A 57,671-nucleotide genomic window follows, 5' to 3' on the forward strand; every position below is an offset into this window, starting at 1 on the left:
AATATCTGTCGCGATTAAAATACGTGCGTCCCCTTTGCGGAAAGCATCTAAAGCCTTTTTACGTTCTTCCTTTTTCATGTCAGAATGAAGTGTAACGATTGGAGCAGAGCGATACTGTAGCTTCGTTTCTTTCATTAATAATTGATCAATATTATTGACGAAAGCTAGTGCTCTCAGACCTTCTGTATGCGATAAACGGCGAAGGAACTCTGTTTTATCACGTTCTTCCACCTTCACAAACGAGTGGATTACTTTGCCAACCTTTAGCATATCCTCGGGCTTAATTTTAAAACGAACTGGCTCAAACATCATGCGACTTGCCACTAATTCAATTTCCTCTGTAATAGTAGCTGACACAACTACAACTTGTCGTCCGAAGGCAGAACCTTCAATAAAGGATTTAATGACAACACGATATTCACGACTTAGTAATTGATCACATTCATCTAAAACAACTGTTTCAATTTCCTTAAGCTTTAATTTACCTGCACGTGCTAATTCATTTAAACGACCAGGTGTTCCAACAACAATCGTTGGCTTTTTCTTTAATTTTTCAATTTGACGAGCGGAATTGGCCCCACCAATAAGCTGCTGAACCGTAATATCCGTACCTGCCGTCCACTCACGGATAACTTCTACAATTTGCATGGCTAGCTCTTGTGATGGAGCCACGATAAGACCTTGTGTTTGCTTTTTCGCCCCGTTTACTTTGTTCAGCAATGGTAAAACATACGCTAACGTTTTACCAGAACCAGTAGGTGATTCCGCTACGATATCCTTTCCTTCAAGCATCGCTGGTATCATTTCCTCTTGAATTTTCATAGTTGCTTCAAAGTTCCATTTTGCTTGTAATTCTTCTTTTAATAAATTGATTACTGACATGTTATTTCCCACCTTCTATCTGCTTGACACTAGTTTAACACACTCGGTAGCTTCCTACTTTATATGTACGCAAACCTTTGTCCAATCGTTTCACCAAATGAAACTTTCATCCATAAAAAATCTGCCTAACTTCACACATGGAAATGTAAGCCCGTCCACAATTTTTTGAAGACTTACAGCCTACCCATGTAAAGCAAGCAGATTCTTTCTATACATTCCTAATCGATTAGCTCATAACCACATGCTAAAATCGCACGCTCTGCTAAAACGATTAATGAATCGATATATATATTACTTAATTTTAAATCTCGATTGACAATAGATAGCTCCGTACAACCCAATACGAGACGATCACAGTTTAGAGCTAGCATGGCATCTTCAATAGGTTGCCAATCATCCTGTGTGACATTCTTACCAGCTTTAACATAATCGTAAATAATGGACATCACATGGGCTCTCATCTCATTATCTGGTACAACCGGTGTTATGCCATATTCTTCTAACGCATCTTGGTACATATGTGAAGTCAATGTACCTGTTGTCGCTAAAATACCAACACGCTCTGCTCCCAGTTCAGATGCACGCTTTGCCGTTTCACGAATCATATGCAAAACAGGAATCGGGGAGCCTTCCTGAATCTCATCATAAAAAGTATGAGCCGTATTACACGGAATGGCAATCATATCAGCTCCTACAGAAGCCAACTTTTTTGCATCCTCAATTATAACAGGCACTGGGTTTTCTTTCGTATTATCTAAAATAAAAGCCGTACGGTCAGGAATATTTGTATCATTATCAATAATGGTATGTAAATGCTCCTGATCTTTTTGCGCCTTTGTACGTCTTACAATCATTTCACCAATAAACATCGTTGCTAGTGGACCAACTCCACCTATTATACCTAAAGTTTGTTTTTTCATGAGTTAGACAGACCTTTGTTATTAAAATATTTCTTATATTTGCGATAAAAATTTAAATTATCAACGGTTACATTCAACCAACGTTTGGCATTCATATCCTTATAATTAAAAATAGAATCTGTCGCCATTCCTTGTCGAATTAGACTTTTTGCTTCAATAATAAGTTGTTCATCTTGTACATATTTGAAAAGGACACCATTTGGTACGATTGTCCAAAGATGTTTATTTTGCACGTATGTTAGTGGCTGTTTACTTTCTCGAACATAATCGTCTGCAACATATTGCATAAGGTTATAGCCACTAGCGGTCACATAATAATTGGAAAGCTCATTATGTAATTCGATACTTAACAATTTATAGTGTCCATCACGCTCATCATATTTCATATCAAATGTAGCAAATCCATAGAATTGAATAGCTTCTAGAAATGACTTCACATTTTCCATTAAAGCCGGATTATAGGCTGTCATAATAGCCACATAACGACCAATACCCTCTGGTGAATGCTCTTCTAAAATCGGATTTCCCACAGCAAGAAGCTTCGCCTTCCCATCTTGTCCTACATAAGCATTCACAACACACATATTCGCATCTTCTCCAGGAATATACTGCTGAATCATAAGATCATCTCGATAGGCTGATTCCTTATAAATAGCATGTAATATGCTATCCTTTTCTTCCTTATCATGTGCAATATATACTTTTTTCTTTCCAGGAAAAATACATGTGGCATACTTTGTCATATTCATGGGTTTAATGACAATTGGATAGTCAAATGTCATTTCGTACTCTTCATAATCATTAACTGTGCATACATGCATAGCTGGGTATTGAAAACCAAATTGTGCACACAGCTCATACATACTTTCACGAGTTAGCAGCTGATGTGCAAGAGTAGTATCCACATAAGGAACTAAAAAATCCTCTGTTAATTCATCTTTATGTTCTACGATTTTTTTGACATAAAATTCATCACAGGCTAATAGCAGTAATTTTTTTTCTGGGAATTCCTGCGCTATTGCCTTTAGTGCCGTCACAAATCGTTCTTCTATATGAAGTCTCGGCACTTCACGGAAGGTCAGTAAATCACTTTGTTGAATTTTTTCCATATTCGTATGGTTTAATGCAAGTGGCTTCACACCATAGGCTTCGTAAAATGCTCTGGCCATGCCATAAGCATTCATTTCATCGCCTAGTAAAACCGGTAAAAAAGCGTGCTCAATGGCCATTCTACTCAACTCACTTTTTACTTTTTTATTAGTGTAACATACTTCCTAATAGCTAGTTTATTTATGTACAGCTACGGCCTGTTCACCTAATTCATGATAGCTTTTAAAGAACTGGTCCACATTATAAGTGACATAGCCTTTTAGCGGGTCCATTACTACTACCTTATCGCCTAAATGCCCAGTTAACACAACAGCGTGTAAATTCATAAAAGCGTCCTGCGAAGTAGTCGCTCCTTTATAAATCCAACCTCTATCAGCATTTTTTTTAGGCTTCGATAAATCCAGCGTCACCCATGTCACAACAGGAATTCCCTCACGAACAAGCTGTAAAATATCTTCCTGTGAGGCATTTCTCATATCTGTCACACGTAAATCAGCTTGTTTATCTGCAATCGCTGCCTCCGCTGCCTTGACAATCGGAGCAGCAAATACATACATGCCATGAGCTTTATCACGAGGATTACCTGCAAAAGCTTCATTTGGATTTGGTCCAAAACGTTGATTGCCTAAAATACGTATTTCTTGCTTTGGTAAATAGTTATCAGCCATTTCAAGCTTTGACACATTCATTCCATAGTAATTTAATACGGCTGTGAGTGAAGTTATTTCACAGCCATGTGGAAGCTCAGGATTTTGCATCACCACAGGAACATCTAGCTCTTGTTCGTCTCTTGTAAAATGGGTCTGCAATCTAAAATATGGTCTTGTCGTATCGTACGTAAAATTTTCGATGGTTGTATAGCCATCATTTGCCGCACTATTTTCAAGGGTCGTTGCCGCAACAGCATATTCTCGTCCCTCTTTGAGTTTCGAAAATATAGCTTCTCCCTCTTCAGAACCAATAGCTTCTTCTACAACATTGCCAGTCTGTACATCTGTGACCGTGATATAAAGATTAGCAATTGGTGCACCACTATTAAATTCTACTGTTAATACTGTTAATTGATTTTTATTTTCCGCATCTTGCTGTGAAAATGGCTGACAGCTAGAAAGTAACATTATGATTAACATGCCGATAAGTAAAAGGCGTTTATACCCCGTCCACAAGACAAATTCCGCTCCTATTCTAAATCGAAGGGTCACCCCTTCTCCATTCTTTTAATTTAATTTGTCGTAGACTTTATTATACGATACTTTGAAAGAGGTTCCTATTTTATCTTGTTTCAGATAATTTTTTTTGCATGAAAACGAAGCTTCGAGAAAAGTTAACAGTTCATACTTTTTCTCAAATCTTACTTACTTGAGGTCGTAATGTATGCTTTAGAACTTTACCGGAAGCATTGCGTGGCAGTTCAGTTAAACATTCTATTTCATACGGTACTTTATATTTGGCAAGCTGTGATTGACAATAGGATAAAATGTTTTCCTCATCAAGTGACTTACCTTCCTTAAATACGACAAAGGCTTTGGGTACCTCTCCATATACTTCATGCGGTAATCCAACTACTGCTGCCTCTAAAATTTCAGGCAATTGATACAATACTTCTTCGACTTCAATAGGGTAAATATTTTCACCGCCTCGGATGATCATATCTTTTTTCCGATCAACAATATATAAATAGCCTTCCTCATCAAAACGTCCTAAATCTCCTGAATAAAGCCAACCATCTATAATCGTTCTAGCTGTTTCTTCAGGATTACGTAAATAGCCCTTCATCACCTGTGGTCCCCTTACGCATATCTCACCTACCTCACCAGCGGGAACTGGCTTACCTTCACTATCAACTACTCGAACCTCTGTCTGCCCTAATGGCTTCCCAACAGAACCTATTTTCGTTAAGGCATCTGTATCTAATAAAGATGTGGCTGCAGGTGTATTTTCTGTTTGACCATATAAATTTTGTACGTTCACATTTGAAAACGCCTCTTTCACTTGTTTAACAAGCTCATAGGGCATTGGGGCAGCCCCGTAACATAATAAACGCAAATGGCTAAAGCTATGTTCCTTAAATCCTGGCGTATTTAATATGATCGTATACATAGATGGAACACCAAAGAAGATGGTTGCCTCTGTTATGGCAATCTGCGCTAATGTTTTGGTTGGTGAAAAGGCTTCTTCTATCACGACTGTCCCTCCTTGATAAAACATGGGCATAGCAAAAACATGAAGTCCTGCACAGTGAAATAATGGTGTACAAATAAACATCTTGTCCTTGTTAGACATTTTCATGGAAGATGACCAAATATCGGCTGTAGCCACAATATTTTCATGAGTTAGCATCACGCCTTTTGGTTTACCAGTTGTACCTGAAGTGTACATAACAACCGCAGTATCATGGGCCTCCAACTGTACTACAGCTCTTACTAAGTTAGTATTTTTAAAGATATGGTTCATAGCTTGAAATCCAATAACATGTTGGAATGAATAGGATATATCCTCTAGCGCTTCAGCTAATCTTTCATCATAAATGAGTCCCTTCGCTTGTGAATGATTAAAAATAAATTCAACCTCTGGAGCTGCTAATTTAGTATTAATAGGCATAGCTACGTAGCCGGCTAATTGCACACCTAAATAAGCAATTAAGAATACATCTGAATTGAGTGTATATAGCGCAATGACATCGTCTTTTTTATAATTTTGCTCCTGTAAATAAGCTGCAAATCTTTCGACACAATTGTAAAACTCACGATAACTTAGCTTTTTCCCATCATATACGGTCGCAATTTCCCTAGGCTGTTGCACAGCATACTTTTCAAGAATATCCGTCATGTACATCGTCATTATAAGCCCTCCAAAAATTTGTTTTTTACTGCTAGATAGAGTCATCATCAATGGCAAATTACTTGAATGCTGAAATTTCAGAAAATTATGATTTTATTTTATCAAGCATTGAATTCCTTGGCAATTTTCCATACATTCAAAATATGAAGGCAAACTAACGAAATATTCTTAGACGTTTTACTTTTCTAGCAATTTCTATTAGGTGTATGATATTTATACGATTATTTATAGGAAAGGCCGGGTTTGCATGCTATATGCACTTTTAGGAGATTTACATTCTAATATAGAAGATACGAAAGCTGTTCTCACTCATATTCAGCAGACAGCAAAGGAAGCAAAAATCATTGGATTAGGTGATTTATATGAATGCACGATTAGTAAGAAGAAAGCCCAAACGATGTCTGGGTTATCTTTACAAAGAGCAGCGATCGTTGAAAGTAAATTTGAGGAACTGTTAACCTTCCCCTCTATACGGGGCAATCAAGAAGAGCGTATTACACAGGTGACGGGCATTGAGCGCTTTAGGGCGTTACCGGAAACAATGGAGATTGATGGCGCCACACTTATGCATGGGCATCAATTTAAATGGAGTGTAAGCTGGCAGCCAACATTCCCACCCTTTCAAAAGCCATTGTTCTTCTTTGGTCATAGTCATGAATCAGGTCTTTATCACCAGCAGAAAAAATTACCGATTCGTATTCGCTACGGACAGCCCATTGTCTTACAAAATAAACAATACGGTGTAAATGTTGGCTCCGTTGTAGATCACCGTGAATGGTGTCTGTATGATAGTGATAAGCGCACCGTAACCTTTATGTGTGTACCTTCTGTTGATGAAGGAACAGTGTCTTAAACATAAAAAGAGCAAGCTAATCTGCTCTTAGCTTGCTTCCCGTTTTTAATGAATATATTGTTTTTTTCCGTCCAATAGAATTTCCTTTAACGCTTTCAGTTTGTCAATGACTACAAAGGATTCTTCCGAAATTTCCTTCAAGTATTTTTCTGCCTCATTTTTACGTCCTGCATTATATTCACGCACTGCTTTTTTAGCAATTTCATGGACATGAATAAACGACTGTTCTAATTCTACATACGCACGTTCATCACCTAAGAGCTTTTTGCCAGTGCCATAATACCATTCACCAAGACGTGATTCTTTTGGCGAGCCTACATCTTGCTCTGTCATCGTTTCAAAGCCTAGCAGTAAATTATAAATTTTCCAGCGCCATAATAAATGGTCGGTAATGGCTAATTCAATGATATCCTCTTGGCTAATAATAAAGTTTTTAGAAATCGTTGAAGAACGATATCCATCGATCATTTTACTTAATTTATATATAGCAGAGCCCATATCAAAAACAATGACTTTACTTTTTTGCATACTTTCTGTAATTGTATGGTTGCGTTCAGAAATAGTTGTAGCGGATTGAGCTTGTACCTTTGTTGTTGTAGCTATTTCCTCAAAGCGAGCCCCTTGCTGCTGTAAATTTTTATTTAACTCTGCAAGTGTTTGAGTGATATGTAGTGTATCTGTAACACCTTGATGTAAGTCTTGTGAAAATTGTGTCGTTAAAGAGCTAATGTTGTTAGTAATATGCAGTAGCTCCTGTATATCTGTATGTATGGATTTGACAGATGTACTTGTATCATCGGCAAGCTTCCGAACCTCTTCTGCGACGACAGCAAAGCCCTTTCCTGCTTCCCCCGCGCGGGCTGCTTCAATCGATGCATTTAAAGCTAATAAGTTCGTTTGATCTGCAATTCTTTGAATCAATTCCATCAGCTTCGCTACACTATTTACACGTTCAACGAGACGTTTAATATCCTCCTGCATGGATTTATGTCCTTCATCTGTTGTTTGTAAGATCGTTGATACTTGGTGTAACGAGTCTAAATCCTGGTTTAATTTTTTTAAAGCAAGCTTTGTTTGCTCTGAAATATCGCCTACAGATGTAGCAATATCTTCAATGCTTTCATCTAGTTCATGCATCGATTGATCTGCTGCAATGATTTCCTGCTGTTGTATTTCTTGAAATTCGATGAGTTCCTTCACCGTATCCAATTGTGTGTTATACGTAATGATTTCACCTAATCCATTCACTACGGAACCAGCTTGTATTTCTATATAGGTTTCTAGAATAATTTGCTGATCGATTGTTACTAGGCTATCATACGACAATAGGACATCCAGCATCTTCTCTTGATCACGTGATAATTCTTTTACTATTAATGGAATAATCAACTGATTAATTAATGTATAGGCAGAAATCATCCAGTTCGGTAATACGCCTATTCGTGCATGTATATATGCTATTTTACGTCGCTTAAATACATAATCTAAATCTAATTCATCGTCAAACAGACTTATAAAGTGTGAATCGAATAACCCTTTTAAACGTTCCACTGTTGAATGTGTATGGATTACTTGATTAAATTCTGGTATTTCCAGCAAACGATCATAAAAATTATCGAGTATATGCTGTCGATTGTCTTCATAAATTTTGCGTAAGAACCCAACAGATTCTCTCCTAATTCTTGATAGCGCTAAAAAGTCCAATTTTTCTTTAAAGCGCTCATTCGCCTCAATGTCAGAATTTTTGGCGGCTGAGAAATAATCATAATTTTGATTAATCTTCTTCCTTTTGAACACAATAACCACTCCCGTTTGTCTAAAGTACATGCATGTAAAAACTACTAGTTGAAAACGAATAATCGAATTTCCTTCATTACCTTCATCTAATAAAACATATATATTTTACCAACAACAGAAAGACAAAAATAGATTCTCAAAAAATTCTTTACACTATCTTATTTACTTGTCCACTTTATTGACATTTTTCTTTGATAAACACTATTTTCACGCAGAAAAAGCGCTAAAACCATGATTGATCTTAGCGCCTTCTTCCTACAAAAACAGTTAGTTACTACTAGCACTCGCAATCGCAATTTTGTAAACTATCCAGTAACTTTTCCATAGCCTCTAGTTGCTCACAAAGCGTTTGAATCATGCATTTTAGAATTGGGATTAATTCTTGGCAAATACAAAATCTCAGCACATTTTGCGCTAATCGTATTCCTCCCTGATGATGGACAATCATTTCCCTTAAGTAGTTGATGTTAATGCTATTGGAAACTGGTGGTGCACACATTGCATTAAACATAGCTTCCGTAATTTCTTTATAAGCACACATATACTCGTATAATTCATACTCTGAATTTTGTACAACACAGCATCTATTTTGTAGTGATTCAAGACTTTCAAGCATTTCTGTATGTGTTCGGATGATTTCTAATGCAAGATTTTGTACAGGAATATTTGTCGTGAAGCGTAAAACATTTTCTGACATTTGAATTGCTGCTATTTGATATGGGATGATTTGCTTTATAAAATTTTCTGAAATACTACAAGTAATGGTTACATAGGTCATGCCCTGCATCATCTTTTTGAGGATGCGTTGATATTCCTCTAAATATATCTGTGTGACATTACTAAGTTCAATAGGTCTAGCCATTAGACACACTCCTTTCAGAGTAATGTATGCCCGCTAGGTTGTTGTGCGATGGACAATTGTACCAATTGCGTAATTTTTACAGGAACGTCATGATAGGTATAAGTTATACGGACTCTTCTTTATATGTATCTAAGCACGCTTGACAAATACATGTATTCGTCATGGTCATATTTAACAATTGCTCTGGAAAGTTCTGTGTCATACACCAACATTCTTTTTCCCCTTTGACGACTCCACAATGATTTTCTTTGCCACATCTTGGGCATCTCTTTTCCGACATAGTCTGGACCTCTCTTTCTTTTCTCATCATTGTAAAGGAAAAAAGGAAGAGCACTCAAGACCCTACTCCTCCCCAGTCACTATTGATGCTTGTGAATTTCTTGTTTTACTTCATCTATATTGGTGTCACTATATATAGCCGTCCCATGTCCACCTTGTTTAGCCAATAATGCTTTTACCTCATTGTAGGATAAACCTGCCTCGGCATTTTTCTGCTTCACTTCATGAATATCTGTGCCCGAAACTGTGAATGGAGCTTCTCCACTTTCTCTATTCATTGTTTGCTACCTCCTATAATTCATCCGGCTGTAATTCAATCAATTCATCGCCTTCTCTTCCCACTCTCTTATTGAGTTCCTTAATAGGGATGGCATCAACAGTTTGCATATCCTCATGCAAATCGAAAAGACTAATTGTATCTGAATCAACCATGTCAGGTTTGTCTTTACTACTTAAATTCATAAATATTTTCTTTTCATGTGGTATTTGTTCTTTGTCCATCATGCCACACTCCTTTCTTCTTTAATGTGTGTAATGATGAACAGATTATGTGTCTTTCCTTTTAGCACTTTTATCGATGCGATGGTATTCAGAAATTTGAATGACACGCACATGCCTAGTATGCAATTCATGATAAATGCCCCTGCTATCTGTAAAGGAGATATATTGATCTCGTTCACCCTTTACCAATTTCTCTGCTTCTTGCTGCGACTCGATAAAGATAAACCTTCTGACATAATGTATTTCATCAAAAAAATACGTAATTTTAAATTCTCTCATGATATATGCTCCTTAACAATACGGTGTTACTGCTTATTCTATCCAAAGTCCTGAACAATCCATAACATCATTCATAAGTAGCATATAGTGTAATCATAACCTGTATAAAGGAGAGATGGACGTTGATTCATACCGTTAAACCCGGCGAAACGTTAACTCAAATTTCCCGCGATTATCGTACATCATTGTCTTCCATTATTGAGGCAAATCCAGGCATTCAACCAGACACTCTTTACGTCGGTCAACAAATTATAATACCTGGCTTTCCTGATCCTGAGACAATCCCATACCGTATAGAAATTTCTACAGAAAATCGTTGGCTACGTCTCTACAGAAATAATACTCTTCAGAAGCAATATCCAATAGCAGTTGGACGTATGCTACACGAAACACCTGTTGGTAGTTTTATTATTATTAACAAAGATCCAAATCCTGGCGGCCCCTTTGGAACTATGTGGATGAGCTTATCAAAGGAACACTACGGGATTCATGGCACGAATGACCCTAGCTCCATTGGGCATGCTGTTTCTCATGGTTGTATCCGAATGCAAAATCAAGATGTTGAAGAATTAGCTAGTATTGTTCCTATTGGGACTGAAGTAGTGATTCATCCATAATAATAAGGCTATCCATTGTGATAGCCTCCTCGCCTTCTTCTATTCTTCTCCTCTTGACTGTGCAAGCTTCATTAAATAGTATTGCTCTTCACGCCACATATGATCCGCCATAGGTGCAGTAAATGTACCTAAAACCTCTGCACTCAATTCCATCTCTTCTAACTCTTTTAAAAATGTTTTGAATAATGTCATTTCCAACTCAACATCCTTATTAAACCGGCTTAAAGCAGGAAAGGAATGCATATTCGTTCGTAAATAACCTGTTAATTCTACTGCCTTTAAATAAAATTGTTCAAAGTGTTTGGCAAACTCATTACTCTTTTGCTTCAATCTTTTTTCGACACCATCTAAATCATCCTGAATAATACCTGCATGTCCTGAAGCATCTAATAGCCAAATTAAATGATGATGAAGCTCATGAAATATTGGTGGTACTTCGCCTTTTTTTAAATAATTGAGCACATTTTGATATTCTTCAAGTTCATTAACCATATGATTGACAAATGTTGGTGTTAAATGAATCCCAATATCTCCTGACAATTGATGTCTCAGTAGATGAAGTTTAAATTGTTTAAACTGCTCGACATTGTCATCAACAGTTATGGAGAAAGAGACTGCATTGGTACCATCGATGGATGACACATAGGTAAGCAACCGAGAGAATTGTTGGATAAAACTATTTGCCCTTTGAATGTCATCCTGTTCAGATGGATATAATGCGTCATGAATAAATTGCGCATGATTTTGCATGATTTCTAGCCAAAACCTATGCTCAAAAATTGCATGTTGCACAAAATTAGACAGGGTTAAACCTCCTTTGTTTTTCTTCACTATGAAAGAAGCTTGACGCGATCGTGCCAAGTTTTTGTCCCCTCTATTCTATTCCTTGTGAAATACAAATAGTATTCAATATTCTACAGTTGTTCATGATCGTTTTCGTATAGGATGAAACACTAAAAGCTATACTACCAATGGCTAAAGTAATTATTAGATGAAGTTACAACTTTAGGAGGGAGTATTTTGTCCACAAAGAAACAGTTATTATCCATTTTTGCCTTAGGTGGCATTAATGAAATTGGCAAGAATATGTATGTAGTTCAATATGCAGATGATATGATTCTTATTGATTGCGGAGCAAAATTTCCAGATGAAACCTTGCTCGGTATTGATTTGATCATCCCTGATATCACCTATTTGCTTGAAAATAAAGAAAAAGTTAAAGCTTTAATTGTGACGCATGGACATGAAGATCACATTGGGGGCATTCCATATCTCTTAAAAAAATTAAACGTTCCTGTTTATGCTACCCGCTTCACTTTAGGGCTGATCGAATTAAAATTAAAAGAACATAAGCTGCTCAGAGAAACTGACTTAATTGAAATTCACGCTGACTCAGCACTCCATTTGGGAGAAATTGATGTAAGTTTCTTTAGAACTAACCATAGCATACCCGATTGCTTAGGAATCGTCCTTGCCACTCCTGAAGGAAATGTAGTGCATACTGGAGATTTCAAATTCGACTTAACACCTGTGAATAACCAATTCGCAGACATTCATAAAATGGCGGAAATCGGATCAAAAGGAGTGCTCGTTCTAATATCAGAAAGTACAAATGCCGAACGGCCAGGTTTAACGCCCTCTGAGCAACTTGTTGGTCATCATATTGAGGAGGCCTTTTTCCATGCTGAGCGCAAAATTATCATCTCAACCTTTGCCTCAAATGTTAATCGTATTCAACAAATTGTGCATGCAACCATTGCCGCTAATCGAAAGCTAGCTTTATTAGGTCGTAGCATGGTAAATGTTGTAGATGTCGCTATTGAACGAGGGTATTTATTTGTTCCGGATGATCTGTTAATAGATGCACGTGAAGTTAAATATCTTCCCCCAGAGGAGGTAGTCGTTCTATGTACAGGCAGTCAAGGTGAGCCGTTAGCAGCACTTGCTCGTTTAGCAAATGGTAACCATCGGGAAGTAAAGGTTTTACCTGATGATATGGTTATTCTCGCAGCGTCTCCTATTCCAGGCAATGAAAAAGGAGTTTCTCGCATTGTTGATCATTTATTTCAGCTTGGCGCAAAAGTCATATATGGTTCCTCCACTCATACGGGAATGCATGTTTCAGGACATGGCTATCAAGAAGATTTAAAACTTATGCTGACGTTTATGAAACCGCAATTTTTTATTCCTATTCATGGCGAATTCCGTATGTTGCATCAGCACCGTTTATTAGCTGAATCTGTTGGTGTTCAAAAAGGCCATACGTTTATTATGAAAAACGGAGATGTCGTGGATATTGAAAATGAGACAGCGAGACAAACACGCAAAGTTCCATCTGGGGATACGTATGTGGATGGAATCGGCATAGGAGAAGTAGAAGGTATTGTCCTGCGTGATCGCAAGCAGCTTTCTGAGGATGGAATGTTGGTTATAGTCTTAACCCTTAGCAAAGCAGACGGTGCTATTATTTCAGAGCCTGATACTATTTCCCGTGGCTTTGTGTTTGCAAAGGATTTCGAGGAGCTATTAAATAAAGTAAATGTGCTGACCAAAGAAATAATCATCGAGTTACAGCAAGAAAGTAGACAAATACATGTCTTAAGACGAGAAATAAAAAAAGCTGTAGGTCAGTATTTATTTACACAAACAAAACGGAAACCTATGATTTTACCCATCATTATTGAAATATAATTAGTCGGTGCAAGGATTAACAAATCCACTATGCACCGACTGCTTTATATTAATGGCTATATAACTTCTGACACGCATGATATTCTGGAAAATCATGCAAATAATCACCATTAAAAATATGATTTAGCATAGCTATATAAAGATAATGCAACTGCTCAAATCCTTGATATAAGCTGTTAGAATGATGCTTCGCTTGTCTAGAAGTATCATCAAAATGCTTTGGTAGATTCTTAACTGCAGTAACTAAATATTCCTTATTCGCTAATAATTGTTGAGCAGCATTTAATACTTGAACTACTTGATGCTGAATGACTATAGAAGGTAACTCAATCATTAAACGATAATCATCACATTTTTTATTATTGTGTTGATGCCATTTAATAAAATGAAATAAATAGTCACTGCTTAGTATCGATTCATTCGGTATGATTGCAATGATTTCATGGCTAATACATACATCTGTTTTACATTGATATATACTCGTGTCCTTTAAATTCGTTTTATTTAGAAGGATACTTTGAGTCGGTACCAATGAAAAAGAATATTGTTCTTTCAATGTACTATCAACCTTTGGCAAACAACTAGTATCATCTTCAAGGGATAATTTATTTAGCGCTTCTTCGGTTATATAAGGAATACCTTCCCTAGTAAAGCATTTTTCACTCATGAACATTTTACCCATTTTAATTTTTGCTACCTCTTCTAACAAATACTTCACCTTGCTTTCATCCTCCAATCTTATGTTCTACTTTGTAAACTACTCTATAAACATTCACTTTCGATCTACTTCTAAAAGCTTCGATTAGGCCATTTGACTAAGGAAAGTGGCTACTCTAAAATTGTACCATTATAATGTAACTTTTTCTCTATTATACCACTATAATAGTATAGTCATTTCCACTATTTTTCACTAGCTTTTAACATAGAGGTGAATCATATGTCAGATTTTTTAAAGCTAGTAGGTGAACAACTCCGTATTATTAGATTATCGAAGGGGCTAAGCCAGGAAGAAGTGGCCGAAAGAACAGGGAAATTGGGTTTCAGTAAAGGGAGAGTTTCCAATATTGAACACGGACAATCTAATATAACCTTAAGTACATTAGAAATACTTATGAAGGCACTAGATATCCCTCCTGAGGAGCTTTTTAATTTTCAAAAATTATCTGGCGTTACTGATATTGAGGAAAAGAACCTCATGCTAGACATTCATCGATCATTATTAAGAGAACGCAATTTAGACGAGGTTAAATATGTAGTTCGTATTACAAAGGATTTTTTAGATACGATTGATTCACAGTCAAAGAAAAACAGCCCCAATGGTCAATGACATTGGAGCTGTTTTTTCACCTATATAAATAATTACATACCAAACTTTTGACGATAGCCACATTTTCTACAAAGCTCTTCAACAGCCTCTCTTCTTGAAAAGCCATCGATTATATTATTGGCACGTTCCCCATCCACTATTTCTGAGAACGATTTTTCATGAACATTACCTAAATTAATGACCCCTTCACCATCTAAGCAGCAAGGTACAACGGTACCATCTACAAGAATCGCAGCCTGACTACGAAGAGCGTGACAAAAGCCTTTGCCTTCATCTTCTGGCTCCAGTAAGCTTGGCCATCTAAATTCATGATCCTGATTCAAATAAATATTCGAGCCGATTTTCACACCCTTACCAGGCTCTACTTTTTCCTCAATGCGATAATCAAGATTATACTCATTTTCTAGTATTTCTAATGTTTCGCGGTTGCGACGTGCTGCAACATCCGAAACGTGATCTTGTTGTAAATTCCATAAGCGGTAGGAAATAATCGTTTTGTATTCTCTAGACTCCCGTACAAAATCTAAAATATCGCCTAAATATTTTTCCCTGTTTTCCGAACCTTCATGTCCATCAAAGCTATGTAGAGAAAAGTTTATTTGACGTAATGCTGGTTTCCCTAATATTTTTTCACGGTTTTTCTTAATTAACGTACCATTCGTTGTAATATTTACCTTAAACCCTTTCGCATGAGCCGCATCCAACAGCTGATCAATCCGTGGATGTAAAAGAGGCTCTCCCTTTACATGCAAATAAATATATTTTGTATGTGGTCGGATTTCGTCCAATATTTTATTAAATTGCTCTACCTTTATGAGTCCCTTTGCACGTTCAGTAGGTGGACAAAAACTACATGCTAAATTACAAACACTCGTTATTTCTATATAAACCTTTTTAAATGTTTTCAACTTTCCTTCACCGTTCCAGTTCCCTAGATATTCAAATCCCATTCATTTTAACAAATTTATAGGATAGATAGCAAAAAACGAGTGCTTCTCTTTAGTGAATATGGCTACACGTACAAATGGACTTTAAAAACTGTAATATCTTATTAGTATGAGTATGAATAGTCGAAAGGAGGACAAACGATGCAAAGTTTCAATTCTAGAAAATTTAATGAACCTGAGGAACCTGAAAACGATTCTACTGAAAAACATGCTAGAAACCATATTACATTCAATTTTACATTCAATATAGGAAATACAGACTTCCATTTTGAGCAACGCGCTGAAGGCGGAGGACAAATCAATGAGGATGTGGGGACAAATGCCAATCAAGGTGGGCAAAATGCTAGTCATGGCAGTCACACACGTAATGTAAATTCTCAGTTTGCAGATGGTAATCGCCGTAGTGGTATAGCCGGGAGTGATAACAACGAGGCTGGTGAACAGCAAGGTATAAAGGTAGGAGACAGCGTAGTCACTGATAGCGATATTCACTCCTCCTCTAATCATAGTGAAAGCCATGAAGAGGACAATGATTTATTAACGGAAGAATAGAAATAAAAACTTCTATCTGTTCATTGTCACACTCAACAGATAGAAGTTTTTTGTTAAACATTTCGTTTATAGTTTTTAGTACCATCATAGGAATACAACATCGGTTTACTATCCACATATGTCTCTAAATGCACGGGACGACCCCACAGCTGATATATATACGGTAGTACATTTTCTAAATAGTGAGGATCTAGCTCCATGCCTTCATAGCCATGCATTAAATAGAGCTCCCCATTCCGTAAATAATCACCATTTTTCACTAAAATATATGGGAATCCACCGTTGACCCGCATTGAAACAAGCTGGTCTCGAACCATCTCATGATCTTTGTCGGTAATCCGATATTCATTCCCTTTCTTTTGAAATAAATATAAATCCTCACGCTTCGCTAAGTCTTTTGATAAATAATTACGAATAAAGGAAATATCTGACTCAATCTCTCTTACTTCAAATATTTTTTCCCGTCCTGTGTTCGGCTGTACACCTAACCGCTTCATCTCATCAGTCGGGTTGTTATAGCGATTTTCTATATCCTCAAAAATTTTAATGCCAAGGTAATATGGATTAATGGATGTTTTAGAGGGCTGCACAACTCCTGCATTTAACTTGGCATATTCGATGGTTTCTGGGGTTGTTAGGTTCAACTCCCGCATAATTCGTTGATGCCAAAAAGATGCCCAACCCTCATTCATTATTTTCGTTTCTAATTGTGGCCAAAAATAGAGCATCTCTTCACGCATCATTGTTAATATATCTCGTTGCCAATCTTCCAGCTCGCGGCTATGTTCCTCTAGAAATAATAAAAGATCCTTTTCTGGTTTTGGTGGAAACTGCTTTAATCTTCGTCTAATTGGTTTATACACTTTATCTTTTTCTTCTAAGCTCCATAAATCATCATATGGCGATTTTATTGGTGCCTTTTCTTCCTCTTGCTCATCTTCCTCACTCCAAGATAGCTTCGGTCTCAAAATAGATGGATCAATATGTTCCTGAATCGCTAAAACGGCATCTAAAAACTGCTCAACCTCATCCTTACCATATTCTCTTTCATAACCGGCAATTCGTTCAGCCGTAGCTGTCATGCTCTCTACCATATCTCTTCTTGTGTTGGAAAAACGTACATTATTTTTAAAGAAGTCACAGTGTGCTAAAACATGGGCGATAATCAATTTATTTTGTGTTAACGTATTCGTATCAAGTAAAAATGCATAGCATGGGTTAGAATTTATTACGAGCTCATAAATTTGACTAAGCCCTAAATCATATTGAAGCTTCATTTTATGAAATTGCTTACCAAAGCTCCAATGGGAAAAACGAGTAGGCATTCCATAGGCGCCGAATGTATAAATAATATCTGCTGGACAAATTTCATAGCGCATTGGATAAAAATCTAAGCCAAAGCCTGAGGCAATTTCGGTAATTTCATCTATTGCTCGCTGAAGCTCTTTTGTGTCCATTTTACGCCCCCTCCCTTGAACGTTGATACTAATATAACTTCCATATTACTCCTCATTTTTCTTGAAAAAGCTCTTTAAAGCATCATAGACATCGCCTTTTTTTCTCAAAATATGATGTCTAAATTTCGGATCATCAATTTTTTTATAGGTATACATAAGTGTTGAAAAACGATTATGCTGATTGACTTCTCCATACCCAAACATACTGGATACATCCATCAATTCAGCAACTAGTTTCAAGCACTTTTCATTATCCATTGAAATATTTTCACCATCTGAAAAATGGACAGGATAAATATTGTAGCGTGATGGAGAATATTTTTCCTTAATTAATTCCAGTGCTTTTTTGTAAGCCGAAGAACAAATAGTCCCTCCACTTTCTCCCTTTGTGAAAAATTCCTCTTCTGTAACTACCTTTGCTTCTGTATGATGGGCAATGAACTCAATTTCAACCGTTTCATATTTGGAACGCAAAAACTTTGTCATCCAAAAGAAGAAACTGCGAGCACAATACTTTTCAAATGCTCCCATTGAGCCACTCGTATCCATCATGGCAAGGACTACCGCTTTCGATTCTGGCTTTACCACTTCATCCCATGTTTTAAAACGTAAATCATCATTATGAATAGGTGTAATTTCAGCTTTTCCGTGCATCGCATTGCGTTTTAATGCATTTAAAATGGTGCGTTTTTTATCCACATTACCCATTAACCCTTTTTTGCGAATATCGTTGAACTCTATTTTTTCAGTGACGATTTCTGCCTTTTCCTTCTGCTGCAAATTAGGTAGCTCCAGCTCGTGGAATAAGACATTTTGAATTTCCTCAATACTGACCTCTGCTTCATAATAATCTTGGCCAGGCTTGTCACCTGCCTCTTTTCCTTTACCTTGACCTTGATTGGCTTTACTGCCATCTCGTGCTACTACATCACCAACATTGCTATCTCCTTGTCCTTGCCCTACATGCTTAGAGTTATCATAGTTATATCGAATTTTAAATTCATCAAGTGAACGTATAGGTATTTTAATAACCTCGCGACCATTAGACATCACAATGCTTTCTTCACTGACTAAATCAGGTAAATTGTTTTTAATCGCATCTTTCACTTTTTCCATATGTCGTTGTTGGTCCTGGTGTCCTTTACGATGGAGGGACCAATTTTCCTGAGAGATAACAAAGCGTTTATTTTCGTGTTCAGTCATTTTTATCCTCACCCATCTATCAAATTCGCTTTTTCTATACTATGCTTGAGAAGTACTTTCTTGAACGTTTTTTATAAATTCAATAGTTCATTCCTTAAAAACCCCTCATTTTGATAGTAAAAGGAGTGCCCTAATTGGGACACTCCTATCTGACTTGGAACAATAAAAGTTGTTTATCGATTCAACAGGCTTCCTACATATTGCAGCAACTCGTTAGCAGAAGTTGTATTATAACCATGCTCATCAACAAGTCTTGCGACTACCTCATTAATCTTCTTGAGTTGCGATTCATCCGGCATTTTAGATGAAGTTGTAATTTTCACTACATCTTTTAAATCGGCAAATAATTTCTTTTGAATGGCTTCTCGTAATCTTTCGTGAGAATTATAGTCAAAACGTTTGCCTTTTCGTGCATAGGCAGAAATACGAATAAGAATCTCCTCACGAAATGCCTTTTTAGCATTTTCCGAAATGCCAATTTGCTCTTCAATTGAACGCATTAATTTTTCGTCTGGGTTCATTTCTTCCCCAGTAAGCGGATCAAATAATTTATTTTTATTACAAAATGCCTCTACATTATCAAGGTAATTATTCATTAATGTTTTTGCTGATTCTTCATAGGAGTACACAAAAGCCTTCTGTACTTCATTTTTCGCAATATCATCGTACTCTCTGCGGGCAACTGCAATATAGTTCATGTATTTCTCACGATCCTCTTGAGAAATGGAAGCATGCTGATCCAATCCATCCTTCAAAGCTCGTAAAACATCTAATGCATTAATAGATGGCACGTCTTTGCGGATAATAGCCGATGAAATACGATTAATAATATAGCGCGGATCAATACCGTTCATGCCTTCATTAGGAAACTCTTTTTTCAGTTCCTCTAAGTCAACGGAATTAAATCCCTCCACATTTTCTCCGTCGTACAAGCGCATTTTCTTAATTAGATCCACACCTTGTTTTTTCGGCACTTCCAATCTTGTAAGAACCGAAAAGATTGCTGCGGCCTTTAAAGCATGCGGCGCAATATGAACATGGGACATATCACTCTCTTTAATCATCTTTTCATAAATATGCTCTTCTTGACTCATCTTTAGGTTATACGGAATAGGCATAACAATAATACGGGAATGTAATGCCTCATTCTTTTTATTAGAAATAAAGGATCGATATTCGGTTTCGTTTGTATGAGCTACAATTAACTCATCCGCACTAATTAATGCAAATCTTCCTGCTTTGAAATTGCCCTCTTGTGTTAAAGATAATAAATTCCACAAGAATTTTTCATCCAGCTTCAGCATCTCTTGGAACTCCATCATTCCTCGATTGGCTTTATTGAGCTCCCCATCAAAGCGATATGCACGGGGATCTGATTCAGAACCAAATTCACCGATTGTGGAGAAATCAATACTTCCTGTTAAATCGGCAATATCCTGCGATTTCGGATCAGAAGGTGTAAATGTTCCTATCCCTACTCGTTTATCTTCTGAAAAAGAAATTCGTTCGATCATCACATTTTCAATACGTCCATCGTATTCCTTTTCAAGACGCATTGTATTTAAAGGCGATAAACTTCCTTCAATTCTTATGCCATACTCCTCAAAGAATTCATTACGCAAATGATGTGGAATTAAGTGCAATGGGTCCTCATGCATTGGACATCCCTTAATTGCGTAGACCGCACCCTCGTCTGTTCGAGAATATTGCTCTAACCCTCTTTTCAATAAAGTAACAATTGTTGATTTACCACCACTAACTGGTCCCATTAATAATAAAATACGCTTTCTAACATCTAACCTGCGTGCTGCTGGATGGAAATATTCCTCCACCAGTCTTTCAATTGCTGTTTCAAGCCCAAAAATTTCATGTCCGAAAAATTTGTACATTTTTTGCCCATCGCGTTCCTCTACACCAGCACTTTTTATCATATTGTAGACGCGTGAATGGGCTGTTTGTGCAACTTCAGGTCTTTCCCTAATGATGTTTAAATAATCTGCAAATGTGCCTTCCCACTTCAGCCTATTTTCTTCTTCGCGATAGCTTTTCACCTTATCTAAAATGTTAATAGCCTTCCCTCCATTCAGGGCTTGATTTATAACATAGTATGAAGCAAATGACATGATGATACCGATTACTTTTTCTTTAGAGAAGTTTCTTCTTATTATGGATTTTTTTATTGCCAAAAAAACCGGGAAAACATTGTCTAAATCGTCAGGAAAAAGCTTTCTGGAATGAAGATAAAAATTTCGGTTATTCTAAACTTTAGAAAGGAGGTCCATCATTGCGTCGTCATTTTACATTTCTTTTAACTTTCATCCTTTTAGGAATTACACTCTACCCTCCTGCCTCGTTTGCAAAGGAGGCAGAGACGGAAGAAGAAATTATGCAGCAGCGTATGTCTTATTATGTACAATTTGATGAATTGCTCATTCCTTGGCATTTTTTAGCTGCTATTGATCAATATGAGAGAAATTTACAATCCGTTCGAAAAGATATTCCAAAGCGAGATGGCTATTTGTCCATTCAATTTTCTGATGAGTATTGGTCTGGCGCATTAAATCCTGTAAAGGAAGACAGCAAACCCGAAACCATTAGCTATTTTGGAGGAATGGGCCTAGACGGTAATAATGATGGCATTGCTAGCCCTAAGGACGATGAGGATGTCATCTTCTCAATGGCCAGTTACTTAGCTAAATATGGAACAACTGATGAGGATTTTAAATTAGCCTTATGGGAGTACTACGGCAGTGAAGAAGCAGTCAATCAAATTTTTACCATTTCTACTTTATACAGACATTATAAAACCATCGAGCTTGATGCTCATACCTTCCCACTTAATATCCGCTCTACTTACAGCTATCGAGGAACATGGGGCGCCAATAGAGGTTGGGGTGGACGTCGTATACATGAGGGAACCGATATTTTTGCCAATTATGGAACACCTGTATTATCTACCTCCTATGGGGTGGTCGAAGTAAAAGGTTGGAACCAATTTGGCGGCTGGCGTATCGGCATTCGTGATAATCATAACTCTTATCACTATTATGCCCACCTTGGAAGTTATCATAAGGATATTGAAGTAGGCACAATTGTGGAACCTGGCACTGTGCTCGGCTATGTCGGAAGCTCTGGTTACGGCAAAGAAGGTACATCTGGAAAATTCCCACCTCATCTTCATTATGGCATCTATAAATTTAATGGAAGAACTGAATGGGCATTTGATCCTTATCCTTCTTTACTACAGTGGGAGCGACAGGCAAAAAGTAAAAAACAATAAATATATGATTCAAGGCACTTGAGGCATTTTGCATCAGGTGTTTTTTCTTTGCCATTAGGAAATTTCGCATAATTATTGTAATCAACCATCCGTCAGCTATACATATTTTACTATTCATAAAAGAAAAATAATTATACTGTTGAACTAAAAAACTATTTTTAATTATTTTTACCAAATGGCTTATTAATCTATCTAAATAGTTATAAAATAAAAGTTGTTATTCAAAATACTCTATATGGAGTTAGGTAAAGGGATGGGGAAATGAAAGGCATTTATCAGTTTAAAACACTTAAAGCAAAAATTTTAAGTGCATTTATACTTTTGTTAGTTTTAGTCGTTAGCTTTACAGGTTACACTTACACTTCCAATACAGCTATGGAGAAACAAGCAAAGGCTTTAGTGAAGGAAGATTTAGTAGTACTCAATGCAAGTAATAATTTAGCACTCTCTATGAGTGTCCGATTGTCGGCAGCCTTAAACTATGTGTTAACCGGCGATGAAAAATATAAGGAAACGTTTAATGAGTATCGTCAATTAGCTGAGGATAATAATGCGCTTCTAGACAAATATGATACATCCGAGGAACGCACTAAAACTGTAGAACTTGCACGTGATTGGAGCCAAATTGTGAAGACAGAGGTATTCGATGTCTATCAAAAGGGCAATAAGGAACTAGCTTTAGAAAATTTAATGGATACACAAAATCTCGTGTCGAACGTACGTAATGGCTATGAACAGCTAGCTAATGACCGTGAAGAAGCTATTACAGCTGTTGGTAATGATGTTGTAACAACGAGCTCTACCAATCGTACGATCGGTATTATTTTCAGCTCTATCTTAACGATTATTGGTATTCTAATCGCCATTGTTACAGCTAGTACCATTTCCAAGCCCATTAAGGTAGTAGCAAATCGTATGAAAGAACTAGCAGATGGAAATTTACAGCTTGACCCATTAACTGTAAAAACACGCGATGAAATTGGAACGTTAATGTCTTCAGCAAACGAGATGAATGTTCAATTAAAGCAAACCATTCAATCCATCTATACGGTTTCTGAAACTGTAGCAGCAAGTAGCGAGGAGCTAGCGCAATCTTCCAATGAAGTACAGGCAGGTACTGAACAAATTACAGTGACTATGCAGGAGCTAGCTTCTGGCACAGAAACGCAAGCCTCTACAACAGGTGATTTAGCAGAAACGATGACAGCGTTCAAACGTAGTATTCAAGAAACAACACAAGAAGGTACTGAGTTAAAAGAGCATTCTAGCCAGGTTCAAGATTTAACGATTAGTGGCAAAAACTTAATGATTCAATCTACACAACAAATGGCCGCTATTAATGAAATCATGTTAGATTCTGTGAAAAAGGTTGAAAATTTAAATGATCAGTCTGCTGAAATCTCCAAACTGGTTTCTGTGATAGATGATATTTCCAACCAAACCAATTTACTTGCTTTAAATGCAGCTATTGAAGCGGCACGAGCAGGGGAGCATGGGAAGGGCTTCGCCGTTGTAGCAGATGAGGTCCGCAAGCTTGCCGAACAAGTACAATTCTCAGTGACTGATATTTCAACAATCGTCAACCGTATTCAAGGTGAGACAGGTACTGTCACTACTGCCTTACAGACAGGCTATGAGGAAGTCAAAAGAGGAACAGCACAGCTTGACCAAACAAGTGAAACATTTGAACAAATATCGAGTGCTGTAGAGGATATGATTGATAATATTACTACGATCTCCGATAATTTAAATCAACTAGCCGATGGTTCAGAATCGATCAATGCTTCTATTGATGAAATGGCCTCCATTTCACAGGAATCCGCTGCTGGCGTTGAACAAACGACAGCGACTGTGGAGGAAACGGCCGCTACTATGGATGAAATAGCTCGAAGCGCTAATCAGCTCGCTGGATTAGCAGAGGAATTAAATGGACAATTAAAACAGTTTAAAATTTAAAAGAACAATGTTAAAAGCTATCTCAATTATTTCTAGCTTTGAGATAGCTTTTATCTTTTCATTATTGCCAATGTCTAATCGGCACTCTTTCCAGCTCATGGCGCTTAATAATAACACTTATCTTTTGAAACCATTTCTCACATAATTCCATTGCTTCTTCATATTCTTCCTCATCTCTCGCTATAGGATGTTCCCCCTGATCCATAAATATATACTCTAAAATAGGCTCTGATAAATGATCAACTACAAACTTTAATGATAGTTGTGAAACCGTGTCATCCTCTTCATCTTCCTCTTCTTCTGCTAAATCTTCCTCTTCCCCTAACAACGAGCCGCTCATTAAGTAATTTTTAGTTCGGAGTACGAACATTTCATCCTCCATCATAGCTACTTCATAGATTTTACTAAATGGAATTTCTATTATTTTAAGTTCTTCCTCTAATTCTTCCCTTTGAGCGAAGATAAGCATATTTGTATGTTCATTTAGCAATAACCCCTTTAAAGCGTCCTCTGATAATAGGCATTGAGTGTGAGGGATCGCCTTCATCTCCTCCTCACTAGCTTCCTTCATTTGTGCATACTTTTGTGATTCCACATAATGCTCTTTTATATACCGAATAATACCTATACTCACTAAAGCTAAACCGATTAAAAAAAAGAGCTGCTTAATAATGGCTAGTTCAATCGCATTTGCTAGAAAAAGATAGATGATCCCTAATAAAATGAAGAAAATAATTTTCATTCATATCCCGCCTTTATGAAGATAATCGCTAGAGAAATAGTTTAATGTACTAGCAATCTATTCATGAATCTATCTTTTCATACTTATTTCTCCAACATAAAAAACATGAGATCGATGAATGTACAAGGATCTCATGTTCTCTATTAGCGACCGACTAATTCCTCTTTACTGCTTACGTCGTCTAGTGTTTTATCTTTTTCTATTTTGTGCATCTCAAGAACATGCTGTGATGGTGGCACGAGTAGACTTACGACTACAATAGTAATCCCCGTAATAACAACGCCCGAAAATACGGGTGCCTGCCATAATTCATTTAATAGACCAAGGAATCCTTCTGATTGGATGGTCAAACTAGGAACAAACGTCAATGAAGTCACAATGTAATAGATTAGGCCAACGGATATACTTGCCCATACAGCAGGTGTACTCACACGTTTCCAAAAAGGTCCTAAAACGATTGGCCAGAATATCGTTACAAAAATAACATCCCATGCTAAATACGCTAAATCAATCACCTTTTGAAAGCTGATCGCTAACACTAGCCCAAGTAAAGCGCTTGATAGAATAACAGCACGTGAAAATCTTAGCAGTTTTTTAGGATCAGGGTTACGATTAATAAAATCTAAATAAATGTTCTTTGTAACAATCCCCGAAGTCGCTACATAGCATGCAGCTACCGTGGACATCCCCATAGCGGCCATGGCCGTTAAAAAAATGGCTGCCAAAAGCGGTGGGAAATAACCCTGTGCAAAGGTAAGCATTAATGTTTCTGGGTTAGTACTATTAGGATAAATTGATTTGAAAGCTTCACCCAACATTCCTGGAATCCAACTGATCGCAATAACTATAGTCCCCGCAATGATCATACTGCGCTGAGCTACTCTTGGACTTTTCGCCGCTGCTACCCTTTGACCAAGATCAACTGCTGGAATGTCCCCAAGTGCTAAGACAAGATATAGCGTCCAAAACTCAGCTCCTGCTTTCTCAAACAATGTATGAATATTCCACCACTCAGGATTAAAGGTCGCATCTGGATAGTAAAATAATATAAAGATAGTAATTCCTAGAATCCCTGCTACGGCAAGTGCTCCTTGTACAATTTCAGTATAAGCAACTGCCCATAAACCACCTATAACCGAATAGATAGCTGTTAACGATACAAATAGAAGTGCTGCAGGAATGAAGTCAATTTGTAATAGCTGCTGAATAATATATGTACCACCGACTGTTAATGCTGCTGCATTAAATACACCAAAGGCAATGGCCATTACAACTCCTGTATAGGCACCTAGCTTTTTACTACCATAGCGCAAGCCATAGTAATCTGCTAATGTCCAGCCCTTTAAACGACGTAGTGGCTTTGTCCAAATGAGTGCACCAAGAATCATACAAGTTCCTAAGCCACCCATTGTTGCTGATCCTTCAAAGCCTCCACTCGTATAGCCTGAGCCCACTGCTGCAAAAAAGAATGGAGCAGCTAATAATGCCGCGACTAAACTTCCTGTGACAACAGAAAGAGGCATACTCCATCCAGCAACAATTAAATCCTCTGCTGTGTTGACACGCTTGTACCCTTTATAGCCAATATAATAAATAAATAGTAAGTATAAGCTAAAGATGATTATATTTAACATGCACGTACTCCTTAGTTTCCATTATCCGTTCATTACAACGCCACCATTAGGTGTTAATATTTGACCTGTATAGAAATTAGCATGCTGAGAGGCTAAAAATAACACACTTTTGGCGATTTCTTCTGGCTGTGCTAAACGTTTTAATGGGTATTTTGCCGATTCTTCCTCCACATAGTTGTCCCCAAACTCTTTTAAAATGTCCGTAAACGTACCACTTGGAGCTACTGCATTAACAAGTATAGATGGTGCTAATTCTCTAGCTAATGCTTTTGTAAAGGCATTAATAGCACCTTTAGCGGCAGAATAATGCGTAAATTCTTCACAGCCTAAGCTCCCAATATCAGAAGAAATATTAATGATTTTCCCTGTATCACGGTCTTTCATTCTTTTAGCAGCTTCACGGCAATTATAGAAGCATCCATATAGATGAACCTTAATCATTTTGTCCCATTGCTCATCCGTCAAATCAGTAATGCTGGATGCCTGTGCAAACCCAGCATTATTCACAAGAATATCAATTTCTCCTAAATACTTGTCCATATATTGATACATGTCTTGCACTTCCTGAGATTTAGAAACATCTGCATGGAAGGTCAATGCTTTAACACCAAACTCTTCAGCCTCCATACGAACTGCCTCTGCCTCATGCTCATCCCCAATATAATTGATTAAAATATTAGCCCCATGTTGGGCAAAGCCTAATGCAATGGCTTTGCCAATCCCTTTACTAGAGCCAGTAATTAAAACATTTTTGCCTGTAAAATTAATGTTCATCTTGATCATTCTCCAATTTGAATTTTGTCACAAGTGCTTGAAGCTCTTCTGCTGTTTGCCCAAGAGCTGAGGAAGCATCTTTCACTTCCAGCATTGTCGTTAACTGCTCTTGTGTAGATTTGGAAACATTAGCAGAAAAATCAGCCGATAATTCTGCAGATTGTTTAATGTTGTTAACAGATGCAGCCACTTCCTCCGAGGAGGCAGAGATTTGCTGAGAGGCTGCCGAAATTTCACGTATTTGATTTGCCACTTCTTCTGAGGAAGTAAGAATTTCCTTAAAGATTTCTCCCACCTCATTAGTAAATGTCATACCTACTTTTACATCTTCTTTTCCTTTTTCCATAACAGTAAGAGAGGCATTGGAATCTGACTGAATCGAACTAATTAAATTATATATTTCAGTTGCTGACTGTGAGGATTGCTCAGCTAGTCTTCTCACCTCATCAGCTACAACAGCGAAGCCCTTCCCATGTTCCCCTGCTCGTGCCGCTTCAATGGCTGCGTTCAATGCTAAAAGATTTGTTTGGTCCGCAATAGCCGTAATTAAGCTGACAATGTCACTAATTTTTTTAGTATTAACATGTAAGCCGTTAATCGTCGTGCCAATTTGCTCAACTGAATCATTGATTAATTCCATTTGTGCAATAACTTGATGCACAACTTGATTGCCTCGTTCAGATGCTTGTGATGCCGAAATAGAAGATTCTGCCGCTGTATTAGCCGAGTCAGCAATTTGTTGGATACCAGTTGCAGTCTCCTCCATAGCAGCAGCTGTTTCCTCTGTCATTGTCATAGAAGCTTCTGCATTTTGGGTAATTTGCTTTACATCATTGGCAATATTAGTAGAGCTGTTATAAGTCTCACCAGCATTGACCGTTAATTGAGTCGCTGCTGAAGATACATGATTCGAAGTATTTCTGATGTTTAAAATAATATGTTGTAAATTGGCAACCATTGTTTGAATAGATGCTGATAAATTGCCGATTTCATCTTTAGTAATATCTAAATCAACATTTATTAGCTCCCCATTTGCTACTTGGTTTGCTACATTTACCACCTTTTGAAGTGGCTTTAATAAACGATCTATAATTATGTAAACTAGTATTAATAAAATTAAAATTCCGATAATTGCAATGACAATTTGCTTAATAACACTGGCTTTAATAATGGTATTGATATAGTCCGCAGAGTAGTCAATTCCTAATAGCGCTATCAATTGCCCATTATCATCGTGAATGGGGCTGAAAACTGTTCTCCAGGAACCAAAAGGATCTTCGAATATATCTGTTACTTCCGTACTGTTATTTTGAATAGCTAATTTTGCTGTTTCTACATGCTCATTCGCTAAATCGGTAAAAATTTCTCCCGCTTCATAGACCTCATTCAAATTAGATGTATAGCCAATCGGGTTGACCCCACCTTCATCCTGTACATCCCAAATATAACTCCAACTCATAATACCTTGTTGTTCTTGAATCATATCGAGTTGCTTTTGTACCTTCGTAAATTTGGCGTTCGTTTCTCCTTTTTCAGACAATAAATCCTTCACTTCATTACTATCTAAATTCATCGATGTTAACAAACCAACGCTTTTTAATTCTTGTTCCAAATCAACAGTCATTCGATTGTTTAATTCTTTAATACTTTGAGTAGTGATGACGGCTATAAGCAATAACACAACAATGGAAACCGTCAATAAAAGTTTGTTTTTTAATGAGATGTTTTTCCATAACTTCATGACTTTTTTCCTCCTTATACGTTTTTTTGCAAATAAAAAGCCTATTCCGAAAGAAATAGGCATAAAAGAACTAAAACTAGAATTTAATGGATACAACTAGCACTCTTTTGCAACCTAGCCATCTAAGTACTTATTTCCTTAGACCTGTAGCTTTGCATCTTTACTTTTCAGTAAATTTGCCTATCTTTTCCCTCCCAAAATTAACACAATGGGAAAAAGTAGTCAATGCTACCAATTTAAAATATACATATTTTATACTACTTCATTACTAGTTATTCGAATTTATTAGCAAAATAAAAACAGCTACAACATGGATTCATGTCACAGCTGCATATTTTTCCACTTACCCCTAAGTGTTTGAAAAATTTATACGTTTTGTGTAATCAGTAATACAGATGGTATAAAGGATAGAGCAAACATAGCCACATACCATAATGAAGTACGTCTTAATGAAAAACGAACTTTTTTTCGTTCTGCATAAAAAATATCTAGCATAACTGCAACAATAAAAGGCATTGTAACACATGCAATAGCTACTAATAAGATGTCAAAATAAATCATACAAGCACCCCTTTGTTTGTGAACATTTTTCATCTTTTTTGTGAACATTTTGTGATAATTTGATTGTACACAATTTCGTCACAAATTGTCAACTAATTTAAAAGAAAAAAATGGTACTTTATGATTGATTCTCGCTATATTAGCGCATTATTCTCTATATTTATATGTTAAGCCTCTTAAGAAATTACGAACAAATGAATCGCCACATTCTTTATAATTACGATGACCTGGGTTTCTTAAAATCGCACCTAATTCACCTTTTGTTACTTTAATCCCCCCATCATATAATATTTCAAGCATGTCCTCCGTTGTTAAAGCTAAGGCAATTTTCACTTTCTTTAAAAGCATATTATTTGGGCTTTCTTTCCCCGAGACAGGTAATGGACCTTCTGGCTGACCTTCCTTTGGCTTTTGGGGACCTCGTTTAAAAGTAATGAATCCATTCAAAAAGGCTTCTACCATTTTATTATTACATTTGATGTATTGTTCTGGTGCTTCTTCCTCATCATTAACCTTAAGAAGCATGTTTAATATTTCTTCCTTCGTATAAACCATGCCACCTAGCTTAAATATTTCCACCATATCTACATTTTTTATATCTAACGCGTAGCGTAAACGAATGAGAATATCATTATTCGTCATTGATAAATTCCTCCTTTTAATCAACCTTCTTTAGCAAAGAGCCAGGCTTTATTATAACAGACAGTTTGCTCATTTTAGCTTGATTTCCACAAGTTGTTGCTGTTAGCAATTAGCGTGTGCGTTTCCTTCTTTTAAAATGTATGAAAAATATGTAGGCAACCATTCTATATGCAAGGAGGTGAGAATAATGGCTAATAATAATCGTAGCTCAAATAAACTTCTAGTACCTGGTGTACAAGAAGCCGTGAATCAAATGAAATATGAAATTGCACAAGAGTTTGGCGTTCAGCTTGGGCCAGAAGCATCTTCTCGCGCTAATGGTTCCGTTGGAGGAGAAATTACAAAACGCCTCGTGGAAATTGCTGAGAAACGTTCAAAAGGTTTATTATAATTAAAAACTAACAAGAAAAGAACGAATCCCTCTCTTTTTGAAGTGGAATTCGTTCTTTTGTAATAGTTAGGATTAAGCTGTTTGCAAGTCCTCAGTAGAGCCTTTTAGCGTTAGCATGACCATAAAGGAAATGCCATATAGCGCTGCTAAGTAAATCATAACGACAGTCATATCATAGCTTTGTAAAATATAGCCGACAAAGATTGGTGAAAATCCACCTATTGCTCGACCAAAGTTAAAAATTGTATTTGTTGCTGTACTACGAATTTGCACTGGATAGAAGCTACTAATTAATGCACCGTAGCCAGCAAACATCCCATTAGAGAAGAAACCTACAATTGCACCGCCCATTAATATAGCTACAGCTCCTGTCGCAAAGGAGTATAGAAATACGGCACATGCAGAAGCCAATAAAAAGATACCAAATGCACGTTTCGCACCAAAACGATCCATAAATCTTCCGAAAGTGAGCATGCCGATAATCATGCCGACTGCAGTACTAATTGTCCACAATGCTGAGCTTGAAACAGATAAGCCTTGCGATTTTTGGAGCATCGATGGTAGCCAGATCATCAGGCCATTATAGCCTGCAATTTGAACAGTTGCCATTAATATTAAGGTTAAGGTCGTCATAGTGACACGAGGTGTTGCAAATAACTGTGCCAATTTCCCTTTTTTCTCTTTGTTACGTTGATTGTTTTGTGACGCCAGCCATTCTGGTGATTCATGAAGATTTTTCCGTACGATAAAGGCAAAGATTACAGGTAATACGCCAACAAAGAATAGTGCTCTCCATCCTAGTGTCGGTAAAATAATAGCGCTTAATAAAGCTGCTAAGATGACTCCATATTGTGCACCTACACTCACATATGAAGAGGCTCTTCCTTGTTTATTTTTTGGCCAAGCCTCGGCGACAAGCGCCATTCCGATACCGTACTCCCCACCAGCACCTAGTCCAGCGATAAATCTATATACATAAACTTGTTCAATACTTGTTGCTACTCCTGTTAAGGCAGTACCGATTGCAAACAATATGATGGTATATGTGAACACTTTTACCCGACCATACTTATCTGCAAGCACACCAAAAATAATCCCACCTAAAAGCATACCAATATTCGTGATAGATGAAATTAATCCACCCGTTGCCAGATCAATGTTAAATTCTGCAATAATCATTGTCATCGCAAAAGAAATAAACATAATGTCCATTCCTTCTAGCGTTAACCCGGCCAATGAAGCGACCACGGTTTTTTTTCGATAATCCATTCTTTCTAACCTCCAGATTTTTGTTGTCTCTCTCTTTTAGCGTTCGAGTGAATGGATTATAGTTGTTTTGTCCATTCTCTTTTGAAGCCTCACAGGACTTCCTTTAAAAGAGGTGTATTTGAACAAAAATAAAAGCCCTTTAGTCAGAGAAGACAAAAGGGCATGCCAAAGCAAAGATATTATAAGCCTAAAAATATCATGTAGCCCTTTTCAGCCTCTCTGGACCGTATTAAAGGTGATTTATTTCGTTCATTTATACCGTTCTACATTCTATAAGATTACGCATAAAAAAGCAACGGTTGAATAGTGGAAACTAACTAGGTAACTCAATAAAGTTTTGAGCAAATTGATAGATGACATGAGCCGGTACAGCTAAATTAAGATTCTGACCATCATTAAAACCAGCTGTAATTAAACCGACCAACCTCCCTTGCATATCCAATAAAGCACCACCGGAACTTCCGTTTGAAATAGCAGCTGTAAATTGAACCATAGACATTTTTTGTATATCTCTAAATCCCGCAACAATTCCATCAGAGACCGAATTAAATAAACCGAGAGGACTGCCAATCGCTACAATCTTTTGTCCTCTGACTAAATGACTATCCATTTTAACAGGTAAAGGTTGGCCTGTTCTGTCCACTTTCAAAATAGCCAAATCATGTATATCATGATATTTCACAAATTGATGCGTAGTATATTCGTTTGGATCATTTTCATATAGCACAGAATAATATTTCCCACCACCTACTACATGCAAGTTCGTCAAAATATAGCCATCGCGATGGAGAACAACTCCGGAGCCAAAACATAACAACTCACCATCCTCGGCAAATGTCTTTATCATGACAACAGATGTCGCTAAAGAAGCCAACTGTTCATAACTACACTCTTCTGAAGTAACCGTGCTAGAACTAGCGGTTGGAAGAATCGTCGGTTGTTGTGGTGGTATGCTTTTCATCGAAAGCATTTTAGGGATTATGAATTCTTTTTCATAGCAATCAGGACAACTCTGTAAATTAGAGGATGCTGCTATGATAGGATACAAATTTGTGATATCCCCTTTAGGATTCATATAGCATATATCGCAGCCAAGTGTCGATAAGAAATATAAGAATAATGATTCATGCTGCGTAATGTCCCCTATAAAAACAATTTTAGAGGATGCTTGATTTTCCTTAGAAAAAATTTGTGGTAAATAATAATCCATCCAATATAAAAATTTAACTGCAAAGTTTTTTAGTAAAGTGTCATTCGCATGTGGCTGTTGTTCTTTAAAAAGATGGAGAATATTTTTAAAGCTAAGCTTTTTTGTCCATTCAAGTTGATCATTCGCTAATTTACCGCATAAAGATTTCTCATACAGTAATTGCATACTATCAGCAGCAACCTGCCAATCCTCCCAAAGCTCCGACAGTCTATCTGCATCTTTTTTATTATTGATGACCTCAAGCCTATGTAGTCGTAAATAAAATACGCTTTGCTTTGTGAAATACTCATCCATTTTTAAAATATCTTCTTTATAAAGATCTACAGAATCAGGTATACCAATATAACGTAGAAAGACTACTTCCTTCGTAAGGGCATTATTGTTAGGACTAACCTGCATAAACTCCTGAAAAGGATTAGCTAACTTTTTATATTTAATTTTTAACGGTCTCGTTGTCACAACCATTTTCATACAACTCCTATAAGCACGTCATTACATATAATGGTACTTATATACAATTCTCTGACATCTCTCTAAATCCTCTATTCCTAACGACAAAAATGCACAATTCTATAAAGAATTGGACGCTTTCTTCACCTTTTTCAAATAAAAATATCAGAAGTATGACGAATGGTAGGGCTTGTATAAATAAAAAGCCGTGCATACCAACAAGAACCCCGCCATCAGCATCTGTAGCTAGAGCACCAATAGCTAATGCAAATGGCAAAACAGACTGATTGAAAAGTCAAACCAGCTATACGATGGACTGTTTGAAAAAGAATTCATGCCAGAAGAAAAATTGGACATCAGTGAAGATCTATCTGGAGACAACATAAAAAAATAGAGAAATCCAAATTTGAATGCATTCGAATTCGGATTTCTCATTAATTGAAGCTAGCTATGCCCCAACCTCTCAAATGTTTGGCTTACTTAAATACTTGCGCTGCAGCAACAGCCTTTTTCCATCCTCCATAAATTTTATCACGATGGTCATTACTCATATTAGGTGTAAATTGACGTTCTAAATTCCAATATTTGCTGATTTCCTCTGTCGAATGCCAATAGCCAACTGCTAAGCCAGCTAAATACGCTGCACCTAAAGCGGTTGTTTCATTAATAATTGGACGATCAACAGGAACATCCAATAAATCTGCCTGGAATTGCATTAAGAAATCATTGGCTACAGCTCCGCCATCTACACGTAATTTGGCTAACGGAATATTAGCATCTGCCTCCATCGCTGCTAATACATCCTTTGTTTGATACGCTAATGATTCTAGCGTAGCACGTACAAAATGCTCCTTCGCAGTTCCTCTTGTTAAGCCAAAGATAGCTCCGCGCACATCAGAATCCCAGTACGGTGTTCCTAAGCCAACAAATGCTGGGACAACATAAACACCATCAGTTGACTCTACACGTGTTGCATATTGCTCTGATTCACTTGCATTACGGAACATACGTAAACCGTCACGTAACCATTGAATCGCAGAACCTGCTACAAAAATACTGCCCTCTAAAGCATATGTTACTTTGCCATCTAAGCCCCAAGCTAATGTAGTCAATAGACCATTATCTGATTTCACTGCCTTTTCACCAGTATTCATTAACATAAAGCAACCTGTGCCATATGTGTTTTTAACCATACCTTCCTCAAAGCATGCCTGACCAAATAGGGCTGCTTGTTGGTCGCCTGCAGCTCCGGCAATTGGAACAGCAGAGCCAAAGAATAATGCCTCCTCTGTATAGCCATAAACTTCAGAAGAAGGACGTACTTCTGGTAGCATAGAGGCTGGAACTGTTAAAATTTCTAATAGTTCTTCATCCCACTTTAAATCATGGATATTATACATCAATGTACGAGAGGCATTTGAATAGTCTGTTACATGTACTTTTCCACCGGATAGCTTCCAAATTAGCCAAGTATCAATTGTGCCGAATAGCAACTCTCCTGCCTCGGCTTTTTCACGAGCTCCCTCAACATGATCTAAGATCCACTTCACTTTTGTACCTGAGAAGTAAGCATCTATTAATAAACCTGTTTTATCACGGAATAAATCATTGTAACCGCTTTCCTTTAATTGCTCACAAATTTCATTCGTTTGACGTGATTGCCAAACAATTGCATTATATACAGGCTTGCCAGTATGTTTATCCCATACTACGGTTGTTTCACGTTGATTGGTAATCCCAATCCCTGCAATTTGATTTGAACTCACACCTTTTTCTGATAACACTGTTGCAATACAAGATAGAATAGATGACCAAATTTCCTCTGCATGATGCTCTACCCAGCCTGCTTGTGGAAAATGTTGTTGGAATTCTTGTTGTGCTGTGTGTACGATTTTACCCGTTTCATCAAAAAGAATAGCTCTTGAGCTTGTAGTTCCTTGGTCTAACGCTAAAATATATTTTTTTTCTGACATAGAAATCCCTCCAAATAAATTAGTCTTCTACTTGAACATTCTTAACCGTTAATTGTGCTCCTATGAAAATAGCAATCACAATTACTGCAACAATCCAAAACGCAATACTATTTTTCCCTTCAAATATTTGTTGGAAAAACAATGCACCAAATGTACCTCCAATAATAGGTCCTACAACTGGTACCCATGCATAGCTCCAGCCAGAATCACCTTTGCCTGCAATCGGTAAAATAAAATGCGCAATACGTGGACCTAAATCACGAGCTGGGTTTATGGCATAACCTGTTGGGCCCCCTAAAGCCATCCCAATTACAATAATTAACATACCAACTAAAAATGGATTTAAACCATCTGTAATAGTATTTGTACCTAAAGCTAAAATTCCTAAAACTAAAATAAATGTTCCTATCATTTCTGATAATAGATTTGATAAAGGATGCTTAATAGCTGGCATTGTGGAAAATGGCGCTAATTTTACATCGGCATCTGCTGTTGCCTGCCAATGTGGTAAATACATAAAGTAAACAAGTGTAGCCCCTAAAAATGCACCAATCATTTGTGCAGCAATATAGGCTGGCACATCTGCCCAAGGAAAGTTTCCGATCGTGGCAAGGGCAATTGTTAATGCAGGATTTAGGTGTGCACCACTGATTCCACCTACCGCATAAGCTGCCATTGCAACCCCAAGCCCCCATGCAAAGGTAATGACGATCCATCCTCCACCAAAGCCTTTTGATTTGTTTAACACGGCACCTGCTACTACGCCGCCACCAAATAAAATAAGAATCATTGTGCCGACCAGCTCAGCTGTAAACGTAGACATAGTTTAATCCCCCTTTGTGATAATAGCCCATAGAAAACAAAAAGGAACCCACATCCAATCAAACTACATTAATACATGTAGATGAACAAATGTGGGTTCCTTTTCCTAACCACGTGCGTATGAACTTATGTCCATTTTAGAGAAAAAAACATACAGAGTCAACTATTTTTTGAAATTTTCCCATAATTGTCTATTAGAGGTTGTAACGGCGATAGCACCACCAGCTAATGCTTCCTCAATATTGTCCACTGTACGCACTAAGCCACCTGTAATAACAGGGATTTGAGTACGCTCATGGATTTCCTGAATCATCGAAGGAATAATGCCAGGTAATAGCTCAATATAATCAGGCTGCGCTGTTTCAATCATCGAATAACTTTTTTCAAGAGCAATCGTATCAATCAAAAACACACGTTGAATAGCCATAATTCCACGAGCTTTGGCTTTCATTAGCATATTGGAACGCGTTGAAATAATGCCAGCTGGACGAATATCATTACATAAAAAGTCCGCTGCAAAATTATCTGTTTTTAAACCATGAATTAAATCCGCATGAATAATTAATTTTTTTCCATGTCGATGTGCCTCACGCTTTAAAGACATTAATAAGCTAATGTGCACCTCCAATAGCACAATATAATCGAATGGACTTGCTATTATCTCGTCAAATTGCTTGACGGTACGCGCAGCAGGAATCACCTGTTGATTATCAAAATGCATTCCATTCTCTCCTTCCCTTATAATACAGTGTGAACGCTCACCCTTATATTATGTTGAGAGTAACTACATCATTATAGCGCAGTTGTCGCTCGTTTTATTTCTTTCTTTACATCTTCTTCATATTGTGTCCGTTGCTGTGCTGTCCAGTTGAGTTGCTTAGCCATTTCATCTAGAATTGCCTCTTCATATTGTTGAACAATTGCCATTTGAAAGAACATATACCCTGTCCGGCGAACCATAAAGTCATTTGGATGAACGACCATTTCATGATGAATACCATACATTAATTGCGCATACAGCCATGATGGTAAGATTGGGTGTCCTTCCTTTACATAATTAAAAACAATTTCTACATTGCTACCATAATGCTGTGTTAAAAATTTGGCCTCTTCCTCAGATAAGCCTATTTTCTTGCCTACTCTTGTATAGTCATATAAGAAGGCATAAAATTTACTTGAGCCGCCAATATGGCCACCAGAAATCGGAATATTTTTTGTTGTACATGGAGAGGATTTAATACCAAATTGTTGCTCTAGCTCTTGTGTAATCGTATTTAATACGGTTTCAGCCATTTTACGATAGCCGGTTAATTTCCCACCAGCAATTGTTACAAGCCCCGATGGCGAAATCCACACTTCATCCTTACGAGAAATTTCAGATGGATTTTTTCCGTCCTCATGAATCAATGGACGAACGCCTGCCCAACTTGATTCAATATCCGCATCGGTCACCTTCACACTTGGGAACATATAACGAATAGCGTTCATTATATAATCGCGATCCTCTTGATAAATATCCATATTGCGAGCATCGCCTTCATAAAATGTATCTGTTGTCCCTACATATGTTTTTCCTTGTCGAGGGATCGCAAATACCATGCGGCCATCAGGTGTATCAAAATAAACAGCTTGTTTTAATGGGAATTTGGATTCATCAAAAACAATATGCACACCTTTCGATAAAATTAAATGCTTCCCTGCTTGCTTTCCTTCAATTGTGCGCACATCGTCCACCCATGGACCAGCAGCATTAACGACAGCCTTTGCACGAATTTCGATTGGATGATTTGTTAATAAATCCGTTGCAACAATACCACTTATTTTTTGCTGTTCATTATATAAAAAGTTTTCGGCTTTTATATAATTCAATAATGTTGCCCCTCTTTCAATGGCTGCCTTTGCTACTTCAATGGTTAAACGAGCATCATCAGTACGATACTCTACATACATACCACCGCCAAGTAATCCCTTAGTTTTCACTAATGGCTCCTTCTCAATGGTTTGACCTGTACTTAACATATAACGGCGTTCTGCACGTTTGACTCCTGCTAAAAAATCATAGACACGCAAGCCGAGATTTGTAGAGTATTTTCCAAATGTCCCTCCCTTATGAAAAGGTAATAACATCCAAACAGGTGTTGTCACATGTGGACCATTTTCATAAACAATGGCACGTTCCTTCCCTAACTCTGCTACCTCTTTTATTTCAAATTGCTTTAAATAACGTAAACCGCCATGTACTAATTTTGTCGAACGGCTAGAAGTCCCTGCTGCAAAATCCTGCATTTCCACTAATGCTACAGACAGACCGCGAGCAATAGCATCCAGTGCAATACCACACCCTGTAATACCGCCACCAATTACTAATAAATCGTACTCCCTATCTTGAAGCTCCTCTATTGTTTGTTGTCGTTGTAACGCAGAAGCTGTACTCATCATTTATTTCCTCCCTTATCATTTTAACGATAAAAAAAGACCATCAAAAGCATATGTACGCTAGGCACATATGTTTTCAATGGTCTCTCAGTTACTCAAACCTGCTATTAACTTACTTTTTATTGTAATATGCACATTCCAAAAAGGCAAGTTTCTGTTTAGTGACAGAATACTGCTTACCTCACCCTAATAAAGTAGGATTCTTTGTTATTCAACATAATTTACTTCAAAGCGATCAAGCAATGCACGCACTTCATCTGTTGATTTCGTGTTCATCAATTGGCTTCTTAACTCACCGGCACCTCGGAATCCTTTGACATATATTTTGAAAAAGCGATGAAGTCCTGTGATAGAGCGTGGGAGTACTTCCTCATATTGATCTTGAAGATCGAGCTGCAGTCTTAAAAGGTCAAGATACTCTTTACTGCTATGCTCCTTTGGTTCTTTTTCAAAAGCAAAGGGATTTTTAAAAATACCTCGTCCAATCATTACGCCATCAATCCCATATTTTTCGGCAAGCTCTAGCCCTGTTTGTCGATCAGGGATGTCTCCATTGATCGTTAATAGCGTATTAGGTGCGATACGATCGCGTAATTTTTTGATTTCAGGAATGAGCTCCCAATGTGCATCAACTTGGCTCATTTCCTTTCTTGTGCGTAAATGAATCGACAGGTTCGCAATATCTTGTTTGAAAATATGCGTTAACCATTCCTCCCATTCCTCTACATCCTTATAGCCAAGTCGTGTTTTCACACTGACAGGCAGTCCACCCGCTTTGGCAGCTTGAATCAATTCTGCCGCCACATCAGGACGTAAAATAAGGCCACTCCCTTTTCCCCTCGATGCCACATTTGGCACAGGACAGCCCATATTAATATCGATACCTTTAAACCCTAGCTCTGCCATGCCTCTACTCATTTGACGGAAATACTCAGGATTATCCCCCCAAATATGTGCCACCATCGGCTGTTCATCTTCTGTAAAAATCAAACGACCCCGCACACTTTTCTGTCCCTCTGGATGACAATAGCTATCCGAATTCGTAAACTCTGTGAAAAATACGTCCGGTCTTCCGGCTTCACTGACTACTTGACGGAAAACAACATCTGTGACATCTTCCATCGGTGCCAGTACAAAAAATGGACGCGGCAAATCACGCCAAAAATTATCTATCATGTTCATTCCAAATCCTCTCACTATGGATAAAACTCTATACTCTCAGTTCAAAAATTATAAAGTCAAATGTTACACTTATATCATGCTTATTAACCTATTGTTCACTACATATATCACTTGTGAAAAACTATTATGAAAATGGACACTATTTATTTTAACGAAAATCAGTTCAAAATGGTATTTTAAATACAAAAAAGTAGCTGGTATAGGCTTTTGGGACTTACCTCTTGTTGTAGCCAATGCCATTATATAAAACCTGTTTCATTGATAAACCGCTGTCCGCATTTCAATGTCTTTCACTTTTTTTCATATGGATAACTCACACTTTTACGCAAAGAAAAAGCACCTCCTAATTGAAGTTTAAGTATCTAAACCTGAATTCAATCGAAGATGCTTTTGTATTTTTCTAACTATTGAGGTCAGTGCCGGTCATATCAATGTCTTTTCTATTATACAAACTCCAACCACGCGACCCACAATTTTAATATTTTCAAATCACTAGATTAAGCTTTGTTCAGCGTAAGTTCAGTACTTTTCATAGTTAATTTTAGAGCCTAACAAACATTCTATTCATGATTAAACTGTAGGCAGAAATTTTTCCGATTATGAATACAGACATTATATTTCACTCATCGGAGTTCCTCTGATTCCACAGAGCTTAGCAAGCTATCCACGACAAAGTCAAGCTGCTTATCTAGCGAGAAGATATCATTGTAGAAGAACAAGCCAAAGCTCATATCTATTAACCGGCCATCCTTCACGGCTGGAATGTTATTCCAAATTTGGTTGTCTGATAAATCTTCCATTCCTTCAAAGGCAGAGCGGAATACATAGTCACCAGCATACTGAGTCAACACTTCGTAGGAGACATCCATGCTGGTCGCATCATTCTTGGAGGTTTCTATTTTTTGTTGCACGATCTCAGGTGCTTTCATTCCCAAATATTGATAAATAATCTGTGATCCTCGTCCGTAACCCATCCCCACCATTACTGCCATAGAACCTTTGTTGCTTTCCATAACTGTGACTGTTTTGTCCAAAATACCAGCTTGCTGCAGCTTTTGCTTGCTTAGTTCCACCTTATTATAAAAATTGTCCAAAAGTTCTTTAGCTTGATCTTCTTTACCAAATGCTTTCCCCAGAATGTCCATACGTTCTTCCACTGGTAAGTCATATGGTATATAAAGAGTAGGGGCAATTTTATGAAGTTTGTCGTAAATTTCATCTGTTGTAACAATAATAAGATCTGGATTAAGGGCGAGCACCGCTTCTGGGCTCGGTTGCCCATCTCCTAAAGTGGTGATACCATCCAATTCGCTAGCGATTGCCGCATCGCCTTCCCCAACTAGAGTGGAAATACCAACAGGCTTTATTCCTAGAGCAAGCAGGTCACCCATTAAATACAGGACAACGACCCGCTGCGGGTTAACGGGTACTTCCACATCTCCTTTTAGTGTGTTCACAATTCTCGTTTGCGGCATCCCCTTAGCTTCAGCATTTGATGTAGTCTGTGTTTGCGTCTCTGACTGGCTCCCCGTCGCTCCCTTATTCACAGGCGCATTTGATGTACATCCCGATAACAACAGCATCAAGCTCAAGGCTGCTGCAAAAATTATTTCCTTGTTTCTTGTCTTCCCTAACATCAACAATTCCTCATTTCCCTTAGATTTGACTAATTTATATAGTTCTCTCTCATTGTATTGAGGTTGATAATCATTATCAACATCATTAATGTCCTTATCAGTTATCATTTTTATCCTGTACTCACTCGGTGTCATATGGTTATATTTTTTAAACATTCGGATTAAATTTAGTCCATCCACAAAACCGCACCCAACAGCAATTTCTTGAATAGTTGCATTTGTGTATTGCAAATGCCACTTAGCCGAATCCAACCTTTTCTCATTCAAGAGCTCCTGAGGACTTTTATGCTCGCGTTTTTTAAAAAGCCTAATTAACTGGCTCCTACTAATGGGTAGCATTTCAATAAGTTGTTGAATGGAAACAGACTCGCTATAGTGTTGTTCCAGATATTGCTTGACTATTACCACATAATCAGGCTGGCAATAAAGTATATCTCCCTTTTCTAACTCATTGTAAATCTCATAGACAATCTGATACAGTATAATCTTTGAATAAAATTGATTTAACACAGATTCTCGATTCCAATGGTTTTTCATATTCAAAAACTTCTCCATAAAAAAAGTGGGATTCCCTGGTGAGAATCCATACGTTTGTATAAACGGATTTATCTGTTCTAACAAGCGATAAATTTCTCTTTTGTAAAATGGCGGAGTTTCTGCTCTATATAGCACCATGTAAGTCTCGACACTGCTGCTTACAGGATGAATTGATATTTCCGTTCCTTTTCCTCCATGAAAAATACCAAAACGTTCCGATTGATATAGTGTTTGATCCAATTTTACATTAGCCGTTCCACCACAGGTATACACCAGCATACTAGTCGGCATTCGGTAACTTTGGATTGGTTTGTCCGGATGAATCAACTTGTAACGAACATCTATTAGTGAAATGGATGAGCGCGTCCATAGCCGAACAGCCTTATCGATCATTTCCTTTGTAAAGTTATTAGTTGAATCCATATCATTCGACATTCACCTTCACTCCTTCGATCCACATCATATTTGTATGGTAATATAAATGATAATGATTATCAACCTCATTGTAATTTCATAGTTTGACTTCTAAAATACACAAAAGCACGAGCTATGAATATGCTCGTGCTTTATCAAGATAGTAAATGCCGTTCGTAATATGCTACTTTCTCACAAGCCACGCAACCGCTTCACAATGTGTGGAGTGCGGGAACATATCTACTGGTTGAATTTCTTGTGTTTGGTAGCCGCCATCCTCCAAAATTCGAAGGTCGCGTGCTAGTGTAGCTGGGTTGCAGGAGACATAGACCACTCGCTTTGGTCGTTGCTCTAAAATGGTTTTTAAAAGTGCTTCATCACAGCCTTTACGTGGTGGATCAACTACCAGTACGTCTGCTTCCTTTCCTTCCTTATACCATCTTGGTATAACTTCCTCAGCTGGGCCGGCCTCAAAATAAGTATTTGTAAAACCATTTAGGACCGCGTTACGTTTGGCATCTTCTATCGCTTGTGGGACAATTTCAACGCCCATGACTGCCTTTGCCTTTTGTGCAAGGAACAAGGAGATCGTTCCAATCCCACAATACGCATCAATCACTCGTTCATCCCCTTGCAAGTTTGCATAATCAAGTGCTTGTTTATAGAGGACCTCCGTTTGCTCTGGGTTGACCTGATAGAAGGAGCGAGCGGAAATTTCAAAGCGTACGTCGCCAATTGTGTCAATAATGACGTCCTTGCCCCAAAGGTTCAGTGTGTCATCACCAAAAATCACATTCGTTTTCTCATGATTCACATTTTGCATAATTGAAGTGACGTTCGGAACAAGCTTTTGAATTACTGCAATGGCTGCTTCTTTTTGTGGAAATTTTTTCTTTTTCGTCACAAGGACAACCATGACCTCACCTGTTGCCCGTGCTTTACGAATGACAACATGGCGCAACATGCCTTCGTGGGAAAGTTCATTGTATGGGCGCATGCCTATCGCTACTAATTCCTTTTTCAAGCCTGCTAAAATTGCATCTGCTTCTCCTGTTTGAATCAAGCAACGCTCCATATCCACAATGCTATGCGTCTTTGTTTTATAGAAACCAGCAATAGCTTGTCCTGCTTCATTTTCAGAGAAAGGAATTTGCGCTTTATTACGATAATGCCAAGGCTCTTTCATTCCTTTTACAGGCAGAACAGGCGCATCAATTTTACCAATGCGTTGCATCACATTGCGCACCATATTTTCTTTCCATTTGAGCTGGCCCTCATAGGATAAATGCTGTAATTGACAGCCCCCGCATTGCTTAAAGTAATCGCATGGAGCTTCTACTCGATCGGGTGATGGCTTAATAATATCTACAACTTTTGCAAAGCCATAATTTTTTAAAGTTTTCATCACATGGATTTCGGCTGTTTCGTTCGGAAGTGCGCCTTGTATAAATAATGGATAGCCATCCACCTTAGCGACACCATTGCCATCATGTGTTAAGTCTTCTATATAAACTGAAAGTCGTTCATTCTTTTTCACGGGTGCTGACATTCGTACATCCTCCATTTCAATCTCCTTATTGTAGCATGTGTTGGCGAATGAAAAAAGAACAAGACCTGCCCGTTATACGGTTCTTCTAGCTAACTTGAAAAAAGAGCCGCTATTCGCGACTCTTTCCTTGCTCTTTTGTTATATGATAATCCCTTGGTGCCCACCAAAATGCACACAAGATTCCAAGAATGACGACAATAAAAGGCGCATAAAAAATTAAAAAACTTTGCATATACTAATTTCCTCCTATGCGTGATTGTCTTCTTTTCCGGTCACATAGTTTTTATTGAACAAGAATAATTTCATCAATAAATAAAGTGATGGAAGTAGGAGACACAGTCCTAAAATAAAGGCAATGATTAAAGCAATTGCCATTTGTGTACTTGTGAAGCCATCATAAATCGTTAAATATGGATACAGTAAATATGGATATTGCGCAATACCATAAGCGAAAAATGCTACCGCAAATTGAGCAATCAGAAGTGCAACTGCAAGCCCATATTTTTTACGCATGGCAATGAGGAACACTGTAATCATAAATAATATGGCTGATATTGCAAACATCCACCATAAATTCACCATGTGACTATAACTTTCAGGGTTAATGGACTTCATCTCATACATGATGCCTAATGCGCTGATCATCAAAGGAGCTGCCCATAAAAGTGCATATTTTCTCATTAGCTTCGTTGCTTCCTTGTCATTCGCTTTATGAGCATACCAAGTTAAGAATACTGCAGAAATGTAAAGTACAGCGGCAATACTCAATACGACAATGCTCCAAGCAAATGGACTTGTATATAAAGTCCAATAGTTTAAAACAGGCTGCCCGTTAATGAGATCCACATACCCTCCACCAGCAATGGCAAAAACAACAGACAACGATGCAGGAATTAATAAACCTGCTACACCATAGGTCAGCGTGTACCCAATATGTCCTCTTGTACCATACGATTCAAAGGCATAATAGGAACCTCGAATGGCTAATAGTACAAGGGAAATGCTGACGGGTATAAGTAAAATGGTTCCGTAGTAAAAAGCAGTTTGCGGGAAAAATCCTACGATCCCTACAAAGAAGAATACCAAAAAGACATTGGTTACTTCCCAAACAGGCGATAAATATCGTTTAATAATATTCGTTAAAATATGATTCTTCCCAATCAGTAGGCTATAGGCGTTAAAGAAACCGGCACCGAAATCAATCGATGCGACAATGACATAGCCAAATAGAAAAATCCACAATACTGAAATACCTAGAATCTCTAATGTCATAGGATGTCACCGCCTTTTTCAGAGTGACGATCTTCAATCTCACGCTCAATAGGATTCTTTTTAAACATTCGCACCAAGACGACAACACTTCCTACCGCTAATACTGCATATACACCTGCAAACAACAATAGCATTAAATCCACATGGTCACTCGTTGTGGCCCCTTCTGGAGTTCGCATCAAGCCATAAAGAATCCAAGGTTGACGTCCAACCTCAGCAAGCCACCAGCCCGCTTCAATAGCAATGATAGAAAGCGGCCCCCCCGCCACAATGATCCATCGATACCAGCGTGAATGAATAAACTGCCAGCCCCGTGCTTTCCCTACAACATACAGTAATGAAACTAGCACCATAAACATACCTATGGACACCATAATATCAAAGAGATAATGAATATAGAGTGGTGGTAGATCCTCTTCCTCGAATTGATCTAATCCAATTACCTCTGCATTAGGATTAAAATGTGCAAGAATGCTTAAAGCATACGGAATTTTGATGGCATATTTCACTTCTTCTCCATCTAGCACGCCAAATAAAACAAGAGAAGCCTTTCCTTCCGTTTCAAAATGCCATTCCGCTGCAGCTAATTTTTCTGGTTGATATTCCGCTAAGTATTTTCCTGAGAAATCTCCAATCACAGCTGCTGCAATGGAGAAAATTAAACCAATTTTCATCAGTAACAGTAATGCTTTTTTATGGTATACATGTTTCGATCCTTTAAGCATTCGGTATCCTGCTATAGCGGCTAAAACAAATGCAGATGTCATATACGCTGTTACGAGTACATGCGCCACCTTTGTTGGCATAGCAGGGTTAAACATCGCTAAGAAGGGTTGAATATTAACAAGGTTCCCGTCAACAATATCGAAGCCTCTCGGGGCATTCATAAAGGCATTTACGATTGTAATAAATACAGCCGACATCGATGCACCTACTGCAACTGGAATTAACAATAGCATATGCTTTTTCTGACTATCGAAGCGGTCCCAAGTATATAAATAAATGCCCAAAAATATAGCTTCAAAGAAAAATGCAAACGTTTCCAAAAAAAGTGGTAATGCAATGGTTTGACCAGCTAGTTGCATAAAGTTAGGCCATAATAATGATAGTTGTAAACCAATTGCCGTTCCCGTCACAACACCCACTGCGACCGTAATGACGAAGCCACGTGCCCAACGTCTGGCCATTAAAATATAATGCTCATCATTCTTTTTATACCCAGTCCATTGAGCAATCATGATCATTAACGGGACACCGACCCCTATCGTTGCATAAATGATGTGGAACGATAAAGTTAACTCAGTTAATGCACGACTCCAATAGACTGCTGATTCGTTTATCATCTCATTGCCCCCTAGCTCCCAAATATTCTTCCAAGAATGGAAAGTAGCATAATGATTGCAACACCAAAGCTTAGCCAAATAAGCTTCTTCTCCTGTGACTTATACAAAAGCAACACTTCCTTTCCCTTATCCATACCCCATTTTCCACTATTACAACGAAAAAAACCTTTATAATGGACCGATATTTCAGCCTATTAATAAGGTTTCAAATTTTGTTCAAGTAATATACGCACATTTGCCAAACATTTTTCTTAATTCATTCACAATTCCTAATTCTAAAGGTTAGACTTACTACATATTCAATTTTTCGCTGCGGGCTATTTGCTTTACTCTATTATCTTTTTGGTCGTTTGATGCGAAAGTTTAGGTGGAGTTCTTCAAGAGTACGCTGAATCCTTTATACAAAAAAGCTCATCCTCGCTATAACGAAGATGAGCTTTTCATGTATTATATACGGTCCTCTTCGCGAATATCTGCAAGAGGGACAAAAATTTCGATATGACGCTTTAAATTTTCAAAGGTAGCTGGAGCGTCTCCGCCATATTCACCATCTAGATTAAGATGTACTTCGTTTTCAGTAGTGACTTTTACAACACTCGCTTTTTTGTAAATGACACGGTCATCATTTAAATGTTCGCCTCTTAATGCCATAGCCGCTAGTTGAATAAACTCAGGTAGGCTAACCTTCTTTAACACTAATAATGTAAAGAATCCATCATTGATACTTGCATCTGGTGCAAGTTTTTCAAAGCCTCCTACAGAGTTGGTTAAACCACATAAGAACATCATGGCATCCCCGTCAAACACTTCCCCATCATATTCTATACGCATATGAGAGGCTTTGATGGATGGAATCATTTCTACTGCCTTTAAATAGTAGGCTAACTGCCCAAGCATTGTTTTCATTTTACTTGGTACTTCATATGTTAGCTCCGTAATCCGTCCGCCAGCAGCAATATTGATGAAATAGCGTTCGCCATTTAATAGACCGACATCCACTGGCAATGTATCGCCTTGTATAATAATGTCTACCGCTTCATCAATATTTCGCGGGATATGCACGGCACGGGCAAAATCATTTGTAGTGCCCATTGGAATTAGACCAACTTTTGGACGGTTTTCAAATGGACTTACACCTGAAACAACTTCATTTAAAGTGCCATCTCCACCAACTGCGATGATTATATCAAAGCCACGGTCTACTGCATCTTTTGCTGCAAGTGTTGCATCGCCTTCACCGGTTGTTGCGTGACAGGATGTTTCATAGCCTGCTACTTCTAATTTTTCCAACACCTCTGGTAGATGCTTCTTAAACGCTTCGCGTCCAGATGTAGGATTATAAATGATTCTTGCTCGTTTCATAACATACCTTCCTGCTTCATAAGATTCTATTTCATTCAACGATTTACTCGCTAAAATGTTGCTTTACTTTTGTAACGCGTTTGTCACCTGTTTTTTAAAGTCTTCATAGACATACGTCCAATATGCTTGGTTCGTTATATTTTCCTCACGAATCTCCGCATAAAGGGCCTTTTGAGCTTCTTCAAATGTTGGATCTTCTTTATCTGGTAAGCTTGCACGCTTCGTTACAACAAGCTCTTGTAATTCAGGTGCACGTGGACCCCATTTTCCAATCACCTCACCAGTACTGCTATCTAATAGCAAGTAAATTGGAATAGCACGACCTCCATTTGTTAAATAACGATCAATTAGATCTGTATCCGCATCACGGAACACTGTACGCATGTCCAATCCAGCTGCTTCAGCAACACGACGAACGATTGGATTGTTTAACATAGCATCTCCGCACCAATCTTCCGTAATCGTTAAAATTTTTGGTTGCTTGTCTTTTAATAATTCAATAAAGCCATCGTTTGTTGGCACTGCAAAGTCGTCATAAATGCGGAAGCTCTCTTCTTTAAGAGTCGTCATATTGTCCATATATTGTTGAATCGAAATAGCTTCATTAAAATATTGTTGTTCTGTTTTCATTGGTTCTCGTCCCCCTTATAATTATCTATTCTATATTTTGCTATGAATACTCCTTTTAAACAACTATTAAGTGTTACAAATTTCAATTTTGTTACATTTATGAAAAATAATAGCCGAGAAAGCGATTAAGCTCTCTCGGCTACTATGTTACAACGATTAATTATCGTTTGGCAATTTCTTGTTGCAATAATTTATTGACCATAGGTGGGTTCGCTTGACCTTTAGTAGCTTTCATAATTTGACCAACTAAGAAGCCAATAGCACGATCCTTACCATTTTTGAAATCCTCGATAGACTGTGCATTGTTATCTAAAACTTCTGTAACAATGGCTAGTAAAGCACCTTCATCAGAAATTTGAACTAAGCCTTTTGCTTTTACAATTTCTTGTGCAGAACCGCCATTTTCAACTAATTCAGCAAACACTTTTTTACCGATCTTAGAAGAAATAGTACCATCCGTGATTAATTTCACCATTTCAGCAAGGTTTTCAGGTGTTAATGCTGTATCCTTTAAGTCTTTTTGTTCTGCGTTTAAATAAGCAGAAACATCCCCCATCAACCAGTTAGCAGAAAGTTTTGCATCTGCACCGTTGACGATCATGGACTCGAAGAAGTCAGAAATTTCCTTAGAAATAACAAGAACCCCTGCATCATATGGTGTTAGTCCTAGCTCTTCAACATAACGTTTTTTACGAGCATCTGGAAGCTCTGGAATTTCTGATTTTACTCGCTCTAGCCATGCATCATCAATAGAAAGACGAACTAAGTCTGGCTCTGGGAAGTAACGGTAATCATCTGTTCCTTCCTTCACACGCATTAAAATAGTTTTACCCGTTTTTTCATCGAAACGACGAGTTTCTTGGTCGATAACGCCACCTGATAATAATACATCTGCTTGACGTAATTCCTCATGCTCTAACCCACGACGAACATAGTTGAAGGAGTTCAGGTTTTTAAGCTCTGTTTTTGTACCAAACTCTTCTTGACCATAAGGACGAATAGAGATGTTGGCATCACAACGAAGTGAACCTTCTTCCATTTTACAGTCAGACACATCTGTATATTGGATAATTGATTTTAATTTTTCTAAGTAAGCATACGCTTCATTTGGCGTACGAATATCCGGCTCAGATACGATTTCAACAAGCGGAGTACCTTGACGGTTAAAGTCTACTAGTGAGTGATCCCCAGCATGTGAAAGTTTACCTGCATCTTCTTCCATATGAAGACGAGTAATACCGATACGCTTTGTATAGCCATCTACTTCAATATCAATCCAGCCGTTTTTACCGATTGGTTTATCAAATTGTGAAATTTGATAAGCTTTCGGATTATCAGGGTAGAAGTAGTTTTTACGGTCAAATTTTGTTTCTTGTTCAATTTCCATATTTAATGCAAGAGCTGCACGCATAGCGAAATCTACCACATTTTTATTAAGAACTGGTAGGACACCAGGATAACCTAAATCGATTACTGTTGTATTTGTATTTGGTTCAGCACCAAAGTGAGCAGGTGCTGGTGAGAAGATTTTTGAGTTTGTTTTTAACTCAACGTGTACTTCTAAACCAATGACTGTTTCAAAGTTCATGTTATTTTCCCTCCCACATTTGAGGAACTTGTTTATGGAACTCCGTTGCTTGTTCAAAAGCATGAGCTACACGGTAAATAGTTGCTTCATCGAAGTATTTACCAATAATTTGTAAACCTAATGGTAGTCCGTTGTCCAAACCACATGGAATGGAAATAGCAGGTACACCCGCTAGGTTCATCGGAATTGTTAAAATATCATTTGCATACATTGTCATCGGATCATCCACATTTTTACCAATTTTGAAAGCTGGTGTTGGTGATGTAGGTCCAATGATGACATCGAAGTCTTCAAAAACTTTGTCATAGTCTGCTTTAATCAGTGTACGTGCTTGTTGTGCTTTTTTGTAATACGCATCATACGTACCTGCGCTTAATGAATAAGTTCCAAGCATGATACGACGTTTTACTTCATCCCCAAAACCTTGTGCACGTGTTTCTTTATAAAGGTCCATTAAATTTGTCACGTTGTCTGCACGGAAACCATAACGGATACCATCGAAACGAGATAAGTTAGAAGACGCTTCAGATGAAGAAAGAATGTAGTACGCTGCAAGCGCATATTTCGAATGAGGAAGTGATACTTCTTCTACAGTCGCACCTAAGCCTTTTAATACCTCTAATGCCTCAAGCACTGATTGACGTGCTGCTTCGCCAACACCTTCACCAAGGAATTCCTTTGGTACTGCGATACGTAAGCCTTTAATATCACCAGTAAGGGCTGCAGCATAGTTTGGCACCTCTACGTCAGCAGAAGTAGAATCATTTGGATCTAAGCCTGCAATAGCCTCAAGTAATAACGCATTATCTTCAACATTGCGTGTAATGGGTCCAATTTGATCTAAAGAAGAGGCGAATGCCACTAGACCAAAACGAGACACACGACCATATGTAGGTTTCATCCCTACAACTCCACAGTAAGCTGCTGGTTGACGGATTGAACCACCTGTATCGGAACCAAGAGAGAATGGAACTTCTCCTGCTGCTACAGAAGCTGCAGATGCACCTGAAGATCCTCCTGGCACGTGATTTAGATTCCATGGATTTTTTGTTGTTTTATAGTATGAGTTTTCATTAGATGAACCCATTGCAAACTCGTCCATGTTTAGTTTACCGACTGTAATCATACCAGCTTCACGTAGCTTGTTGACAACAGTTGCATCATAAATTGGCATAAAGCCTTCCAAAATTTTTGAGGCACAAGTTGTTTCTAAGCCTTCTGTTACGATATTGTCTTTCACACCAATCGGAAGACCAAATAGCGGTCCACGCTCTTCAAATGGTACTTTATCCATTTCAGCTGCTTGTGCAGTTGCTTTTTCTTCGTTTGAAGCAAGGAATGCTTGTACATCGCCATCAAGCTTTGCAATGCGCTCGTATGCTTCTTTCGTTAAGTCAGCGATTGATAAGTTACCTGCTTTAATTTCCGCTTGTAACTCCTTAGCTGAACGTTCAAATAACGTCATGAGGAATCCTCCTATGTTTTAGTATTACATGATAGCTGGTACTTTTACTTGACCATCTTCTTGTTCTTTTACGTTTAACATCATTACTTCACGGTCTAGACCTTTCACTGCAACATCTTCACGCATTACATTGACTAATGGTAAAACATGCGTTGTAGGTTCAACATTTGCTGTATCTAGTTCGTTTAATTGCTCTGCAAAGTCAGTAATTTTACCAAGCTGTTCAGCAAACTTCTCAGCTTCCTCTTCAGTAATTGCAAGACGTGCTAAATTTGCCACGTGCTTTACTTCTTCTTTTGTTAATTTAGCCATTTTTTACACCTCCGAATACTTGCTCCATTTATTGTTTTTATTGATAACAATAGGGTTGGATAAAGTTTTAACCATGCCAATAATCATAACATTTTTCCTATTAAAAATCACAACTTTCACCAAAAATATAGAAACTTTCACTACTATAACGAAGTGTTGTTAATCTATACCAGTTGTTTTCCTTTAAGTATCTCTATCTACATAAAAAAATAGTCAGCACAAAGGCTGACTATTTTATTCATAGACATGTACATAAGGATCCGTATCATTGGCCTTTTTATTGATTAATGCCTCTGGACCATTGACAGAAGTGATACTCACCTCAACATGAATATTATTAAATCGATTGATTAAAATACCTGTCAAATATTGTGTAAATCCAATGATTTCTGCTTTACCGAAAAATTGAATAGGAATTTCGATCGTCAGTTTTTGAATTTCTTTATTGCGATAGAAACCTGTACCAATAACACTTGTATAATTTGAGAAATATTTATCAACATCTTGCTTAAAGATTTTGAAGTTTTTACTCACGTCTCGATAAACATCCTGCGAATCATCTGTTGGGAATAATACATAATTTTCATCTATCCCTTCCCAATCAGCAATGTTGTTCTGTCCAGCTTTTGCTACACCATAGCTGAAATAGGCGCCAGGAATAATCTTATTGCGGGCTTGTTGCTTAAACAAGCCAACAACAATTGGGATATCCTTTAGCTCATCACGTGTACGTAAACGTGAAACAATCTCAGCAGCCATTTTTTTGCCTTGTTCAACAAGCTCAGACTCTGATATTGGTTCCTCGTAATATTCGCCATACTGTTCTTTTTGATAATAATAAATAGAGTTAAGCGCAAGTCCTATTGAAATTCCACCTAATTTCACTTTATTATCTTTAGTTTTTGTTAAGTAATTTTGCTCAACAATATGAGATAAGTAAATAGGCGCCTTTTTTGCTCGCTCTTCGGGGGTCATTGTATCAGTTGTCGGTGGATTTAATCCATCTTCTGTCTGAGAGCTTCGAGCCAGCCAAGAGCTCACTGTACTTTCAGCTAAATATTGACCCTCTTGGAAGTAATAGTTTTCAGTGTCAAACTCATGGTGAGAGAGACGCATTAAACCTGCTTCTACTTCCTTCATATCATATTTCGTATAAATATTAGATACAACTAGACCTCTACTGGCACTCTCTTTATAAGGAATAAGTGTCTTATAATAAGATTCATCAATTTGTATGCTGGGGATAATAGTTGTTTCAGTTTTTTCATCTTGTTGTGTTTCCTGCGTAAGCTCTGTTCCCCCTTCATTAGAAGGTACACAGCCGACTAACATTGCAGCTGCTACAAGTGCTGGAATGAGTCGAAAAGACTTCATTTTATTTAGTGCTCCTTTACTCATATTCAATTTGGTTCGACGAATCACTGATAATAATCATTAGCATAATTCATACCTTTCTTGGGGTATGTCATCAGTGTATTTATTAGATGAGGTTAAGTTGTTCAATTAAGTTTTCTTCATTCCAAACTTCAATACCTAATTGCTCAGCCTTTGCTAGCTTAGAGCCTGCATCCTCGCCTGCGATAACAAGGTCCGTTTTTTTGCTGACACTGCCTGTGACAGTCCCACCTAACTCTTCTATTTTCGCCTTTGCTTCGTTACGTGTCAATTGCTCAAGTTTACCAGTTAAAACAATTGTTTTTCCTGCAAAAGGATTATCGCCTACCACTACTTCTACTTTTTTTCCTTTAAAGGTCATATTCACGCCTACCTCAGCAAGACGTTCAATGACTGCACGTGCGTCATCGTTTGAGAAATATTCAACCAATGAAGATGCCATTTTATCACCAATCTCATAAATAGCCACAAGTTGTTCCTCTGTTGCTGCCATGACAGCTTCCATCGAACCAAATTGCTCTGATACGATTTTTGCAGCCTTTTCACCAACATGACGAATTCCTAGACCAATCAATAAACGCTCCATCGAGTTTTCCTTCGAGGCTTGAATCGCATTGACTAAATTGGTGGCAGATTTTTCGCCCATCCGTTCTAGTTCAACCAATTGCTCTATTGTTAAATGATATAAATCAGAAACATCATGTATGAAGTCTGCACGTAATAACTGCTCAACTACTTTATCTCCAAGGCCATCAATATTCATAGCATTACGAGATACAAAATATTTAATGCTTTCTGCAATTTGAGCAAAGCATGCAGGATTTACACAGCGTAAAGCAACTTCACCCTCAATACGAATCAATTCACTATCACATACCGGACAATTTTGGGGCATCTCAAACGGCACAGAGTTTTCAGGACGCTGCTCGATTAGCACACCGACCACTTGTGGAATAATATCACCAGCTTTTCGAATAATGACTGTATCCCCGCGGCGTATATCTTTCTCTCGAATCAGGTCTTCATTGTGTAATGAAGCTCGTTGCACTGTTGTCCCCGCTACTTGAACTGGCGTTAAAATAGCTGTTGGTGTGACAACCCCTGTACGTCCCACTGTTAAATCAATATCTAGTAATGTCGTGACAACTTCCTCTGCTGGGAATTTATAAGCAATGGCCCAGCGTGGACTTTTTGCCGTATAGCCCAGCTCATCCTGTTGAGCATAGCGGTCGACTTTTATAACGATCCCATCAATTTCATAGGCTAAATGTGGACGGTTTTCTGTCCAATGCTCAATAAAGGCCATTACTTCTTCGATTGTAGAGCAGCGCTGACGCTCTTTATTGGAAGGGAAGCCTAGATCCTCTAAATAATCAAGCATTTCTGCATGTCCGTCGATACCATAAACCTCACCATCACCACCAATGGCATAGATGAAAGTCGATAGTTGGCGACTTGCTGCAATTTTAGGGTCTAACTGCCTCAAAGAGCCTGCAGCAGCATTACGTGGATTAGCAAATAATTCTTCACCATTGTCAGCACGTTGGGCATTTAATTTTTCAAATGATTTTTTTGGCATGTACGCTTCACCGCGTACTTCTATTGTAATCGGTTCTTTTAAACGGAGTGGTATCGCATGAATGGTCTTTAAATTGGCTGTAATTTCTTCCCCTACAACACCATCTCCTCTTGTTGCGCCTTGGACAAACACGCCATTTTCATATTTTAACGAAATGGCAAGACCATCTATTTTCAGCTCACATACATAAGAGAAATGATCCCCAATAGCCTGTCGAACCTTACGATCAAATTCTTGTAAATCTGCTTCGTTAAAAGCGTTTGATAGACTTAGCATAGGGTAATCATGTGTCACCTTTTTAAAGCCTTCTACAACTGTTCCTCCAACACGCTGAGTAGGTGAATCGGGAAAAATAAGTGATGGATTGGCCTCTTCTAAGGCAATCAATTCATGCAATAATTGATCATAAACACTGTCAGCAACGACCGGTTTATCTAGTACATAATAGGCATAACCATATTCATGTAATAATTTATTTAACTCCGCTATTCGTTGTTCTATTTCGTTCATTTACGTTCCTCCGCTTACGCTTTTTCAATCGGTGCAAATTGTGCCAGTAATCGCTTAATACCAATTGGTTGTGGAAAAGCAATATCAAGCTCAGTACTATCACCTTCGCCTTTTACACTTACAACCATACCTGTGCCCCACTTTTTATGGACGGCTTTATCTCCAGCCTTCCAGCCATACTGATCTCCGCCTGTTGATTGTAAGCGAGCTGTGGCAGGCTGAGTTTGTTGAACGGACCCAAGTGTACTTTTTTGATAACCACCTGTTGAACGATTGCTAGTAGCAAACGGTACATTCGTTTTAGCACCAGCTTTGGAAATAGACTCGGTAATATCTTCAGAAATCTCACCTAAAAATCGGGAAGAATTATTAAAGCTTGAACGGCCAAAAATTGTACGGCTTTGTGCACATGTTAAATATAGACGTTCCTCTGCACGCGTCACACCAACATACATAAGGCGGCGTTCCTCTTCCATTTCATCTTGATCATCAAGGGAGCGTGAATGAGGGAAAATGTTTTCTTCCATACCGATAATAAAAACAATAGGAAACTCCAAGCCCTTAGCAGCATGCATCGTCATTAAAATAATATTTCCCTTGGATGCATCCTCTTTATCAAGAGCATCGATATCAGCTATTAATGCTAAATCCGTTAAAAACGCTATGAGACTTTTATCATCACTGCGCTCCTCAAATGCTTTTGTGACAGATAAAAATTCTTCAATATTTTCTAAACGACTTTCAGCTTCTATTGTCTTTTCATTTTGTAGCATTGTGCGGTAGCCAGATTTATCAATGACTTGCTCAACCAGTTCTGTGACCGATAAATATTCTTGCATTTCTGTAAAGCCTTTAATCATTGCATAAAATTGTTCTGCTGAGTTCGCTGCTTTCCCAGACAGACCCATGAAAATGAGATCATTCATAGCATCAAAAATGGAACGATCCTGCTCGATAGCATAGCGGGCCATTTTCTCAAAAGATGTGGCACCAATACTACGCTTTGGTTCATTAATAATACGTGCAAGTGATAAATCATCGTCATTATTAGCAATTAGGCGCAAATAAGCAAGTAAGTCTTTAATTTCTTTTCGATCATAGAACTTTGTCCCGCCAACAATTTGATAAACCATATTAGATTTAACTAGCACTTCCTCCATCACACGAGACTGAGCATTCGTACGATATAATATGGCAAAATCATCAAATGTACGATTTTCCTTTTCCATCAACTGTTGGATGGTTTGTACAACAAATTGTGCTTCTTCCTGCTCATTATAAGCTTTGTATAACGCAATTTTTTCACCCTCTGCATTTTCTGTGCGCAGTTCTTTTGGATAACGTGTTGTATTATTTTGAATGACGTCATTTGCTGCTTGTAGGATGCGTTTAGTCGAACGATAATTTTGTTCAAGCATAATCACTTTAGCATTCGGATAATCCTTTTCAAAGGAAAGGATATTACCAATATCTGCACCACGCCAGCGATATATTGATTGATCAGAATCCCCTACAACACAAATATTTTTAAATTTCTTAGCTAATAATTGCACAAGTAAGTATTGGGATTTGTTAGTATCCTGATATTCATCTACATGAATATATTGAAATTTATTTTGATAGTATTCCAGCACTTCTGGTACACGCTTGAACAACGTAATAGTTGTCATAATTAAATCATCAAAATCAAGGGATTGGTTGCGACGTAATCTTTTTTCATAACCTTTATAAACACTTGCAACGGTTTGTTCATAAGGGTTTTTATCATTCATTTGACCCGCGTAATCATCTGCTGTAATGCACTCATTTTTGGCTGCACTAATAGCATTTAAAATTGCTCGTGGCTCAAACCGCTTCGGATCGATATTCTCATCCTTCATTACATTTTTGATCACCG

52 protein-coding genes and 1 riboswitch (2 of these 53 cut by a window edge) are annotated in these 57,671 nt (G+C 37.8%); of the genes, 8 read left to right on the forward strand and 44 right to left on the reverse strand.

Annotated elements, in window-relative coordinates; translation table 11 throughout:
• From KVT27_RS19090 to KVT27_RS19110, 5 genes are all read right to left on the reverse strand, one after another.
• Window positions 1-882, reverse strand: partial view of a DEAD/DEAH box helicase gene (locus KVT27_RS19090; protein ID WP_036120585.1) — the 5' portion only. It extends 267 nt beyond the left edge of the window; 882 of the gene's 1,149 nt are visible here — the first part of the coding sequence; it begins with the start codon at window positions 880-882; the stop codon falls past the left edge of the window.
• A 218-nt stretch (window positions 883-1,100) separates the two neighbouring features.
• Window positions 1,101-1,802, reverse strand: coding sequence for a cysteate racemase (gene cuyB / locus KVT27_RS19095; RefSeq protein WP_036149702.1), 702 nt, complete (start codon window positions 1,800-1,802; stop codon window positions 1,101-1,103).
• Complete coding sequence (locus KVT27_RS19100) at window positions 1,799-3,031, reverse strand: carboxylate--amine ligase (protein WP_036149705.1); 1,233 nt, start codon at window positions 3,029-3,031, stop codon at window positions 1,799-1,801. Before KVT27_RS19100 ends, cuyB begins: the two co-directional genes overlap by 4 nt.
• Window positions 3,032-3,088: 57 nt before the next feature.
• A complete protein-coding gene (locus tag KVT27_RS19105) occupies window positions 3,089-4,078 on the reverse strand; it encodes a C39 family peptidase (protein WP_036149707.1) in 990 nt (329 codons plus the stop codon).
• 178 nt (window positions 4,079-4,256) lie between these two features.
• Window positions 4,257-5,753 (reverse strand): class I adenylate-forming enzyme family protein, encoded by a 1,497-nt coding sequence (locus KVT27_RS19110; RefSeq protein ID WP_081937139.1) that lies wholly within the window; start codon window positions 5,751-5,753, stop codon window positions 4,257-4,259.
• 247 nt (window positions 5,754-6,000) lie between these two features.
• On the opposite strand from KVT27_RS19110, the gene KVT27_RS19115 reads away from it, so the two are divergent.
• Window positions 6,001-6,606, forward strand: a complete 606-nt coding sequence (locus KVT27_RS19115) for a metallophosphoesterase family protein (RefSeq protein ID WP_036120597.1) — start codon at window positions 6,001-6,003, stop codon at window positions 6,604-6,606.
• Window positions 6,607-6,651: 45 nt separating this feature from the next.
• Here the strand turns inward: KVT27_RS19115 and KVT27_RS19120 are convergent, their stop codons facing one another.
• From KVT27_RS19120 to KVT27_RS19145, 6 genes are all read right to left on the reverse strand, one after another.
• A complete protein-coding gene (locus KVT27_RS19120) occupies window positions 6,652-8,403 on the reverse strand; it encodes a methyl-accepting chemotaxis protein (RefSeq protein WP_036120600.1) in 1,752 nt (583 codons plus the stop codon).
• Between the two features lie 277 nt (window positions 8,404-8,680).
• On the reverse strand, window positions 8,681-9,265 hold the full coding sequence (locus KVT27_RS19125) for a DUF305 domain-containing protein (protein WP_036120603.1): 585 nt from the start codon (window positions 9,263-9,265) through the stop codon (window positions 8,681-8,683).
• A 103-nt stretch (window positions 9,266-9,368) separates the two neighbouring features.
• A complete protein-coding gene (locus KVT27_RS19130) occupies window positions 9,369-9,575 on the reverse strand; it encodes a cysteine-rich CWC family protein (RefSeq protein WP_081937141.1) in 207 nt (68 codons plus the stop codon).
• Window positions 9,576-9,624: 49 nt separating this feature from the next.
• Window positions 9,625-9,822 carry a hypothetical protein gene (locus tag KVT27_RS19135; protein ID WP_008173593.1) on the reverse strand — a complete coding sequence of 66 codons (198 nt, stop codon included), beginning with the start codon at window positions 9,820-9,822 and terminating at the stop codon, window positions 9,625-9,627.
• A gap of 13 nt (window positions 9,823-9,835) precedes the next feature.
• Window positions 9,836-10,048, reverse strand: a complete 213-nt coding sequence (locus KVT27_RS19140; RefSeq protein ID WP_191967641.1) for a hypothetical protein — start codon at window positions 10,046-10,048, stop codon at window positions 9,836-9,838.
• A 42-nt stretch (window positions 10,049-10,090) separates the two neighbouring features.
• Window positions 10,091-10,324: a hypothetical protein gene (locus KVT27_RS19145; RefSeq protein WP_036120611.1), complete on the reverse strand. Its 234-nt coding sequence runs from the start codon at window positions 10,322-10,324 to the stop codon at window positions 10,091-10,093.
• A gap of 122 nt (window positions 10,325-10,446) precedes the next feature.
• On the opposite strand from KVT27_RS19145, the gene KVT27_RS19150 reads away from it, so the two are divergent.
• Window positions 10,447-10,941, forward strand: a complete 495-nt coding sequence (locus tag KVT27_RS19150) for a L,D-transpeptidase family protein (protein WP_036149711.1) — start codon at window positions 10,447-10,449, stop codon at window positions 10,939-10,941.
• A gap of 39 nt (window positions 10,942-10,980) precedes the next feature.
• Here KVT27_RS19150 and KVT27_RS19155 read toward each other — a convergent pair whose 3' ends face one another.
• Entirely contained in the window at window positions 10,981-11,745 is a 765-nt protein-coding gene (locus tag KVT27_RS19155) for a DUF2935 domain-containing protein (RefSeq protein WP_036149759.1), read from the reverse strand.
• Between the two features lie 282 nt (window positions 11,746-12,027).
• Here KVT27_RS19155 and KVT27_RS19160 point away from each other — a divergent pair, with 282 nt between their 5' ends.
• Complete coding sequence (locus KVT27_RS19160; RefSeq protein WP_369794270.1) at window positions 12,028-13,632, forward strand: ribonuclease J; 1,605 nt, start codon at window positions 12,028-12,030, stop codon at window positions 13,630-13,632.
• Between the two features lie 49 nt (window positions 13,633-13,681).
• Here the strand turns inward: KVT27_RS19160 and KVT27_RS19165 are convergent, their stop codons facing one another.
• The gene (locus tag KVT27_RS19165) at window positions 13,682-14,350 is read right to left on the reverse strand and encodes a restriction endonuclease subunit S (RefSeq protein ID WP_244294781.1); all 669 of its coding nucleotides are present in this window, start codon (window positions 14,348-14,350) and stop codon (window positions 13,682-13,684) included.
• Between the two features lie 219 nt (window positions 14,351-14,569).
• On the opposite strand from KVT27_RS19165, the gene KVT27_RS19170 reads away from it, so the two are divergent.
• On the forward strand, window positions 14,570-14,959 hold the full coding sequence (locus KVT27_RS19170; RefSeq protein ID WP_025115796.1) for a helix-turn-helix domain-containing protein: 390 nt from the start codon (window positions 14,570-14,572) through the stop codon (window positions 14,957-14,959).
• A 32-nt stretch (window positions 14,960-14,991) separates the two neighbouring features.
• Here KVT27_RS19170 and KVT27_RS19175 read toward each other — a convergent pair whose 3' ends face one another.
• Entirely contained in the window at window positions 14,992-15,867 is an 876-nt protein-coding gene (locus tag KVT27_RS19175) for a radical SAM/SPASM domain-containing protein (RefSeq protein WP_008173601.1), read from the reverse strand.
• 180 nt (window positions 15,868-16,047) lie between these two features.
• Here KVT27_RS19175 and KVT27_RS19180 point away from each other — a divergent pair, with 180 nt between their 5' ends.
• Window positions 16,048-16,458, forward strand: a complete 411-nt coding sequence (locus KVT27_RS19180; RefSeq protein ID WP_217581770.1) for a hypothetical protein — start codon at window positions 16,048-16,050, stop codon at window positions 16,456-16,458.
• 53 nt (window positions 16,459-16,511) lie between these two features.
• Here KVT27_RS19180 and KVT27_RS19185 read toward each other — a convergent pair whose 3' ends face one another.
• From KVT27_RS19185 to KVT27_RS19195, 3 genes are all read right to left on the reverse strand, one after another.
• The gene (locus KVT27_RS19185; protein ID WP_036120631.1) at window positions 16,512-17,915 is read right to left on the reverse strand and encodes a SpoVR family protein; all 1,404 of its coding nucleotides are present in this window, start codon (window positions 17,913-17,915) and stop codon (window positions 16,512-16,514) included.
• Window positions 17,916-17,960: 45 nt separating this feature from the next.
• On the reverse strand, window positions 17,961-19,118 hold the full coding sequence (gene yhbH / locus KVT27_RS19190) for a sporulation protein YhbH (RefSeq protein WP_025115793.1): 1,158 nt from the start codon (window positions 19,116-19,118) through the stop codon (window positions 17,961-17,963).
• A gap of 173 nt (window positions 19,119-19,291) precedes the next feature.
• Window positions 19,292-21,187, reverse strand: coding sequence for a PrkA family serine protein kinase (locus KVT27_RS19195; RefSeq protein WP_036127370.1), 1,896 nt, complete (start codon window positions 21,185-21,187; stop codon window positions 19,292-19,294).
• A gap of 215 nt (window positions 21,188-21,402) precedes the next feature.
• Between KVT27_RS19195 and KVT27_RS19200 the strand changes: the two genes are divergently transcribed.
• Both KVT27_RS19200 and KVT27_RS19205 read left to right on the forward strand, forming a co-directional pair.
• Window positions 21,403-22,398 (forward strand): M23 family metallopeptidase, encoded by a 996-nt coding sequence (locus tag KVT27_RS19200; RefSeq protein WP_036120633.1) that lies wholly within the window; start codon window positions 21,403-21,405, stop codon window positions 22,396-22,398.
• 261 nt (window positions 22,399-22,659) lie between these two features.
• On the forward strand, window positions 22,660-24,354 hold the full coding sequence (locus KVT27_RS19205; RefSeq protein ID WP_208705134.1) for a methyl-accepting chemotaxis protein: 1,695 nt from the start codon (window positions 22,660-22,662) through the stop codon (window positions 24,352-24,354).
• 61 nt (window positions 24,355-24,415) lie between these two features.
• Here the strand turns inward: KVT27_RS19205 and KVT27_RS19210 are convergent, their stop codons facing one another.
• From KVT27_RS19210 to KVT27_RS19235, 6 genes are all read right to left on the reverse strand, one after another.
• Entirely contained in the window at window positions 24,416-25,096 is a 681-nt protein-coding gene (locus tag KVT27_RS19210) for a hypothetical protein (RefSeq protein ID WP_208705132.1), read from the reverse strand.
• Between the two features lie 143 nt (window positions 25,097-25,239).
• Window positions 25,240-26,730: a sodium:solute symporter family protein gene (locus KVT27_RS19215; RefSeq protein WP_036120643.1), complete on the reverse strand. Its 1,491-nt coding sequence runs from the start codon at window positions 26,728-26,730 to the stop codon at window positions 25,240-25,242.
• 21 nt (window positions 26,731-26,751) lie between these two features.
• Window positions 26,752-27,504, reverse strand: a complete 753-nt coding sequence (locus tag KVT27_RS19220; RefSeq protein ID WP_036120645.1) for an SDR family NAD(P)-dependent oxidoreductase — start codon at window positions 27,502-27,504, stop codon at window positions 26,752-26,754.
• Window positions 27,494-29,245 (reverse strand): methyl-accepting chemotaxis protein, encoded by a 1,752-nt coding sequence (locus tag KVT27_RS19225; protein WP_036120648.1) that lies wholly within the window; start codon window positions 29,243-29,245, stop codon window positions 27,494-27,496. Before KVT27_RS19225 ends, KVT27_RS19220 begins: the two co-directional genes overlap by 11 nt.
• A gap of 105 nt (window positions 29,246-29,350) precedes the next feature.
• A riboswitch (cyclic di-GMP riboswitch) is annotated at window positions 29,351-29,436 on the reverse strand.
• A 175-nt stretch (window positions 29,437-29,611) separates the two neighbouring features.
• Window positions 29,612-29,806: a hypothetical protein gene (locus KVT27_RS19230; protein WP_036120651.1), complete on the reverse strand. Its 195-nt coding sequence runs from the start codon at window positions 29,804-29,806 to the stop codon at window positions 29,612-29,614.
• Window positions 29,807-29,953: 147 nt separating this feature from the next.
• On the reverse strand, window positions 29,954-30,448 hold the full coding sequence (locus KVT27_RS19235; RefSeq protein WP_036120652.1) for a YehS family protein: 495 nt from the start codon (window positions 30,446-30,448) through the stop codon (window positions 29,954-29,956).
• A gap of 187 nt (window positions 30,449-30,635) precedes the next feature.
• Here KVT27_RS19235 and KVT27_RS19240 point away from each other — a divergent pair, with 187 nt between their 5' ends.
• Window positions 30,636-30,839 (forward strand): alpha/beta-type small acid-soluble spore protein, encoded by a 204-nt coding sequence (locus KVT27_RS19240; RefSeq protein WP_008173624.1) that lies wholly within the window; start codon window positions 30,636-30,638, stop codon window positions 30,837-30,839.
• A 72-nt stretch (window positions 30,840-30,911) separates the two neighbouring features.
• Here KVT27_RS19240 and KVT27_RS19245 read toward each other — a convergent pair whose 3' ends face one another.
• The 21 genes from KVT27_RS19245 to pcrA form a co-directional block, all read right to left on the reverse strand.
• Window positions 30,912-32,108 carry an MFS transporter gene (locus KVT27_RS19245; protein ID WP_217581771.1) on the reverse strand — a complete coding sequence of 399 codons (1,197 nt, stop codon included), beginning with the start codon at window positions 32,106-32,108 and terminating at the stop codon, window positions 30,912-30,914.
• Between the two features lie 313 nt (window positions 32,109-32,421).
• On the reverse strand, window positions 32,422-33,783 hold the full coding sequence (locus tag KVT27_RS19250) for a trypsin-like peptidase domain-containing protein (RefSeq protein WP_036120657.1): 1,362 nt from the start codon (window positions 33,781-33,783) through the stop codon (window positions 32,422-32,424).
• A 43-nt stretch (window positions 33,784-33,826) separates the two neighbouring features.
• Entirely contained in the window at window positions 33,827-34,045 is a 219-nt protein-coding gene (locus tag KVT27_RS19255) for a hypothetical protein (protein WP_036149733.1), read from the reverse strand.
• Window positions 34,046-34,244: 199 nt separating this feature from the next.
• Window positions 34,245-35,741 carry a glycerol kinase GlpK gene (glpK, locus tag KVT27_RS19260; RefSeq protein ID WP_036120660.1) on the reverse strand — a complete coding sequence of 499 codons (1,497 nt, stop codon included), beginning with the start codon at window positions 35,739-35,741 and terminating at the stop codon, window positions 34,245-34,247.
• A gap of 19 nt (window positions 35,742-35,760) precedes the next feature.
• Window positions 35,761-36,564, reverse strand: a complete 804-nt coding sequence (locus KVT27_RS19265; RefSeq protein WP_008173629.1) for an MIP/aquaporin family protein — start codon at window positions 36,562-36,564, stop codon at window positions 35,761-35,763.
• Between the two features lie 162 nt (window positions 36,565-36,726).
• Complete coding sequence (locus KVT27_RS19270; protein ID WP_016992235.1) at window positions 36,727-37,284, reverse strand: glycerol-3-phosphate responsive antiterminator; 558 nt, start codon at window positions 37,282-37,284, stop codon at window positions 36,727-36,729.
• 71 nt (window positions 37,285-37,355) lie between these two features.
• Complete coding sequence (locus KVT27_RS19275; protein ID WP_036127372.1) at window positions 37,356-38,999, reverse strand: glycerol-3-phosphate dehydrogenase/oxidase; 1,644 nt, start codon at window positions 38,997-38,999, stop codon at window positions 37,356-37,358.
• Between the two features lie 207 nt (window positions 39,000-39,206).
• Window positions 39,207-40,175, reverse strand: a complete 969-nt coding sequence (locus tag KVT27_RS19280) for a tRNA dihydrouridine synthase (protein WP_036127373.1) — start codon at window positions 40,173-40,175, stop codon at window positions 39,207-39,209.
• 629 nt (window positions 40,176-40,804) lie between these two features.
• Window positions 40,805-42,790: an AraC family transcriptional regulator gene (locus KVT27_RS19285; protein WP_254636204.1), complete on the reverse strand. Its 1,986-nt coding sequence runs from the start codon at window positions 42,788-42,790 to the stop codon at window positions 40,805-40,807.
• A gap of 163 nt (window positions 42,791-42,953) precedes the next feature.
• Entirely contained in the window at window positions 42,954-44,318 is a 1,365-nt protein-coding gene (gene rlmD / locus KVT27_RS19290) for a 23S rRNA (uracil(1939)-C(5))-methyltransferase RlmD (RefSeq protein ID WP_036127377.1), read from the reverse strand.
• 109 nt (window positions 44,319-44,427) lie between these two features.
• On the reverse strand, window positions 44,428-44,550 hold the full coding sequence (cydS, locus tag KVT27_RS27110; RefSeq protein WP_012292033.1) for a cytochrome bd oxidase small subunit CydS family protein: 123 nt from the start codon (window positions 44,548-44,550) through the stop codon (window positions 44,428-44,430).
• A 14-nt stretch (window positions 44,551-44,564) separates the two neighbouring features.
• Complete coding sequence (locus KVT27_RS19295) at window positions 44,565-45,590, reverse strand: cytochrome d ubiquinol oxidase subunit II (RefSeq protein WP_036120662.1); 1,026 nt, start codon at window positions 45,588-45,590, stop codon at window positions 44,565-44,567.
• Window positions 45,587-46,933, reverse strand: coding sequence for a cytochrome ubiquinol oxidase subunit I (locus KVT27_RS19300; protein WP_036120665.1), 1,347 nt, complete (start codon window positions 46,931-46,933; stop codon window positions 45,587-45,589). Before KVT27_RS19300 ends, KVT27_RS19295 begins: the two co-directional genes overlap by 4 nt.
• A gap of 447 nt (window positions 46,934-47,380) precedes the next feature.
• A complete protein-coding gene (locus tag KVT27_RS19305) occupies window positions 47,381-48,295 on the reverse strand; it encodes a diacylglycerol kinase (RefSeq protein WP_036120668.1) in 915 nt (304 codons plus the stop codon).
• Window positions 48,296-48,358: 63 nt separating this feature from the next.
• Window positions 48,359-48,925 carry a thioredoxin family protein gene (locus tag KVT27_RS19310; protein WP_036120671.1) on the reverse strand — a complete coding sequence of 189 codons (567 nt, stop codon included), beginning with the start codon at window positions 48,923-48,925 and terminating at the stop codon, window positions 48,359-48,361.
• A gap of 160 nt (window positions 48,926-49,085) precedes the next feature.
• The gene (gatB, locus tag KVT27_RS19315; protein WP_036120675.1) at window positions 49,086-50,513 is read right to left on the reverse strand and encodes an Asp-tRNA(Asn)/Glu-tRNA(Gln) amidotransferase subunit GatB; all 1,428 of its coding nucleotides are present in this window, start codon (window positions 50,511-50,513) and stop codon (window positions 49,086-49,088) included.
• A 1-nt stretch (window position 50,514) separates the two neighbouring features.
• Window positions 50,515-51,978 carry an Asp-tRNA(Asn)/Glu-tRNA(Gln) amidotransferase subunit GatA gene (gene gatA / locus KVT27_RS19320; protein ID WP_217581772.1) on the reverse strand — a complete coding sequence of 488 codons (1,464 nt, stop codon included), beginning with the start codon at window positions 51,976-51,978 and terminating at the stop codon, window positions 50,515-50,517.
• A 24-nt stretch (window positions 51,979-52,002) separates the two neighbouring features.
• Window positions 52,003-52,290: an Asp-tRNA(Asn)/Glu-tRNA(Gln) amidotransferase subunit GatC gene (gatC, locus tag KVT27_RS19325; protein ID WP_008173651.1), complete on the reverse strand. Its 288-nt coding sequence runs from the start codon at window positions 52,288-52,290 to the stop codon at window positions 52,003-52,005.
• 234 nt (window positions 52,291-52,524) lie between these two features.
• Window positions 52,525-53,664, reverse strand: a complete 1,140-nt coding sequence (locus KVT27_RS19330; protein WP_217581773.1) for a CamS family sex pheromone protein — start codon at window positions 53,662-53,664, stop codon at window positions 52,525-52,527.
• Window positions 53,665-53,770: 106 nt separating this feature from the next.
• Window positions 53,771-55,774 carry an NAD-dependent DNA ligase LigA gene (gene ligA, locus KVT27_RS19335; RefSeq protein WP_217581774.1) on the reverse strand — a complete coding sequence of 668 codons (2,004 nt, stop codon included), beginning with the start codon at window positions 55,772-55,774 and terminating at the stop codon, window positions 53,771-53,773.
• 14 nt (window positions 55,775-55,788) lie between these two features.
• Window positions 55,789-57,671, reverse strand: partial view of a DNA helicase PcrA gene (gene pcrA, locus KVT27_RS19340; protein WP_217581775.1) — the 3' portion only. The gene runs 370 nt beyond the window's last position; only the last 1,883 of its 2,253 coding nucleotides appear in the window; its start codon lies off the right edge, out of view; it ends in the stop codon at window positions 55,789-55,791.

Source organism: Lysinibacillus sp. GbtcB16 (assembly GCF_019091145.1).
In the GTDB taxonomy this organism is placed as follows: domain Bacteria; phylum Bacillota; class Bacilli; order Bacillales_A; family Planococcaceae; genus Lysinibacillus; species Lysinibacillus fusiformis.

Bases quoted from the DNA above. Each gene is read 5' to 3' on its own strand.
- cuyB (WP_036149702.1), bottom strand. From the start codon at position 1,802: ATGAAAAAACAAACTTTAGGTATAATAGGTGGAGTTGGTCCACTAGCA.
- KVT27_RS19100 (WP_036149705.1), bottom strand. From the start codon at position 3,031: ATGGCCATTGAGCACGCTTTTTTACCGGTTTTACTAGGCGATGAAATG.
- KVT27_RS19110 (WP_081937139.1), bottom strand. From the start codon at position 5,753: ATGACGATGTACATGACGGATATTCTTGAAAAGTATGCTGTGCAACAG.
- KVT27_RS19115 (WP_036120597.1), top strand. From the start codon at position 6,001: ATGCTATATGCACTTTTAGGAGATTTACATTCTAATATAGAAGATACG.
- KVT27_RS19125 (WP_036120603.1), bottom strand. From the start codon at position 9,265: ATGGCTAGACCTATTGAACTTAGTAATGTCACACAGATATATTTAGAG.
- KVT27_RS19130 (WP_081937141.1), bottom strand. From the start codon at position 9,575: ATGATGAGAAAAGAAAGAGAGGTCCAGACTATGTCGGAAAAGAGATGC.
- KVT27_RS19135 (WP_008173593.1), bottom strand. From the start codon at position 9,822: ATGAATAGAGAAAGTGGAGAAGCTCCATTCACAGTTTCGGGCACAGAT.
- KVT27_RS19140 (WP_191967641.1), bottom strand. From the start codon at position 10,048: ATGATGGACAAAGAACAAATACCACATGAAAAGAAAATATTTATGAAT.
- KVT27_RS19145 (WP_036120611.1), bottom strand. From the start codon at position 10,324: ATGAGAGAATTTAAAATTACGTATTTTTTTGATGAAATACATTATGTC.
- KVT27_RS19160 (WP_369794270.1), top strand. From the start codon at position 12,028: ATGTATGTAGTTCAATATGCAGATGATATGATTCTTATTGATTGCGGA.
- KVT27_RS19170 (WP_025115796.1), top strand. From the start codon at position 14,570: ATGTCAGATTTTTTAAAGCTAGTAGGTGAACAACTCCGTATTATTAGA.
- KVT27_RS19180 (WP_217581770.1), top strand. From the start codon at position 16,048: ATGCAAAGTTTCAATTCTAGAAAATTTAATGAACCTGAGGAACCTGAA.
- KVT27_RS19185 (WP_036120631.1), bottom strand. From the start codon at position 17,915: ATGGACACAAAAGAGCTTCAGCGAGCAATAGATGAAATTACCGAAATT.
- yhbH (WP_025115793.1), bottom strand. From the start codon at position 19,118: ATGACTGAACACGAAAATAAACGCTTTGTTATCTCTCAGGAAAATTGG.
- KVT27_RS19205 (WP_208705134.1), top strand. From the start codon at position 22,660: ATGAAAGGCATTTATCAGTTTAAAACACTTAAAGCAAAAATTTTAAGT.
- KVT27_RS19210 (WP_208705132.1), bottom strand. From the start codon at position 25,096: ATGAAAATTATTTTCTTCATTTTATTAGGGATCATCTATCTTTTTCTA.
- KVT27_RS19215 (WP_036120643.1), bottom strand. From the start codon at position 26,730: ATGTTAAATATAATCATCTTTAGCTTATACTTACTATTTATTTATTAT.
- KVT27_RS19220 (WP_036120645.1), bottom strand. From the start codon at position 27,504: ATGAACATTAATTTTACAGGCAAAAATGTTTTAATTACTGGCTCTAGT.
- KVT27_RS19225 (WP_036120648.1), bottom strand. From the start codon at position 29,245: ATGAAGTTATGGAAAAACATCTCATTAAAAAACAAACTTTTATTGACG.
- KVT27_RS19230 (WP_036120651.1), bottom strand. From the start codon at position 29,806: ATGATTTATTTTGACATCTTATTAGTAGCTATTGCATGTGTTACAATG.
- KVT27_RS19235 (WP_036120652.1), bottom strand. From the start codon at position 30,448: ATGACGAATAATGATATTCTCATTCGTTTACGCTACGCGTTAGATATA.
- KVT27_RS19240 (WP_008173624.1), top strand. From the start codon at position 30,636: ATGGCTAATAATAATCGTAGCTCAAATAAACTTCTAGTACCTGGTGTA.
- KVT27_RS19245 (WP_217581771.1), bottom strand. From the start codon at position 32,108: ATGGATTATCGAAAAAAAACCGTGGTCGCTTCATTGGCCGGGTTAACG.
- KVT27_RS19250 (WP_036120657.1), bottom strand. From the start codon at position 33,783: ATGGTTGTGACAACGAGACCGTTAAAAATTAAATATAAAAAGTTAGCT.
- glpK (WP_036120660.1), bottom strand. From the start codon at position 35,741: ATGTCAGAAAAAAAATATATTTTAGCGTTAGACCAAGGAACTACAAGC.
- KVT27_RS19265 (WP_008173629.1), bottom strand. From the start codon at position 36,564: ATGTCTACGTTTACAGCTGAGCTGGTCGGCACAATGATTCTTATTTTA.
- KVT27_RS19270 (WP_016992235.1), bottom strand. From the start codon at position 37,284: ATGCATTTTGATAATCAACAGGTGATTCCTGCTGCGCGTACCGTCAAG.
- KVT27_RS19275 (WP_036127372.1), bottom strand. From the start codon at position 38,999: ATGAGTACAGCTTCTGCGTTACAACGACAACAAACAATAGAGGAGCTT.
- KVT27_RS19280 (WP_036127373.1), bottom strand. From the start codon at position 40,175: ATGATAGATAATTTTTGGCGTGATTTGCCGCGTCCATTTTTTGTACTG.
- KVT27_RS19285 (WP_254636204.1), bottom strand. From the start codon at position 42,790: ATGTCGAATGATATGGATTCAACTAATAACTTTACAAAGGAAATGATC.
- rlmD (WP_036127377.1), bottom strand. From the start codon at position 44,318: ATGTCAGCACCCGTGAAAAAGAATGAACGACTTTCAGTTTATATAGAA.
- cydS (WP_012292033.1), bottom strand. From the start codon at position 44,550: ATGCAAAGTTTTTTAATTTTTTATGCGCCTTTTATTGTCGTCATTCTT.
- KVT27_RS19295 (WP_036120662.1), bottom strand. From the start codon at position 45,590: ATGACATTAGAGATTCTAGGTATTTCAGTATTGTGGATTTTTCTATTT.
- KVT27_RS19300 (WP_036120665.1), bottom strand. From the start codon at position 46,933: ATGATAAACGAATCAGCAGTCTATTGGAGTCGTGCATTAACTGAGTTA.
- KVT27_RS19305 (WP_036120668.1), bottom strand. From the start codon at position 48,295: ATGAAACGAGCAAGAATCATTTATAATCCTACATCTGGACGCGAAGCG.
- KVT27_RS19310 (WP_036120671.1), bottom strand. From the start codon at position 48,925: ATGAAAACAGAACAACAATATTTTAATGAAGCTATTTCGATTCAACAA.
- gatB (WP_036120675.1), bottom strand. From the start codon at position 50,513: ATGAACTTTGAAACAGTCATTGGTTTAGAAGTACACGTTGAGTTAAAA.
- gatA (WP_217581772.1), bottom strand. From the start codon at position 51,978: ATGACGTTATTTGAACGTTCAGCTAAGGAGTTACAAGCGGAAATTAAA.
- gatC (WP_008173651.1), bottom strand. From the start codon at position 52,290: ATGGCTAAATTAACAAAAGAAGAAGTAAAGCACGTGGCAAATTTAGCA.
- KVT27_RS19330 (WP_217581773.1), bottom strand. From the start codon at position 53,664: ATGAAGTCTTTTCGACTCATTCCAGCACTTGTAGCAGCTGCAATGTTA.
- ligA (WP_217581774.1), bottom strand. From the start codon at position 55,774: ATGAACGAAATAGAACAACGAATAGCGGAGTTAAATAAATTATTACAT.